Source organism: Vogesella oryzagri (assembly GCF_040148885.1).
Lineage (GTDB): Bacteria > Pseudomonadota > Gammaproteobacteria > Burkholderiales > Chromobacteriaceae > Vogesella > Vogesella oryzagri.
In genome coordinates this window covers 246498-303581 of sequence record NZ_JBEFLD010000001.1, presented here as the reverse complement: position 1 = coordinate 303581, position 57084 = coordinate 246498, and the positions used below count along the sequence as shown (strand labels likewise).

The following is a 57084-nucleotide window of genomic DNA, read 5'->3' as shown; positions in this document are numbered from 1 at the left end:
TGAAGATGCGGCTGCTGGTCGCGTTCCAGATGCGCCAGCGCTGGCGCTCGCCTTGCGCCAGCGGAATCATCGGCTGCCAGGCGCCATTGATCAGTACATACTGCCCTTCGCGGCCATCGTGCAGATCGGCCATATCGTTGGCCGCCACCTGGCCGTCGGCATCCAGCTTCAGATCGGACAGCAGTAGGTGCTGCTCCGGCAAGTGGCGCAGCGGGTCGGCCTTGCTGCGCACGATCACCGCGCCGGCCAGGCCGCGAAACGCCTGCTCGGCGGTGTGGCCGTGCGGATGCGGGTGATACCAGTAGCTGCCGGCACAGCCGGCCGGCAGCGTGAAGCGGTATTGCCGCTGCGCACCGCTGGCAACCGGCGCCTGCGGGTTGCCATCCTGCTCCGGCGGTACCGGCATGCCATGCCAGTGGATGGTGGTAGGCTGCGGCAGCTGATTGGCAAAAGCGATGTCCACGCTGTCGCCCTCCCACAACTCAATCAGCGGGCCGGGCAGGCTGCCGTTATAGGCCCAGAACGTGGTCTGCCGCGCATCGCCCCACAAAGCGGTGACCAGCGGCGCGGCGACCAGGCTGGCCTGAAAGCGGCCGGCGTCCAGCGTCTCGTTGCTCAGCCGCGGCAATGCTGGCAGATGCTCACCGGCGGGCAGCGGCGGTAGCGCAGCCGCGGACGTGGCGCCGGGTGCCGACATGGCATGCCCCATGGCGGCGTGATCCATCGGCGCGGTATCGGCCAGCGCTTGCGGCACCAGCCAGGCGGCGCTGCCGGCGGCAGCAAACTGCAGAAAATCTCGGCGTTGCATAGACACTCTCCCGGATACGGACAGCGTCATCATATACCCCTTAAGGGTATATAGCCAACAGCCAGTCACACACCAGCGATACCCATGCACGCAGGCAAAAAGCGACCGGACAAAAAAAATTGGCCGCAACCCAGTTGCGGCCAACCTTGTCCGGCACAAACGGCGATCAGGACGCTTTCAGCACCCGCTGCCGACGGCTCTCGGACAGCACCATGCCGGAGGATACCGACACGTTGAGGCTTTCCACGGTGCCGAACATCGGGATCGACACCAGCACGTCGCAGTGCTCACGCGTCAGGCGGCGCATGCCCTCGCCTTCGGCACCCATCACCCAGGCCAGCGGGCCGGAGGCGTCGAAATGGTACAGGTCGCTATCCGCTTCCATGGTGGTGCCGGCGATCCACACCCCGGCGTCCTTCAGGTCGCGCAGGGTGCGCGCCAGATTGGTGACGGTGATGTAAGGCACCACCTCGGCGGCGCCGCAGGCCACCTTGGACACGGTGGCATTCAGCGTGGCGGAGCGGTCCTTGGGGGCGATCACCGCGTGCGCGCCCATGGCGTCGGCCACGCGCAGGCAGGCACCCAGGTTGTGCGGGTCGGTGACGCCGTCCAGGATCAGCAGCAGCGGCGGCTCGGCCAGGTTGTCCAGCACATCGTCCAGCGTCACGAAGTTCTGGTTGGCGTCGATCACCGCCACCACGCCCTGATGGCGCGCCTTGCCGGTCATGCTGTCCAGACGTTCCTTGTCGACGATGTGCGCCTTCACTTCCTCGCCGGCAGCCTTCTCCAGCACCGCCTGTGCCCGGGCGTCCTGACGACCGCCGGCCAGAAACACTTCCAGCACGCTTTTCGGGTTCTGCCACAGCCTGGCGTTAACGGCGTGGAAGCCGTGGATCAGTTTTTTATTGCTCATGGGGCACCGCCGTCAATCAGGGAACCGCGCATTTTACCTGCGAACCGCGACTAATGCGCCACTTCGCTGATATTCGCCTGCCGTGCGGCCAACCATTGCTGCAACTGCGCCACCGGCAGCGGCCGGCTGAAATGGTAGCCCTGCAGGATGGCGCAGCCGGCATTGGCCAGGAACACACTCTGCGCCGCGGTTTCCACCCCTTCGGCAATCACGGTGAACTTGAGCTTGCGCGCCATGGCGATGATGGCCTCGGTAATCGCCGCGCTGTCCTCGTCGTCCGGCAGCCCTTCCACGAAGGAGCGGTCCACCTTGAGGTAATCCAGCGGGTAGCGCTTGAGGGTGGACAGCGAGGAATAGCCGGTGCCGAAGTCGTCGATGGACAGCTTCACCCCCAGCGCCTTTAGCTCGCGCAGCAGCGACACCGCCTCCTGCGGATTGTGCATCAGCATGCTTTCGGTGATCTCCAGCTCCAGCCGCGAGGCGGCCAACCCGGTAACCGCCAGCACATCGTTGACCTCGTTCAGCAGCGTCTGCTGCTCGAACTGCCGCGCCGACAGGTTGACCGCCAGCCGCGGCACGCACAGCCCCATCTTGTCCCACGCCACCATCTGGTGGCAGGCCTCGCGCAGCACCCAGGCGCCGATCGGCTTGATCAACCCGGTTTCCTCCGCCAGCGGAATAAAGCGTCCGGGCGGCACCAGCCCCAGCTGCGGATGGCGCCAGCGCAGCAGGGCCTCCACCCCTTCCAGCCGCCCGCCCGCGCACGACACCTGCGGCTGGTAATGCAACTCGAACTCCTGCCGCTCCAGCGCCTGGCGCAGGCCGCTTTCCATCAGCAGGCGCTCGAAGGTCTGTGCATTCATCTGCGCATCGAAGAACTGGTAGGTGTTCTTGCCGGCTTCCTTGGCGCGGTACATCGCCGCGTCGGCGTTTTTCAGCAGCGAGGCGGCATCCACGCCGTCGTTGGGATAGACGCTGATGCCGATGCTGCCGCTGACGAACACCTCGTGCTCCTCGATGCGGATCGGCCGGGTGAGTGCGGCCAACACCTCCTCCGCCATGCGCCCCAGGCTGCCGTGGCCGTCGAAGTCGCGCACCACCAGGGTGAACTCGTCGCCGCCAAGGCGCGCCACCAGGCCAAAGCGCTCGGTGGACTGCGTCAGCCGCGCGGCGATCTCGTGCAGCACCTCGTCGCCGGCCTGGTGGCCGAAGGAGTCATTGATCAGCTTGAAACGGTCCAGGTCGATGAACATCAGCGCCAGCTGCGGTTCGTCCTCCACCGCCTCCAGAATGGCGGTGTCGATCGCCTCGATCAGCGCGCTGCGGTTGGGCAGTCGTGTCAGTGGATCGTGGCTGGCCAGAAACTGCAGCCGGTCCTCGGCCTGCTTGCGGCCGGTGATGTCGGAGAACACGCCAACGTAGTGCGATAGCTGGCCAAACGGGTCGCGCACCGCGCTGATCGACAGCTCGGCGATGTACGGGTCGCCGTTCTTGCGGCGATCGAACATCTCGCCCTTCCAGTGGCCGTCGCGCTCCAGCGCCTCCTGCAGCGCGCGGTTGCGCTCGCGGTTGGCGATGCGCAGCATGCGCGACACGCGGCCGATGGCCAGGTCCTGCTGGAAGCCGGTAATGCGAGTAAAGGCCTGATTCACCATCACGATGCGGCCTTCGCCGTCGGTGACCAGAATGCCTTCGGTGGCGTTGTCGAACACGGTGGCCGCCAGCCGCAGCTCGGCGCTGGCGGCAATGCGGTCGGAAATGTCCATCACCACGCCGATAATGGCCTTGTCGCCGTTGTAGTCGAACAGCCGGCTGTGTACCTCGACATCCACCGCGCCGCCATCGCGATGGCGGATGCGCGTGGTGTAGTGCATCACCTGGATGTTTTCGCGAATACGACGGCGAATCTGCGCGCGGATGCGCTCGTCCTCGCCCGGCATCAACAGCTGCTCGATGCCGCGGCCCAGTGCCTCTTCCGGCTCATAGCCGGCCATGGCGGCCAACTTGGGGTTCACATACACCAGCGCCTCGTGCTGGGTGATGTAGATGCCCACCAGCGATTGCTCCACCACCGCGCGGTACTGGTCCATCGCCTCCTGCAGCTGGCGCTCTTCCTCGGCGCGCTGGCTGATGTCCACCGAGATGCTGCCCACCCCGGCCGGCAGGCCGTCGCTGTCGAACAGCGGAAACACGCTGGACAGCATCAGGTAGTGGCGGCCGTTCACGGTGATCGGCTGCTCGAACTGGCGCGACTCCAAGCTGCGCATCACCTGCTGGTCGTGGCTATTGATCACCCCGGCCTCGTCCGGTGCAAACAGCTCGCGCGCGGTGCGCCCTTTCAGGAACTGCTGTGGCAGCCCCAGCAGACGGGCAAAGTTCAGGTTGACCAGCAGATAGCGGCCGTCCGGGTCTTTCAGCGTCATCAGGCTGGTGCTCTGATTGAGCAGCGATTCGAAGCGCGCCTGCACATCCTGCAGCAGGCGCTCACGGCGGCGGTAGCCATCGCCGAATACCGCCACCGCCAATGCCAGCAGGCCGAACAACAGCAGCGCCAGCGTGTTGCCAAGGTTGGCCGCCACGCCCCACACCGCGCCGCCCAGCAGCGCCGGCAACGAGAAAATGAACAGATACAGCGTGCCACTACCGGCCACGCCCACTAGCCCGGCGCGGATCGCGGCCAGGAACAGCACCGGCAACAACAGCAGCTGGCAGGTGGTGGCACAGTTGCCGCGACCCAGCCACCACAGCGTGGCGGCCAACGTTGCCGCCAGCGCCAACAAAGCCAGCAGTTCGCGACGCGCCTGGCGCACAGGAAAACCGGCATACAGCAGCGGCACCAGCAAGGACAGCGACAACCACAGCAGCAACAGGGTGCGCAGTGCCTCGATCACACTCAGCAGCGGCCACAGCACGGCATTGACCAGCAGTGCCGGCAGCAGCAGCCGCAGCGACAGCCGGGCAAGGGCAGACAGGGAATCAAGACGGAAATGGCTGGCGGGCAGCACGATGTGCAGCCCCAGCAGCATGACGCCGAACGAGGCCGACCACAGCAGCGCCGGCAGCAGCGGCATGGTCAGCAGGGCCACGGCGGTCGCCGGCACGCCCCACCACCACACCACCTGGAAGCGGCCGGCGGCAAAGCGCCAGGCCATGGCAGCGTGGGCGATGAACGCACCCGGCAACAGCGCATGCTGCCAGTCTCCTGGCCACAGCAGCATGCCGCCGACAAAGAAAATCATCGCGCTCAATGCGCTTACAGTGGATTTGTCCACGTCTCCCCGCTTCAAAGAAAAGCTACCCGTACCCCGGCTACCAGCGGCAGGGGGCGGCGATGGCAATAACAACGGATTGCAGTACACGGGTAAGCGGCCGGAAGCTGTATCTGTATTTTGTTGGCTGTCTTGCGCAGCCTGGATTCCGGCGCCGCACTATAATACCCGCCTCTTTGCGAATGTGTAGCGCTATGACCCCTCCTATGCCCGCCTGGCCACCAGCCGCCCAGAAGACCCGTCTTGCCCTGCCGGCCAGCAGCGCCGACAGCGCCCTGCTTGCTGCACTGCCGCAATCCGGCCTGCCAATGCTGGTGCTGACCGCCAGCGCCCAGGACGCGCAGCGCCTGCAGGCTGAGTTACCGTTCTTTCGCCCGGATTTGCGCATTGCACTATTGCCGGACTGGGAGACGCTGCCATACGACCACTTTTCGCCTCACGGCGACCTCATCTCCGAGCGGCTGGCCACGCTGTGGCAAATTCGCAATGGAGAGTGCGATGTGGTAATCGCCGCGGTGTCCACCGTGCTATCGCGGCTGGCGCCGGTGAGCTATCTGCTGGGGCGTACCTTCTGGCTGAAGCAGAAACAGCGGCTGGACGTGGACAAGCTGCGCGCCGACATGGTCACCGCCGGCTACCAGCACGTATCGCAGGTGGTGGCGCCGGGCGAGTTCTCCATCCGCGGCGGGCTGGTGGACCTGTTCCCGATGGGCAGCACCCTGCCCTACCGCATCGACCTGTTCGACGACGAGATCGACAGCCTGCGCACCTTCGACCCGGACACCCAGCGCACGCTGTACCCGGTGCCGGAGATCCGCCTGCTGCCGGCACGCGAATACCCCAGCGATGAGGATGGCATCACCACCTTCCGCCAGCACTACCGCGAACGCATTGAGGGCGACCCGTCCAAGAGCCGCATCTACAAGGATGTCACCGCCGGCTTGTGGCCGGCCGGCATCGAGTACTACCTGCCGCTGTTCTTCAGCGACACCGCCAGCGTGTTCGATTACCTGGGCACTGCGGCCAACCTGGTGCTGCACGGCGACGTGCTGGCCGAGGCGGAAAACTTCTGGCGCGACGCGCTATCGCGCTACCAGATGGCGCAGGGCGCGCCGGAACGCCCGGTGCTGCCGCCGGCCGACATCTTCCTGCGCCCGGACGAGCTGATGGCTGCCATCAAGCCGTACGCCCGCTTCGAGTTGGCCGCCGACGGCGACAATGAGCACTACCAGCGGCTGCCGGACCTGGGCGTGGACCGCCGCGCCGACAACCCGCTGACCAAACTGGACAACTACCTGCGCCGCTACCCCGGCCGGGTGCTGATCGGCGCCGAGAGCCTGGGCCGGCGCGAAACCCTGCAGCAGTTCCTGCGCGACAACGGCATCCAGCCCAAGGCCATGGACAGCTGGGCCGAGTTCCTCGCCAGCGACGACAAGCTGGGGCTGGCGGCCACGCCGCTGTACAGCGGCTTCGAACTGGCGGCGGCCAAGCTGGCCATCGTCACCGAGGCCGAGCTGTACCAGCACGTGGCACGCAGCCACGCCAAGCGCCGCAAGGCCGCCAGCTCCGACGCCATGCTACGCGACCTGGCCGAGGTGAAGATCGGCGACCCGGTGGTGCACGAGGCGCACGGCATCGGCCGCTACCTGGGGCTGGTGTCCATCGACCTGGGCGAAGGCGAAACCGAGATGATGCAGCTGGAGTACGCCGAGGGCGCCACGCTGTACGTGCCGGTATCGCAGCTGCAGCTGATCAGCCGCTACGCCGGCAACGCCAGCGACACGGTGCAACTGCACCGCCTGGGCAGCCCGGCATGGGACAAGGCCAAGAAGCGCGCGGCGGAAAAGGCGCGCGACACCGCCGCCGAACTCTTGAACCTGTACGCGCAGCGCGCGGCACGCGAAGGCCACGCCTTTACCCTGAGCCACCACGACTACGACGCCTTTGCCGCCGGCTTCGGCTTCGAGGAAACCATCGACCAGGCCGCGGCGATCGAGGCGGTGATCGGCGACATGACCAGCGGCAAGCCGATGGACCGGCTGGTATGCGGCGACGTCGGCTTCGGCAAGACCGAAGTGGCGCTGCGCGCCGCCTTCGTGGCGGTAATGGGCGGCAAGCAGGTGGCGGTGCTGGTGCCGACCACGCTGCTGGCCGAGCAGCACTTTCAGAACTTCTCCGACCGCTTTGCCGATTGGCCGGTGAAGATCGCCGAGCTGTCGCGCTTCAAGAATGCCAAGGAAGTCAAAGCCGCCATGGCCGGCCTGGCCGATGGCAGCATCGACATCGTGATCGGCACCCACAAGCTGGTGCAGCCGGATGTCGAGTTCAAGAACCTGGGGCTGGTGATCATCGACGAGGAGCACCGCTTTGGCGTGCGGCAGAAAGAGCAGCTCAAGCGCCTGCGCGCCAACGTCGACGTGCTCACCCTCACCGCTACGCCGATTCCGCGCACGCTGTCGATGGCGCTGGAAGGGCTGCGCGAATTCTCCGCCATCACCACCGCGCCCAGCCGCCGTCTGGCAGTAAAGACCTTCGTCAGCCCCTCCCGCAACGGCATCATCCGCGAGGCGATGCTGCGCGAATTCAAGCGCGGCGGGCAGGTGTTCTTCCTGCACAACGAGGTGGACACCATCGAGAACATGCGCGAAAAGCTGGCCGAACTGGTGCCGGAGGCGCGCATCGGCGTGGCGCACGGCCAGCTGCGCGAGCGCGAGCTGGAACAGGTGATGCGCGACTTCCTGCAGGTGCGCTACAACGTGCTGCTGTGCTCCACCATCATCGAGACCGGCATCGACATCCCCAACGCCAATACCATCCTGATCAACCGCGCCGACAAGTTCGGCCTGGCGCAGCTGCACCAGCTGCGCGGCCGGGTTGGCCGCAGTCACCACCAGGCCTATGCCTATCTGCTGACCCCGGACGGCATGACCAAGGACGCGCAGAAGCGACTGGAGGCGATCCAGGCGTCCGAGGAACTGGGCGCCGGCTTCTACCTGGCGATGCACGACCTGGAAATCCGCGGCGCCGGCGAGGTGCTGGGCGAAGGCCAGTCCGGCGAGATGCAGGAAGTCGGTTTCAGCCTGTTCACCGAGATGCTCAAGCAGGCGGTGCGCGACCTGAAAAAGGGCCGCGAGCCGGACCTGGACGCACCGCTGGGCGTCACCACCGAGATCAACCTACACAGCCCGGCGCTGCTGCCGGACGACTACTGCCCCGGGGTGCACGAGCGGCTGGTGATCTACAAACGGCTGGCCACCTGCGATAGCGAAGACGAGATCGACGCCATCCACGAGGAGCTGATAGACCGCTTCGGCCTGCCGCCGCAAAGCGTGAAGACGCTGATCGAAAGCCACCGCCTGCGCCTGGCAGCCAAGGAAATGGGGGTGCAGAAGCTGGACGCCAGCGAGGTGAGCATCCAGTTGACCTTCGTGAAGAACCCGCCGATCGACCCGGTGAAGATCATCATGCTGATCCAGAGCAAGCGCCACTACAAACTGGCCGGCCAGGACAAGCTGCGGGTGGAGCAGCCGCTGCCGGAAGTGGCGCAGCGCATCGGCAAGGTGAAGGAGCTGCTGAAGGAACTGGCGGCGTAAGCCAATGCGTTACAGCAGCAGCAAAACATGCGGCCAACCTTGCTATCAAGGTTGGCCGCAGTGTTATGTGGCGTCGCTTACGCCTCGGAGAAGTCCATCTCCGGCGGATTGCGGCGGAAACCGCCGGTGAGGTAGGCGAGGTACAGCATGCCCAGCCCCAGCCACACCAGCCCCAGCGTCAGCGCCTTGTGGTCCAGGCTGACCAGCAGCCACAGGTCGGCCAGTGCCCCCAGCGCCGGCAGCAGCAGGTAACGGATGAAATCGCGCGGCGCCGGGCTGCGGCGGCGCAGGTAGAAGTGCGCGATCACCGCCAGATTGATGCAGCTGAAGGCCAGGAAGGCGCCGAAGTTGATGAACGACACCGAGGTGGTCACGTCCATGAACAGCGCCAGCAAGGCCACCACGCCACACAGCAGGATGGCGGCCACCGGGGTCTGGAAGCGCGCGCTGAGCTGGCCGAACAGGGCACTGGGCAGCACGCCGTCGCGGCCCATGGCGTACAGCAGCCGCGAGGCACTGGCCTGCGCCGACAGGCCGGAGGCGAACTGGCCGATGATCAGCCCGATCAGGAAGATGGACACGAAGATGTCGCCGCCGATGTTCTTGGCGATTTCCGACGCTGCGGCATCGGTGGAGACAAACTGGTAGCCCGGATGCGCCAGCTGCACCGCGTAGGCGGTCACCACGAAGATGCCGCCGCCCAGCAGGGTGATCAGCATGATGGCGCGCGGGATCACCTGCTTGGGATTGATGGTTTCCTCGGTCAGCGTGGTCACCGCGTCAAAGCCGAGAAAGGAATAGCAGGCAATCGCCGCCCCGGCCAGCAGCAGGCCATGCGGTACGCCGGCCTGGTACAGCGGCGCCAGGCTGAACAGCGACTTGCTCGGATCGCCCCACACATAGTGAAAAGCCAGCGCCACGAATGCCACCAATACCAGAATCTGGATCAGCATCATCACGTAGTTGACGGTGTTGGCCAGCTTGATGCCGACGATATTGATGGCGGTGGTAATCACGATGAAGCCGATGATCCACAGCGCCATCGGCAGCTGCGGAAAGGCGCTGTTGAGGTAGACCGCGCCGAACAGCCAGATCACCATCGGCAGGAACAGGTAGTCCAGCAGCACCGCCCAGCCCACCAGAAAACCGGCCTTGGGGCTGATGGCCTTGCGCACATAGCTGTAGGCGGAGCCGGCCACCGGAAACTCGGCCGCCATCACACCATAGCTGCGCGCGGTCAGCAGCATGGCCACCAACGCCAGCAGATAGGCGCCGGCCACGGTGCCGTGGGTGCTGTCCGCCATGATGCCGAAGGTACCCAGCACGATGATCGGGGTCATGTAGGCCAGGCCAAACATCACCACCGAACTGAGCGTCAACGATCGTTTTAATGTGCTCATCTATTTCTCCTCTTGGCCCGCCGGCTACTTGCGGCGCGGTCGGGCCGGCAATGTAGACATCAGGGAATCAGGAAGGCGGAAGCGCCCGCCGCGCTCGCGCTGGTTTCTCCGGCCAGCGCGATACGGCGTTGAGACAGGTAGTGGTAGTCGCGACGGCTGGCGTCCAGCAGCGAGAAATCCAGCGTGGTGCTGGCCAGCGCCTCGTCGCGCCCCAGCGCCAGCTGGATGTCGCCGCCCGGGGTCACCACCATGCTCTCGCCGGCAAAATCCAGCCCGCCGCCACTGCCGCAGCGGTTCACCATCACCGCAAACAGCTGGTTTTCCAGCGCCCGCGCCGTCATCAGCGTGCGGTGCACCGGGCCGTACGGGTCCATATTGCCGTTGGTCACCAGCAGCAGCTCGGCGCCCTGGCTGGCCAGCGCGCGGGCGGTTTCCGGAAACTCGATATCGAAGCAGATCAGGATGCCAACCTTGCGCCCGCGCCAGGTCGCCACCGGCAGCTGCCCGCCCGGGGTGAACACGCCGACGTCCGACGCCCACAGATGGGTCTTGCGGTAGGCCAGCAGCACGCCTTCCGGTGCCAGTAGCACGGTGGTGTTGTAGAAGCGGCCGTCCAGCCGCTCGGCCAGGCCGATCACCACCGCCACGTTGGCCGCACGCACCGCCTGCTGCACGGCGGCAAGCGTCGGGCCGTCCAGCGGCTCGGCGACGGCAGCGATTTCGTCCGCGGTGGGAAAGCCCATCAGCGTGGTTTCCGGGAACACGATCAGGTCGGTGCCAGCCGGGGCGCTGGCGATCAGCGCCAGTACCCGCGCCAGGTTGGGCGCGGTGCAGCCGTCCGCCAGCGGAATCTGTGCCAACTGTATTTGCAAGGTCGTCTCCTTCTTAGGCTTGCTGGCCGCGGCAGCGCTGCGGCCAACTTGTTTGTTGGGTCTGGCTTGCCGTACCCTGCCAGACTGGCCGCCGGGCACGGCGACAGTGGGGCCAGTATAAGAAGCCGCTGCGCGCGGCAAAATCACACGCGGGGGTTACCCTCGAAGGGGGAGCAGGATGCTGAATCTGGATGATCTGGCCTGGCACCGGGGCATGGGCACGGTGCTGGAGGCGCTGGACCGCGAGGATTTCTGGCTGCGGCTGACGCGCCTGCTGGCGGATTACGTACATTTCAACAGCTGGGTGGCGCTGTGTTTCCGCGCCGATGGCCCGCCGCAGGTGCTGGCGGAAATTCCGCAGGACGACGGCCAGCCGGACACGCTGTTTGCCGAATATCTCGGCGGCCTGTACCAGCTGGACCCGTTCTACATCGCCGCCATCGAGCAGCGCAAGGAAGGCCTGCTGCGCCTGGACGAGGTGGCGGCGGAGCGCTTTCGCAGCACCGAGTACTACCACCGCTATTTCCGTCTCAACATCGTGGAAGACGAGGTGCAGATCAACTGCCTGCTGGAAGACGGCCGCACGCTGTGCCTGTCGCTGGGCGCCACGCAGCGGTTCTCGCCCGCCGCCATGGCGCTGCTGGCGGTGCTCAGCCAGTGGCTGATTCCGCTGCTGAAGCAGCGCTGGCGGCTGGAGTGCCAGCTCAAGGTGCAGCCGCGGCAGGCACCGCTGCCCGGCAGCCCGGCCAGCCACTTTCACTTTCCCGGCGCCAACCTCACCGCGCGCGAGCTGGAAATCAGCCAGCTGCTGCTCAGCGGCTATTCCTCCAAGGGCATTGCGCAGCGGCTGGGCATCGCCACCGACACGGTGAAAGCCCACCGCAAGCACTTGTACAGCAAGCTGGGCATCAACTCGCAGGGCGAGCTGTTTTCGCTGTTCCTGCGCGACAGCGCGCGGCAGCCCTGAGCCGGCGCCGTCATGCAAACGGCACAAACCGTAACAGAATCAATCATGTAGATTGCAACACATCACCTATAACAAGGGCAGGATGGCGCTGTTTTTCCCCATCGCGTCACGCATGCGGCCAACGTTGGCCGCAGTCAGGAGTACATCATGATCCTGCATAAATCCCTTGTTATCGGCACCGCGCTGGCCCTGCTTGCCGCCGGCTGCTCCAGCACCGGTGGCGGCTATATGTCTACCACCAAGCCCGCCGCCAACAGCAGCGCCGGCAATATCGCCAGCCAGAAACAGGAAATCGACGCCGGCTACGATGCCGCCCTCGCCCGCCTGTACCACAACGCCCGTGGCTCGCAGGAGCTGGTCAGCAAGGCCAAGGGCGTGCTGATCTTCCCGTCGGTGCTGGCCGCCGGCTTCGTGGTGGGCGGTGAATACGGCAAAGGCGCGCTGCGCATTGCCGGCACCCCCGCCGGCTACTACCAGACGATCAGCGGCTCGTTCGGCTGGCAGCTGGGCGCCCAGTCCAAAGCCATCATTTTCCTGTTCATGACCCAGGATGCGCTGAACCGCTTCCGCAACGGTAATGGCTGGACCGCCGGGGTGGATGCCTCTGTGGCACTGCTGAAAATGGGCGCCAACGGTGACATCGACCTCAACACCGCGCAGCAGCCGGTGATCGGCTTCGTGATGACCAACGCCGGGCTGATGGCCAACCTGACGCTGGAAGGCACCCGCATCACCAAGCTGGATATGTAAGCCCCCATAGCGCCAGCGGCGGCCGCAGCGCGGCCCCGCTGGCTGACAAGCGCCCCTCCCCCTCCGCCGCCGGCCACACCGGCCCGCAACCCAATCCGGTTCCAGCCCCTACCTTGCGCGGCCAGCAGGTCGCAGACCAAGCGCCTCTGCGGCGCTCAACCCGGCAGATGCCCCAGCAGCGCCGCCTGTTCCGGCGCGGCGAACCACTGCAGCAGGAACGCCACCAGCACCCGCTGCTTGGCCGGTTGCGGCAACCGCTGCGGGTAGACCAGGTACAGGTTCTGCCCACCGCTGCGATAACCCGGCAGCAGCCGCTGCAAGCGCCCGGCCGCCACATCGCCGCCCACCAGATAGGCCGGCAGCCGCGCAATGCCCGCCGACTGCAAGGCCAGGTTGCGGATCAGGTTGTAATCGTTCACCGCGATCGGTGCGCGCACGTCAACGGTCTGCAGCTCGCCGTCGCGCTGGAACACCCAGTGGCGGCCGTGCACAAAATGGCTGTTGCACAGGCAGTCGTGGCCGGCCAACTCGGCCGGCTGCTGCGGCGTACCGCGCGCTGCCAGATAGGCAGGCGCCACCACCAGCCAGTCCGCTACCTCGGCCAGCGGCCGCGCCACCAGCCGCTCCGGCGGCGGGATATTGGCGCGGATGGCCAGATCGAAGCCGTCCGCCTCCAGGTCGCGGGTGTGCGACGACAGCTCCAGCTCGATCTGCAGCGCTGGGTATTTCGCCCGCAACGCCAGCATCGCCTGCGCCATGAAGACGCCGCCAAAGCTGGTGGGCACCGTCAGCCGCAGGCTGCCGGCAATGTCCTCGCGCAGCTCCGCCAGCGCCTGCCGCGCCGCCTGTACCCGCTGCAGCCAGTCGCGGCAGTGCGACAGGTAAAGCTCGCCGGCCTCGGTCAGCAGCAGGCGGCGGGTGGTGCGATACAGCAGCTGGGCGCCCAGCGCCGCCTCCAGCTGGCGCAGCTGCTTGCTGAGCAGCGATTTGGACACCTGCAGGCTGTCAGCAGCCGCGGTAAAGCTGCCCTGCTCCACCACCGCCACGAAGGCCATCGCCCACTGCAGTTGCTGTGCCTCTCCGGCCAGATCGATTGTTTTCATCAGGTTGACAGTTTATTCACCACAAGCCTGATTATCGCCAACAAAAGCCCAGCTAGCATTAGTCACGTGAACAAACCGAACCCAAGGAGTGAGTGATGCGTATCCTGATCATCGGTGCCAACGGCACCATCGGCCGCGCGGTCAGCGCCGAACTGCAAGCCCGCCACGAAATCATTACCGCCGGCCGCAACAGCGGCGAGCTGCGGGTGAACATGGCGGATCTGGCCAGCGTGCAGGCGATGTACGCCGCCGCCGGCAAGCTGGATGCGGTGGTGAGCACCGCCGGCAACGTGCATTTTGGCGCGCTGGCCGAGTTCACCCCCGAGCAGTATCAGATCGGCCTGCAGGACAAGCTGCTGGGCCAGGTCAACCTGGTGCTGGCCGGCCAGCATCTGCTCAACGACGGCGGCAGTTTCACCCTCACCAGCGGTATCCTCAGCGAGGAGCCCATCGTGTACGGCAGCGGCGCCAGCATGGCCAATGCCGCGCTGGAAGGCTTCGTACGCAGCGCCGCCATCGAGCTGCCGCGCGGACTGCGCATCAATGTGGTCAGCCCGACGGTGCTGACCGAATCGCTACCCAGCTACGGCCCGTACTTCCGCGGCTTTGAATCGGCCCCGGCGGCACGGGTGGCGCTGGCCTACAGCAAGAGCGTGGAAGGTGCCAACAGCGGCAAGGTGTACAAGGTGCAGTAAGCCGCGCCACCCCGGGCCGCTTGCTGCCGTGCAGCGCCCGGCCCGGCCGTCTGCCCGCCATCCGGCAGCAGACGGCCGCGGATGGCACTACCATCAAGACATGGCTGCCGAGTACCTGCTCGCCATTTCAGCCAAGGAGTTGCCATGTCCCGCCACAGCCTTAGCAACCTGCCCCGCCAGCACGACGACGATGACGATGACGACGAAGCCGTGCCGCGTTTTCGCCGCTACGAAGCCCAGGGCACGGTACGACAGATTTCGTTTTACCTGTCCGGTGAGATCGGCGACCCGATTCACTACACCGAGCTGCTGTACACCCTGCGCAGCGCCAACAACACCGATGTGATCTTCCTGCACCTGAACACCCCGGGCGGCAATTTCGATACCGGGCTGCAGATCATCAACAACATCGCCGCCAGCCCGGCGCACGTGATCACCATTCTGGAGGCGCGCGCCTACTCGATGGGAGCGCTGCTGTTCCTGGCCGGCGACGAGTTGATCCTGCACGACACCTGCCAGCTGATGTTTCACAACTATTCGTCGGCATCCATCGGCAAGGGCAACGAGCAGCAGGCGCAGGTGCTGGCCAGCAGCAAGTGGTTCGACAAGGTGATGCGCCACGTGTGCAAGCCCTTCCTGGCGGACGAGGAGCTGGAGCGCATCTTCAAGGGCGAGGATATCTGGATGGACAGCGACGAGATTCGCCGCCGCCTGCACCGCATCCAGAAGGGCGAGCCCAGCACCACGCCGCGCAAGAGCAAGACCAAGGTGGAGCCGGGGCTGGAGAAGAAAACCCGCAAGTAACGGCGGCCAAGGTTGGCCGCAACGCTAGCCCGGCAGCCCCAGCCGCTGCCGCAGCACGGCGGGCAATGGCACCGCATCGCGCTGGATGCTGGCCAGCAGCAGCTGGTGGTCGCGCAGCTCGCCCAGTTGCTGTTGATCGCCGCGGGCACGCTCGGCCCGCCGCCGCCAGCGCTTGCCCAGCAAGTCCTCACAGACGTCGACCTGATAGCGCAGCCGCTTGGCCTGCAGCCGCAGCGCATGCACGCGCCCGGTGCTGTCCGGCTGCTGCCGCCACTGGCGGCGGGCACGCCGGTAACGTTGGCGGCTGTCGCGCAGCGCCTGCCGCACCCGCCGCTGCAAGCGGCCGGGCCTGGCGTGCAGCAGTGGCAGACAGACGTGTTCGATCGCCGCCAGCAGCGTGTCCAGTTCGCCTTGCTGCTGCGCCAGCTGCAATTTGCCGGCGCCGATGGCAAACGCCTCGTGCCGGCGCCAGGCGGCAAAACGCGCGCTATCCGCCTCTGCCGCCAGCCGTTGCAGCTGCTGCAGGCGCACCTCGCGATCGCGCCAGTCATTGCTGGTCCGGGTGAAGGCGGCCAACTGCCGCGCCAAGGCGCGCAGCGGCCGGCCGTGCGGCAACGCCTGCAGCACGCGCAGCAGGCTGCGCAGCTGGCGCAGGGCAATGCGCAGCGCATGCAGTGCCTCCTGCGCGGCGCTATCGGCCAGCTGCGGCAGGGTATTGCGAATGTGCGCCAGCAGCAGGCGCAGGCGCTGCCGCAGCACGCGACGAGGCGAAACAGGCTTCATGACGGCTCCAGAACGGCGCGCCACGGGCAGTGGCGGCGTTTACTTGTATAGCAGCAGCTGTGCCTGCGCGTCACACTCTTCCAGCTGATCCAGCATCTGCTTGAAATCCGCGCTGGCCAGCTCGTCGCGACCAACCCAGTTCACCTTGCGCTGCAGCTCGTAACGCAGGCCGATGCCGCCGACCACCGTTACCGGGGCGATGGCGTAATCCAGCCAGCGCGACTGCACCCGGCAGCTGGGCGCGGCCAGCAGCGGCCTGACGCCATGCAGGCGGGTCACCCCGCTGTAGCCGCCGGCCTCCAGAAAGTAATCGCTGACGCCATCCTGCGAGTAGTAGTTGCGCAGCACCTCCACCCGGTCGCTGAGCAGGCGCAGATCGGCCAGCCGGTACGGCCCCAGCGGGCGGGTGACGTTGCTGACGGTGGCCTGCGCCGTCACGGTGTACGGGCTGCTGATGAGCCGCTGCGTGCCGCCGCGCTCCACGCTCAGCGTGCGCAGGTTCATGTCGCGGAACAGGAAGTAATCGCGCACCAGCGCGGAATCGGCATCCGAGCGATTGCTGCTCAGTTCGTCCTCGAACAGCTCGCGCACCTGCTGGCCGTGCAGCACATTGCTGCCGCGCATGCGCCAGCGCGTGTCCGCCAGCAAGGTGAAGTCCTGCACCTGTTCTTCGAAGCGGGCCGCCGGCAGGTTGGCCGCAATCTGCTCCGGGCTGACCTCGCCTTCCGGGGTAAACACGAAGGCCACCCGGTCCTGCAGACCGTTGGGGACGCTGCCCAGCGCATTGATCTTGCGGGTCGGGTCCAGCCAGTAACTGTCGGCCCCGACTTTCAGCCGCACGATGGCGTGATTGAAATACCCCAGCGTTGCCAGCAGCGGCGGGCGGTTGTCCCAGTCGCTGCGTACAAAGGCCACGCTGGCATTCTGCCCGGCGGCCCGCAGCATGGCCGCCAGTGTCAGCGCCATGTCCTTGCAGTCGCCAAAACCACGCTGTTCGATCTGCGCCAGCGTAAACGGCACCGAGCCGTTTTCCGACATGCGCCAGTCGCCCATGTAGCGGATGCGGTCGTTGACGTCTTCCAGCAGTTGCGCCACCTGCTGCTGCCAGGGTTGGCCGTAAGCGGCCTTGACCGCACGCTGCGCCAGCGGCGGCAGCGGTGCGGCCAACAGGCGGCTGATGGCCTGCGCCACCGGCCGCTCCGCCACGCGCGCATCGGCCACGGTGCTGATGTCCAGCTGGGCCTGACGGCGCAACTTGAGGCGGCGGCTGCCTTCGGTGGTCGCCAGGTACAGCGGCGCGCGCAGCTGTACCTGCAGCTGGTGGCTATCGCTGCTGGCCGTCACCGCGACCTGCTGCTGCGGGTCATCCAACTTCCAGAACAGGGGTTGCGCCGAACTGACGCGGTACTGCAGCCGGTCGTAGCGCATGTCGTCGCTGCCGAGCACCAGCCGTTTGGCCAGCATGGCAAACGGTTTGACCACCGGCGAGACGCGACGGTAGTGCAGCACCAGCTTGCTGCCCACCCTGACTTCCGGAAAAGCCAGTTTCAGGAACTGGTAGCCATCGAAGCCGTTCTCGCCCGGCGCGGTGCCCTGCTGCCGGTCACGTGCCGTCACCGCGATGCGCTGGCCATCCGGCTGCAGCGTGTAGGCGGTGGTCACCTCCAGCCGGTCTTCCGCTTCCGACCACAACGTCTGAGTACCGTTATCGTCGCGCCCGGCCTCGCGTAGTACGGTAATGCGCTGTTCAATCTGGCAATCGCTACCGCTGTTGATGTCCCAGCGGCAGGATTCGCTGCGTTCCAGCGCGGCCGGCGCCTCGTCCGGCGCGCGCATGGCCGCCACGGATGGCAGGCTGGCGCCAGCCAGCAGGCAGGTGGCAAGCAGGTATTTCATCGCCCAAGTATCCTCACAATAAACCGGCGGATGGCACCGGCCAGTCGGCAATATATACCAATACCATATCAATGGTTGCGCAACTTCGCCCCCGCACGGCACGCGGCACGCCGGTCAGCCGGCAAGAAAAAACCGCAGCTCAGGGCTGCGGTTCCGGGGGTCAGCTACGACGGCTGCGGCGGGCGCGGGTGGCCGGTGGTCTTGGCTCCTGCGCGGGTGCCGCGTCGGCCACTGGCGGCGGTGTCGCCGGAGCGGCCTTGGCCGGACTGCGGCGTCGACTGGCCGGTTTTTCTGCCGGCGTCTCCGCGGCCGGAGCCTCGGCTGTTGCCGCCCGCTTGGCCGGGCTCCGCCGTGCCGGCTTGGGCGCCGCCACTTCCGCCGGCGGGGTTTCCGGCGCAGCGTCGCGCTTGGGCACCGCTTTGACGGCCGGTTTGGCAGCAACGTTGGCCGCAGGCGCTACCGGTTTCGACACAGCCTTGGCGGCGGGTTTCGATGCGGTGTTGGCTGCCGGCTGGCGGCGCTGATTGGCCGCCTTGTCGCCGGCTTTATGCTCCGGCTTGCGATCACGGCCATGGCGACGCACCGGTGCGGCGGTATCGCCACCTTGACCGGCGGCATCGCGCCCCACCCCGATCAGGGCAAAGTCCACCTGGGCGCTGTCCAGATCGGCACGCATCACCTTGATGGTGACAACATCGCCCAGCTGGTATTTCAGGCCGCTCTTCTCGCCGATGATGGCCTGCTGCTCCTTATGGAAATGGAAGTAATCCTTGCCCAGCTCGGAGATGTGCACCATGCCTTCCACGTACAGGCCATCCAGCAACACGAAGATGCCAAAGCCGGCCACCGCGCTGATCTTGCCGGTGAACACTTCGCCCACCTTGTCACGCATGTAGTAGGTCTTGAGCCAGGACTGCACGTCGCGGCTGGCATCGTCGGCGCGGCGCTCGGCCATCGAGCAGTGCATGCCCAGCTGCTCCCACTTGCCCGGCTTGTATTTCTTGTCGCTCAGAATCGCCTTGATGGTGCGATGCACCAGCAGGTCCGGGTAACGGCGGATCGGCGAGGTGAAGTGGGTATAGGCCTCGTAGGACAGGCCGAAGTGACCCAGATTGCCCGGCTGATACACTGCCTGCTGCATGGAGCGCAGCAGCATGGTCTGGATCATCGGCGCATCCGGCCGCTCGCGCACGGCATCGGCCAGCGCGGCGTAGTCCTTGGTGGTCGGCTTGTCGCCGCCGCCCAGCTGCAGACCTTTCAGGCGCAGGAAGGATTGCAGCTGCTCCAGCTTCTCCGGCGTCGGGCCTTCGTGCACGCGGAACAGGCCCTTGTGCTCGTGCTTGAGGATGAACTCGGCAGCACAAACGTTGGCCGCCAGCATGCATTCCTCGATCAGGCGGTGCGCCTCGTTGCGTACCACCGGCACGATCTGGCTGATCTTGCCGTTGTCGTCGAACAGCATCTGTGTTTCGGTGGTGTCGAAATCCACCGCGCCGCGCTTCTTGCGCTGCTCCAGCAGCTGCTGGAACAAGGCGTACAGCGTTTCCAGCTGCGGCTTGAGCTTGTGCTCGCCGTTTTCGGACAGCAGCTGCCACACCTGGGTATAGGTAAAGCGGAACTGCGAACGCATTACCGCCGGGTAGAACTGGTATTTCTTCACCTTGCCGCGTGCGGAAATCTGCATATCGCACACCATGCACAGGCGATCAACGTCTGGATTCAGCGAGCAGATACCGTTGGACAGCTCTTCCGGCAGCATCGGGATCACCCGGCGCGGGAAATACACCGAGGTACTGCGCTCGCGTGCATCGATATCCAGCGCGTCGCCGGGGCGTACATAGTGGCTGACGTCGGCGATGGCCACGATCAGGCGATAGCCCTTGCCGCTTTTCTCGGCATACACCGCGTCGTCAAAGTCGCGTGCGGTTTCGCCGTCGATGGTAACCAGCGGCAGCTCACGCAGATCGACGCGGTCCTTGATGTCGCGCTTGCCCACCTTCTGGCTGGTGCCCTTGGCCTGCGCCAGCGCATCGTCGGAGAACACGTGCGGCAGATCGTGCTTGCGCAGCGCGATCTCGATTTCCATGCCCGGATCGGCGTAATCGCCCAGCACTTCGCTGACCTTGACGATGGCCTGGCGGTGCTCGTCCGGGTAATCGACGATGTCCACCATTACTACCTGGCCATCGCTGGCGCCATCTTCACCGCCGGCTTCCACCAGCATTTCATGATTGATACGGCGATCTTCCGGCACCACGAACCACACGCCGCGCTCGCGATAGATGCGCGCGATCAGGCGGCTGGTGCCGCGTTCGATGATTTCGGCAATGCGGCCTTCCTGACGGCCGCGGCGATCGACACCGGCCACGCGCACCATCACCCGGTCGCCGTGCATCACTTTGCGCATCTCGCGCTCGGGCAGGAAGATATCGTCGCCGTCGGCGGCTTCGCGCATGGCAAAACCGAAGCCATCACGGTGACCGCTGACGCGACAAGGAATCAGATCCAGCTTCTGGGCGACGCAGATATCGCCCTTGCGATTGATGAGAATCTGCCCGGCACGTTCCATCGCGCGCAAGCGGCGCTCGAACAGGTCGAGCTCATTGTCGTAAATAGGGAAAACTGCGGCCAACTCTTCGGCATGCATCGGCACGCCATTTTTTTCGAGGACTTCGAGAACAAATTCGCGACTAGGTAAGGGATTGTCGTACTTGGCTTTTTCGCGCGCAAGATAAGGATCCTGCAGGCGCAAAGGGGTATTTTTACTGTTTCTTCGCTTGGTAGCCATTGACACACTCAAAAAGTTCTTTATAATGCGTGCTTCTTCGATGTGCTGCAGCGAAAAAGCAACGCATCGATGATACAGCAAAGCAAAGCCCAGGTGGCGGAATTGGTAGACGCACTAGGTTCAGGTCCTAGCGGTGGCAACACTGTGGAAGTTCGAGTCTTCTCCTGGGCACCACTACTTTGCTAGCTGTAACAATCCGGAAGGCCCAGGTGGCGGAATTGGTAGACGCACTAGGTTCAGGTCCTAGCGGTGGCAACACTGTGGAAGTTCGAGTCTTCTCCTGGGCACCAGCGGCAAGCTGATGCCCTCCGGATAAAAAATTTGCGATGTGCCCAGGTGGCGGAATTGGTAGACGCACTAGGTTCAGGTCCTAGCGGTGGCAACACTGTGGAAGTTCGAGTCTTCTCCTGGGCACCAACAAGTTTCTTGTTGTTGGTGTTCACACATCAGCAACACACAATCAGGTTTTAGCCCAGGTGGCGGAATTGGTAGACGCACTAGGTTCAGGTCCTAGCGGTGGCAACACTGTGGAAGTTCGAGTCTTCTCCTGGGCACCAGCATAAAGAGCTGCAGACAATGTCTGCAGCTCTTTTGCATTTCCGCCGCAACAAGCAAAAACCCCGCCGTAGCGGGGTTCTGTCGTTGACAGTCAGCTGATGCCGGGCAGGCTGCGCGGCAGCCTCGGGTTAAGATGCCCCCCTACCGGCTGCACCACCTCTCCGTTATTCAGCATCCGCTCCTCGTCCACACTCAACCAGCGCTTCGCCAGCAGACTGCCAGTCACCACCGCCTTGTCGACATCCTTGCACGACAGGCACACCGGTTTGCCCTTGCGCTCGCGAATCGCCTGATCCACCCGCGCACCATGCAGCACCCGGCCTTTTTCCTGCTGCCAGGACAGCAAGGTGTTGGCCAGATAGCGGTAGGACGGATCCTTCATGCCATAAACATCACGATAGGCGGTCAACCACAACTCGCCGGCCTCGTCTTCGTTCAGCACCAGCGGCTGATAGGCGATGGTCACCAAGGCACCAACATTCACCCAGTCCGCCAGCGCCAGGGCGTTTTCATTGCGCAGCCGCACGCAACCGTGGCTACGCACGCCAGGCACGCTTCCCGGCTGGTTGGTGCCATGAAAGCCCAGCCCCAGCCGCGGCTCGCCGAAGCGAATGAACACCTTGCCCAGCGGATTATCCGGCCCCGGCGGAATTTCAGTCTTCACCGGCTTACCCTGTTTGGCCATTTCAGCCTGAATAGACTTGGGGATATGCCAGGTCGGGTCGCGATAAATACCGGTAACGCTGTAGTTACCGGTAGGCGTCTGGGTAATCTGCTTGCCGACGGCAATCGGATAGGTCTTGAGCAGTAGGCCATCCTGGTACAAATGCACCCGGGTCTGCGGCAGATTCACCACCAGATGCTGCCCCTGCGCAGCAATGGCAACATCCGGCTCTGGCTCGGCAGCCAGCGCCGTTAAGGAGTAGCTCGTCAACAGGCTGCAGATCAGCCCCAGACGCAGCATGGACGGGATAGGTGATACGGTTTGCATAGCCGTGATGGTACCAGATGGTCCCTCGTTTGTTGCATTGCGATAGATAGCGGCCATTGCCGTGCGTTTTACTGTGGTTTCTGCGACAATTATCGCCTTTGCCCTAGCATTTTGACTTACAAAACAATGACTCAACAGCAGCTTGCCCATATCGAATCACTGGACCACGAAGGCCGAGGTGTTGCCCACATAGACGGCAAGACCATCTTCATCGAAGGCGCCCTGCCCTACGAGACCGTGACCTACAGCAGCTTCCGCAAAAAGCCCAGCTACGAAAACGCAGTTGCCGTCGATATTATCAAGGAAAGCTACATGCGCGCCGAACCGGCCTGCCCGCACTTCGGTGTGTGTGGCGGCTGTTCGATGCAGCATGTCGAATTCAGCGCCCAGGTCGCCATCAAGCAGCGCGTACTGGAAGACAACCTGACGCGGCTTGGCAAGGTAAAGCCGCAAGTGGTGATGACCCCGATCGCGGGCCCGACCTGGGGCTACCGCCATCGCGCACGCCTGTCCGCCCGGCTGGTTGAGAAAAAAGGCGGCGTGCTGGTGGGCTTCCACGAAAAGCGCTCCAGCTTCATTGCCGACATGCGCGAATGCCGCGTGCTACCCAAGCATATTTCCGACCTGATCGTGCCGCTGCGCGAGATGATCATCAAGCTGTCGATCAACAACCGCATGCCGCAGGTGGAAGTCGCGGTCGGTGCCGAGGTGGATATCCTGGTGTTCCGCAATATGGATGCCATTACCGATGCAGACTTCGGGATTCTGCAGAAGTTCTCCGACCAGCACTCACAACCCAAGCGTCCGCTGCAAATCTGGCTGCAACCCAAGGGGCCGGAGACCTGCTATCCGCTCTATCCGCTGGATGCGCCCAAGCTGACCTATCGCCTGCGCGATTTCAGCGTGGAAATGCCGTACTACCCCACCGAATTCACCCAGGTAAACCCGGAAATCAACAATGTGATGGTCAGCCGCGCGCTGCGCCTGCTGGAACCCAAGGCCGGCGAGCGCATCGCCGACATGTTCTGCGGCATCGGCAACTTCACCCTGCCTATCGCCCGTAGCGGCGCCGATGTGCACGGCATGGAAGGCAGCGAGGCGCTGGTGAAGCGCGCGGTGGAAAACGCCACCCACAACCAGCTGCAGCACAAGGTGAGCTACGAGATGGCCAACCTGTTCGAAGTGACCGAGGAATCGTTCGCCGCCTTGGGCAAGTTCGACAAGATGCTGATCGACCCGCCGCGCGACGGCGCCATCCAGCTGGTAAAAGCCATCACCGAGGAAACCGCGCCGCAACGCATCGTGTACGTATCCTGCAACCCGTCCACCCTGGCGCGCGACGCCGGCGTGCTGGTGCACACCAAGGGCTACACGCTGAAATCTGCCGGCATCGTTAACATGTTCCCGCACACCGCGCACGTCGAGTCCGTCGCCTGGTTCGAAAAAACCGGGCCGTGCAAGACCCACGCCGAGCTAGAAGCCATGGAAGCCGAGGAAGAAGCGCAGCGCGCCGCCGCCCGCGAGGTAGCCATTGCCGCCCGTCTAGAGCGTGAGGCCACGCTGGCTGAGCAGCAGGCCGCGGAAAAAGCCGAAAGGTTGGCCGCAAAAGCCGCTCGCACTGCCGAGTTCCACGCCCGCACCCAGGCCAACGCCGAGAAGCGCGCCGCTTACGAGGCACGGCAGGCAGAGGATGGTGGCGCAGCGCAATAAGCCCGCCCACCACCACCCAAAACAGCCAGCATCTGCTGGCTGTTTCTTTTTGCCCCCTCCCTCGTCGCCCAGCACCCCCGCCTTGCCCCCTGACCCCGCCTTGCCGACAATACGTTGGAATAGCCATGGCCAGCGGGCTTGCCGTCATGCGGCCAACCGGGAGGTGATATGAACATCAGTAAGCAGCATCTGCAGCAGGCGGCCGCGCACGGGCTGCTGAGCAGGGAGCAGGCCGAGGCGCTGTGGGCGTTTCTGCAGCAGCAGGACGAGGCGACACCGCTCTTCCAGCTCACCCACATCCTGTACTACCTGGGCGGCATGATCGCCATCGGCGCGATGACGCTGTTCATGAACCTGGGCTGGGAGCGCTTTGGCGGTGGCGGACTGCTGCTGATTTCGCTGCTGTACGCCGTGGCCGCGCTGGGCTGCAGCCGCTGGCTACTGCAGCAACAGCTGCCGATACCGGCCGGCATTCTGGCCACGCTGGCGGTGTGCATGACGCCACTAGCGGTGTACGGGCTGCAGAGCATGCTGGGCCAGTGGCCGGTCAACACCCATTATCAGGACTACCACCGCTATATCGACTGGCGCTGGCTGCAGATGGAGCTGGTCACCTTGGCCGCCGGCAGTATTGTGCTGCAGCGGCTGCGGCTACCATTTCTGGTGCTGCCTATCGCCGTGACGCTGTGGTACCTGAGCATGGATCTGGCGCCAATGCTGTTCGACCCGGAATATGTCGGCCACTACTGGCGGCAGTGGGTGTCGCTGTGGTTCGGTCTGGCCATGCTGCTGCTGGCGTTCTGGGTGGACCTGCGCAGCCGCAGCGGCAAGGACTACGCGTTCTGGCTGTACCTGTTCGGCACACTGGCGTTCTGGGGCGGGCTAAGCCTGATGAACAGCGACAGCGAGCTGAACAAGTTCATCTATCTGTGTATCAACCTGCTGATGATCCTGGCCAGCGCAGTGCTGGCGCGGCGGGTGCTGGCGGTATGCGGCGCGCTGGGCTGCGCCGGCTATCTGGGACACCTGGCCTACCAGGTGTTCCGCGACAGCCTGCTGTTCCCCTTCGTGCTGACGCTGATCGGGCTGGGGGTGATCTGGCTGGGCATTCAATGGCAGCGCCACGAGCACAGCATTACAGGCAAGCTGCGCGCCAGCCTGCCCGCAGAATTGCAGGCGCTGCTGGCCCGGCGCCACTGACAACCACCGCTACCCACGCCTTGCCCGACAGAACAGCCGCGTGCCTGGCCATGCGGCCCCGCGGCTACGGCGCCTCCACCAGTTGCGTCAGCAACTGCAACGATTGCTGCCAACCGATATAGCAGCCTTCCAGCGGAATCGCGGCGGGAATACCCTCCTGCACAATGCTGACCTCGGTGCCGCAGGACACCGCGTTGAAAGTGATGGTGGTGCGCATCTCGCCCAGCAGATTAGGGTCGTCGAAGCGGTCGGTGTGACAGATGCGCTGGCCGGGCACCAGCTCCAGGTATTCACCGCCAAAACTATGGCTCAGGCCGCTGCCGAGATGGGTAAACGACATGCGGTAGCTGCCGCCGGTGCGGGCGTCGATGCTGTGCACGCGGCCGGTGTAGCCGTGCGGCGGCAGCCACTTGGCCAGTGCGTCGGCGTCGAGAAAGGCGCGGTATAGTTTGTCGGGGGTGGCGCAGATCACGCGGTGCAGGTGTACGGTGTGAGTGCTCATGCTGGCTCCAGTGGCGGGGACTACCCCCGCAGTGTAGGACAGCCCCTGCGGTTTGCCGTGCTATGTCATTGCGGCCAACTCCGCCACCCGCTGCAGGCCACGCTGGTAGGCATCGCTCCACGGGTAGCAGCAGGACAGCCGCAGGCAGTTGCGGTAGCGCCCGCGCGGCGAGTACAACGCGCCCGGCACCAGCAGCATCTTTTCGGCGTAGGCGGCGCGCGACAGCGCCAGCGAGTCGGCATCGCCCGGCAGCTCCACCCACAGCACGCAGCCACCGGTAGGCGAGGTGGCGCGGGTGCCGGGCGGAAAATAGTTGGCCACCACGTCCTGCAGCCGCGACATCTGCGACTGGTAATGGCGACGCAGGAAGCGCAGGTGCTGGTCGTAGGCGCCGTCCTGCAGGTAGCTGGCCAGGGTTTCTTCCAGCAGCCGCGGCTGCGACAGCGAGGAAGCGAACTTGAGCCGCGTCAGCTCGCGACGATAGCGCCCCGGCGCGATCCAGCCGGTGCGAAAGCCCGGCGCCAGCGTCTTGTTGAAGCTGCCGCACAGCAGCACGTAGCCGTCGCGGTCGAAGGCCTTTACCGCATCCGGCGTCAGCTGGCCGTAGAACAGGTCGGCGTGCGGACAATCCTCGATCAGCGGCACCTTGTGCTCGTTCACCAGTGCGGCCAACCTTTTCTTGTTCTCCAGCGGCATGGTGGCGCCCAGCGGGTTGTGTACCGTGGGCATGGCCACTATGGCATTGAGCCGCCCCTCGCTCAGCAGCAGCTCCAGCGCATCCAGCGACAACCCGGTAGTGGGGTGAGTCGGAATCTCGATCACCTTCAGCCCCAGGCTTTTCAGCAGCGGCAGCAGCAGGAAATAGGTGGGCGATTCCAGGCCGATGGTGTCGCCGTGCTTGCACACCGTGCGCAGTGCCAGCTGCAGCGCCTCGGTACAGCCATTGGTGGTGACGATGTCGTCTGCCGTCAGCGCCACACCCCAGGCCAGTGCGCGGCGCGCCACCTGCTCGCGCAAAGCGAGCGAACCCGGCGGGTAGCTGTAGTCGGTGGCCAGCTCCGGCTGCTCGCGGGTGAGCTTGCCGAGGATGCTTTTCAGCCGGTTGGTGGGGTAGAAATCGCTGCCGCGCGGCGAGGCCATCGACAGGTCGAGATAGCCCGGTTGCTGCTGCGCGGCCAACACCAGCTCAATGTTGTCCAGCACCTCGTCGCCGGTGGCCACGGTGCCGCTCTGGCGGCGCATGTGCGGCAGCGGCAGCCGCGTCTGCGCCCGCACGTAGAAGCCGGACTGCGGCCGCGCCTCCACCAGGCCGCGTTCTTCCAGCAGCCGGTAGGCGGACAGGATGGTGGCCGGGCTCACCTGGTACTGCTCGCAGGCCTTGCGCACCGATGGCATCTTCTGCCCCGGCTGCAGCACGCCGCGCTGCATCATGGTGGTCCATTCGCCCACCAGCCGCATGTAGAGGGATTCTTGCGCCATATTGCACCTGCACAGTTTGGGGCTTTGCCGACCATAACAGTTCTACCAACAGCAAACTGTTATGGTTTCAAATTGAAATTTCTGAATCTGTTATTGTAGCGCGGCAATGCCTATCATCACAGCCATCGAAAACAGCTTTGTGATGCAGCGCCATGAATACCGCAGCACTGGTGATCTACCTGGCCGTAATGGCCATCACCCCCGGCCCCAACAACCTGATCCTGGCCGCCTCCGGCCTGAATCACGGCTTCCGCCGCACCGTGCCGTCACTGTTCGGCATCGCCACCGGCATTGCGCTGCAGGCGGCCATCATCATCGTGTTCATGGGCCAGCTGGCCGGGCTGCTGGGCAGCGTCAAGCCGCTGCTGACCGTGGCCGGCTGCAGCTACCTGCTGTACCTGGCATGGCAGATCCAGCGCAGCAGCGTGCTGGACGACGAGGACGGCGCCAGCAAGCCGATGTCGTTCATGGGAGGCATCTGGTTCCAGTGGCTCAACCCCAAGACCTGGATGATCAGCCTGAACATGGGCATGGTGTTCCTGCCGCAGAGCATGCCGGCCAGCCAGGCGGCAGTGCTGTTCTTCGTGGTGGTGTTCGCCACCATGATGCCGTGCATCAGCGTGTGGGCCGGTGCCGGCGTGGCGCTGCAGCGCCTGCTGCATACCCCGCGCCGCATGCGCCTGTTCAATACCGCTATGGCGCTGACCCTGGCCGCCACCGCAGTGTGGCTGCTGCTGGCCAATCTGCCGGCCAGCCCTGCCCTGCCGGCCGGCCTCAACGCCTGATCCCACCGTACCCACAGTTGGCCGCATTGCCGCAAGGCATGCGGCCAACTTGCTTTGCAGCATGGTTTGCCCACGCTTTGGCCGGCAACGTACAATAGCCCCCTTTACCGATCTTCAGTTCAGGCGTAGACCATGATCCGCACCCGTTTTGCCCCCAGCCCCACCGGTTTCCTGCACATCGGTGGCGTGCGCACCGCGCTGTTTTCCTGGGCCTTTGCCCGCAAGCATGCCGGCACCTTCGTGCTGCGCATCGAAGACACCGACCTGGAGCGCTCCACCCCGGAATCGGTGAAGGCAATCCTGGACGGCATGCACTGGGTAGGCCTGGACTACGACGAAGGCCCGTTCTACCAGACCCAGCGCTTCGATCGTTACAAGGATGTGATCCAGCAGCTGCTGGCCAGCGGCCACGCCTACCACTGCTACATGAGCAAGGAAGAGCTGGACGCGCTGCGCGCACAGCAGGAAGCCAACGGCGAGAAGCCGCGCTACAACCGCCTGTGGCGCCCGGAAGCCGGCAAGACCCTGCCGGCGATTCCGGCCGGCGTGCAGCCGGTGGTGCGCTTCAAGAACCCGATCGGCGGCTCGGTGGTGTGGGAAGACGCGGTGAAAGGCCGCATCGAGATCAGCAACGACGAGCTGGACGACCTGATCATCGCCCGCCCGGACGGCAGCCCCACCTACAACTTCTGCGTGGTGGTGGACGACTGGGACATGAACATCACCCACGTGATCCGCGGTGACGACCACGTGAATAACACCCCGCGCCAGATCAACATCCTCAAGGCACTGGACGCGCCGCTGCCGGTATACGCGCACCTGCCGATGATCCTCAACGAGAACGGCAACAAGATGTCCAAGCGCCGCGACGCGGTGAGCGTGGTGGACTACGCTGCCAAGGGCATCCTGCCGGAAGCGCTGCTGAACTATCTGGCACGCCTGGGCTGGGGCCACGGCGACGAGGAATTCTTCAACATGGAACAGTTCGTGGAATGGTTCAGCCTGGAGGCGGTAAGCCCGTCCGCCAGCCGCTTCAACCACGAAAAATTCATGTGGCTGAACGCGCAGCACATCAAGGCTGCCGACAACCAGCGCCTGGCCGGGCTGATTGCCGACCGCCTGGCTGCGGCCAACGTTGATACTTCCAGCGGCCCTGCCCTGGCCGATGTGGTGGCACTGGTGAAAGAGCGCATCCAGGACCTGAACGCGCTGGCGCAGGAAGTGGACTACTTCTACGCCAAGCGCGAGCCGCAGGCTGCCGACGTGGAAAAACACCTGTCCGGCGACAGCCGCGAACGCATGCTGCGTTTTGCCGACCAGCTGGCCGCATTGGAAGCCTGGAGCGCCGAGAGCATCCACGAGCTGTTCAAGCCATTCTGCGCCGAGGAAGGCATCAAGATGGGCCAGCTGGGCATGCCGCTGCGCGTGCTGGTATGCGGCACCACCCAGACCCCGTCGGTGGATGCGGTACTGGCGCTGATTGGCAAGGATGAGGTCGTGCGCCGCCTGCGTGCCTGACAAGGTTGGCCGCACCACAAAACCCCGGCAACATGCCGGGGTTTTTGTTTGCCGATAGGGCGGCCGCCGCTGTCAATGGTCCGGGGCAGCAGTGCCGGCTGCGGCCACATCCGAGGCAACCATCATGCCCCACCAGGCCAATGACAGTAGCTGCGCGCCATCGGCGCCACGTTGCTGCGGCTACTAGGCCACAAGCGCGGCGAATGCCCCCCCCCCCGGCGACATGCATCCAGCCGTGCCCGCCCGGCAGCAATGCAAAAAGCCAAATCACCGTGACGGTTGATTTGGCTTTTTAAATTCTGGTCGGGGTGAGAGGATTCGAACCTCCGGCCTCTACGTCCCGAACGTAGCGCTCTACCAGGCTAAGCTACACCCCGAAATTAAGTTTTGTTGCAAGACACAGCTCTGGTCGGGGTGAGAGGATTCGAACCTCCGGCCTCTACGTCCCGAACGTAGCGCTCTACCAGGCTAAGCTACACCCCGCATTAGGCTGCACTTGCAATATGAATGAAATGGTCGGGGTGAGAGGATTCGAACCTCCGGCCTCTACGTCCCGAACGTAGCGCTCTACCAGGCTAAGCTACACCCCGCCGTGAATTCATTCATCGTGAAAGACAGTTAGATCGCTGCGTTTTTGCGCTACAATCTGTCGATCACTGAGGCGAAAGATTATCTATCAATTATGTGGTTTAAGCAACTCTCTTTTTTCCGTCTGGATGAAAACTTTGCCATCGACGGTGACAAGCTGGCCGATGCGCTGGCCACCCGCCCTTTCCAGCACTGTAGCGGCCTGGACTGGTTCAGCGAGGGCTGGGTAACCCCCGCCGGACACCTGGATAGCCCGCTGTACCAGCAGCGCAATTACCGCCTGCTCAGCCTGCGTCGCGAGGACAAGGTACTGCCTGCCGGCGTCATCCGCGACCATCTGGACAGCAAGATCAGCCAGATCGAAGCCGAGGAGCTGCGCAAGGTTGGCCGCAAGGAGAAACTGGCGCTCAAGGAGCAGATCACCGACGACTTGCTGCCGCGCGCCTTCACCCGCTCCAGCCGCACCACCGCCTATCTCGATAGCCAGCGCGGCTGGCTGATGGTCGATAGCGGCACCGCCAGCAAGGCCGAAAATCTGGTGTCGCAACTGCGCGAGGCGCTGCCGCCGTTCCCGGCCGCACTGCCGCGTACCGCGCTGTCGCCACACGCGGCGATGACCGACTGGCTGGCCAGCGGCGAAGCCCCCGGCGGCTTCGAACTGGACGCCGAATGCGAGCTGAAAGATGGCAGCGAAAACGGTGCCGTGGTGCGCTGCACCCGCATCGACCTGACCGCGGACGAGATCCGCCAGCACATTGCCACTGGCAAGCAAGCCACCCGCCTGGGCCTGATCTGGCGCGAGCGCATCCGCTTCGTGCTGACCGACCAGCTGCAATTGAAGCGCCTGCAGTTCCTCGATGTGCTGCAAGAAGAAGCCAGCCAGGCCGGCGACGATATGGCCAGCCTGTTCGAAGCCACCTTCCTGCTGATGGCGGAAGAGCTGGGCGAGCTGGTGGACGAGCTGGTCATGGCGCTAGGCGGGCTGGATGACAGCCAGCGTGCGGCCAACCCTGCCCCGGTGCTTGCCGCCGGCAACAGCGACGCCGCTAGTAGCAACAGCGACGACGTGCCCTGGGATTAACCGCAGCTCCCGCCGGTAAGACAGAAGCGCCAGCTGCAGGTTCGTACCCTGCGCTTGGCGCTTTATTGTTTCCACCACCGCGCGCGATAGCGGACGTGCGCGGTCGCTGCCGGAGCCACCCTCCCCCCACTCGGGCGCGCAGGCCACCACTGAACGGCCGTTGCCGCACAAAAAAAATCGCCCGTTCCGGCGGGAACGGGCGGTCTCTGATGATGGTGAGACAGAAGCAACGGGACAGACTCTCAAGCGGGGATCTGCATGCAGACTCCGCAATACACATTCAGCAAACCCCGTGCCAGCCGCAAGCAGCCTGGCAGCGCCGGAGGCGCACGCATAATGGCACTGACATCGGCCAGTCACGCCCAGAAGCAGTGCGTCATGCCCCGTATTGAGACTTGCCTCTCGGCGAACTGTCTGGCGACTACCGTTGTGATAAAAATCGTGTACGCTTGAGTGTGTTTAAAGTCTACTGCCATCCCTCCGATGAATATCAAGGCCAGTAAAACAAGCACTGCCGCGCCGCCGGAACCGCCACCGTTGCCGCCGCTGGAGAACGAAACCTACCTGGCCAGCCAGGCCGTTACCCATGGCGACCAATTGCTGGCGCTCAACAGCAACGGCAATATCATCTACGTATTCGCGCGGCGCAGCCTGGCCAAGACCCAGCTATCCGACTTTTACCGCATCCAGTTCCAGGCTTATGCCATGGTGCAGGGCACGCAGTGGAAAACCATGCAGGGCGAAGCCAGCGACTGGATGAATACCCGCAACTGCCTGCAGGTGAGCGTGGATCACGCGCGGCGCATGGTGCAGTTCGGCCCGCGCTCCGGCTTCTTGCTAAGCCCGGAGATTGCCAATCTGGGGCTGACCAGCTACGCCTACGCCCAGATTATCCAGTGGCTGAAGAACCACTTTGCCGATTACAGCGTGCCGCCCACTACCCTGCCCAGCCCGGAGGCAGACGGCGAAGAAGCGCGCATCAAACGCAATTCCCGCCTGGCGGCACAGGGTTTTGACTTTGAATGGCTGGACAGCGAGCAACGCTCCGGCCGCTATTTCAAGGAGCGCGTTGGGCAGCTGATCAGCAGCTGGGAAACCGACAAGATCACCGAGGTGCCGCTCAGCCTGCTGCTGGACAGCGTGGCGCGGCTGGATGGCGAGAAACTGGAACTACAAAAACAGCTGAATGCAGTCAAGCAGCAGGAGCGTTCACTGGAGGTATCGCTGGCCAAGGAACGGCATACCAACCTGATACTGACCGGTGTGACCTGCTTTGTACTGGTATTCACCCTGCTGGGCATCTTCGGCCTGTACTAAGCCGCCGCCACTCGCCATCGGGGCCAAACGCTGCGCGTTTGGCCCCGATGTTTTGGCATAAGTAGCACAACTGCGCCAAGGCGCGCCGCCGCCTAATCGAAACCCAGCGGGCGCGGTTTTTCCACCGGCATGCCGGCAGCTAGCCAGGCATCAAAGCCCCCCGCAATCGACACTACATCCTGGTATCCCATTTCCTGCATGACCCGTGCCGCCAGCGCCGCCCGGCCACTGCTCTTGCAATACAGCAGCACCGTGCGGCCAACCTCGGCAAGCGCAGGGTCACCTGACAAACGGAACTCCAGCAAGCCACGCGGGATGTTCAGCGCGCCGGCCAGGTGTCCGGCGGCAAACTCCTCCGGCTCGCGCACATCCAGCAGCAGCGACTGGCCCGCCGCCAGCAGTTGTTGCGCTTGCGGCAACGAACATTCCTGGATCTGGGCCTTGGCTGCCGCCACCAGATCATGTGCCGTTTGCTTGAGCATTGCGTTCTCCTCGACTAATGGTGAAGTCACACCGGCAGACATTGCCAGCGTCTCCCAGCTTGTACATTATAGTTTTTTATATTATGTTTCAAGACATAGAAATTCGGCCAATGCCGACGGAGAGCATCGCCCATGTTCCGCACCAACCTGCTGCTCGCCAGCCTGCTGCTACTGCCCAGCGTCTACGCCGCACCACTGGCTACCCTCCTGTTGGGCGACAGTGCCAGCGCCCGGCAATACAGCACCCAGGGTGTGATCCAGTCGCAGCGCAGTGCGCAGCTGTCGGTGCCGGTGGCCGGCCGGCTGACCGCCCTCAACGTCCGCGCCGGACAGCAGGTAGCCACCGGGCAACTGCTGGCACAGGTGGATGGCGAAGCGGCGCAGCAGACTGCCGCCGCCAGCCAGGCGCAGATCGCTGCGGCCAACGCCCAGTTGGCGCAGGCACGCCGTGACTACCAGCGCAGCGCCAAACTCGCTGCCGAGCACTTTCTGAGCGGCGCGGCACTGGATCAGGCCCGAGCTCAGCTGCAAACCGCCGAAGCGCAGGCGCGGGCACAAATCGCCGCCGCCCGCGCCGCCGGCGCCCAGGCCGGGCTGTACCGCCTCACCGCGCCGTTTGCCGGCACCATCGCCCGCGTCAACGGCGACCAGGGCGCGCTGGCCATGCCGGGGCAGCCGATTGTCGAGCTGTACGACCCGAACGCGCTGCGCGTGGAGCTGCAGCTGCCGGCCAGCGCCTATGCCGCTATCCGCCAGGATGCCCCGGTGAGCCTGAGCTGGCGCGGCCAGGCGCTGCAAGTTGGCCGCGTCGAGTGGTTTCCGGCCACCGACGCCGGCAGCCAGACCCGCACCGTGCGCATCAACCTGGCGGCCGGCAGCAAACCAGCAGTGGGCGAGATGGCCAGCGCCAGCTTTGTTACCCGTGGCCAGCCTGACGTACGCCTGAGCGTGCCGGCCACTGCCGTCAGCCACCAGCGCGAATTCGATGCCGTCTACGTGGTGGATGCCGCCGGCAAACCCGGCCTGCGCTACGTACGACTGGGCACGCCGCAGGGCAATGCCTACCCGGTGCTGTCCGGCCTGAAGGCCGGCGAGCGCATTGCGGCCAACGCCGAACAGGCGGCAGCCCTGGCAATCTCTCGCGCAGGAGCACACTGATGCACGCTAGCGACAAGATGGGCATCGCCGGCCGGCTGGCGGCCTACTTCCAGCAGGCACGCATCACCCCGCTGATCGCACTGGTGGCGCTGCTGCTGGGCCTGTTCGCGGTGCTGGTGACACCGCGCGAGGAAGAGCCGCAGATCAACGTCACCATGGCCAATGTGCTGATCCCCTTCCCCGGCGCCAGCGCCGACAGCGTGGAAAGCCTGGTAGCCCAGCCGGCGGAGCAGGTGCTGGGCCAGATCGACGGCGTGGACCACGTCTACAGCGTGTCGCGCCCCGGCATGGCGGTGATTACCGTGCAGTACAAGGTAGGCGTGCCGCGCATCGATGCGCTGGTGCGCCTCTATGACACCGTAAACAGCAATGCCGACTGGCTGCCGCCGGGCCTGGGCGTGGGCCAGCCGCTGATCAAGCCCAAGGGCATCGACGATGTGCCCATCGTCACCTTTACCCTGCACAGCCGCGACAACAGCCTGGGCAGCTTTGATCTGGAGCGCATCGCCCACGCGCTGGAAGGCGAACTCAAGCGCGTGCCCGGCACCCGTGAGGTGAGCACCATCGGCGGCCCCGGCCAGGCCATCAACGTGAGCCTGCAGCCGCAAAGGTTGGCCGCCACCGGCCTGACCGTGGACGACCTGCGCCGCGCGCTGGCCGGCGCCAATTTCGCGCTGCCGCTGGGCCAGCTGGTGGACCAGCGTGCCATCACGCTGGAGGCCGGCCCCTTCCTGCAGAATGCGCAGCAGGTGGCCGAGCTGATCGTGGCAGTGCGTGGCGGCAAGCCGGTATACCTGCGCGATGTCGCCGAGGTCAGCGCTGGCGCGCAGCAGCCGTCGCGCTACGTGTGGTTTGGCGATGCCAGCGGCGAATCACCGGCGGTGACCATCAGCGTCACCAAGAAGGCCGGCCAGAACGCGGTGGATATCGCCAACGCGCTGGTGGCGCGCGTCGACCAGCTGCACGGCAGCATGCTGCCGGACAATGTCGAGGTCACCCTCAGCCGCAACTACGGCGCCACCGCCAACGACAAGGCACAGAAGCTGATCCAGAAACTGGCCTTCGCCACCGCCTCGGTGGTGGCGCTGGTGATGCTGGCGCTGGGCCGCCGCGAGGCAGCCATCGTTGGCGTGGCGGTGATCCTGACGCTGACCGCCACCCTGTTCGCCTCCTGGGCCTGGGGCTTCACCCTCAACCGCGTGTCGCTGTTCGCGCTGATCTTCTCCATCGGCATCCTGGTGGACGACGCCATCGTGGTGGTGGAGAACATCCACCGCCACCGCCAGCTGCACCCGGAAACCAGCCTGGGCGAGCTGATTCCGCGCGCGGTGGACGAAGTGGGCGGCCCCACCATCCTGGCCACGCTGACGGTGATTGCCGCGCTGCTGCCGATGGCCTTCGTTTCCGGCCTGATGGGGCCGTACATGAGCCCGATCCCGATCAATGCCTCCATGGGCATGCTGATCTCGCTAGCCATCGCCTTCATCCTCACCCCGTGGCTGTCGCGACTGTGGCTGGCCAAGACCCACCAGCAGCACGACGGCCTGGCCGCAAAGCTGCAGCCGCTGGCCGGCAAGGTGTTCGCGCCGTTCCTGCACCCGCAACGCGGCGGCCGCGCGCGCGCGCTGCTGTGGTTCGGCGTAGCCGGCATGGTGCTGCTGTCGCTGGCATTGCCGGTGGCCAAGCTGGTAGTGCTGAAGATGCTGCCGTTCGATAACAAGTCCGAACTGCAGCTGGTGGTGGACATGCCGGCCGGCAGCCCGCTGGAAGACACTGCCGCGCTGATGCAGAACATGGGTGCGTGGCTGGGCAAGCAGCCGGAAGTGGTCAACTACCAGGCCTATGCCGGCACCGCCGCGCCGATCAACTTCAACGGTCTGGTGCGCCAGTACTACCTGCGCAGTGGCTATGAAAGCGGCGACATGCTGATCAACCTGCTGGACAAACACCAGCGCAGCGAATCCAGCCACCGCATCGCACTGCGTTATCGCCCGGCACTCACCGAGATCGCCCGTCGCTACGGTGCGCGCATCAAGCTGGTGGAAGTGCCGCCCGGCCCGCCGGTGATGGCGCCTATCGTGGCCGAGGTCTACGGCCCGTCCGCCGCCGGCCGCGCCAGCGTGGCACAGCAGCTGGAGGCCGTATTCAAGCGCAGCAGCCATATTGTGGATGTGGACAGCAGCGTGCAGCCGCAAGGCCCGAAAACCGTGCTGCAGATCGACCGCGAAAAAGCCATGCAGCGCGGCGTGCCGCAGGCGGCCATCGTCAGCACCCTGGCCGCAGGCCTGGGCGGCGACAACGCCACCTGGCTGCACGACAACAGCAAGTACCCGGTGCCGGTGCAGTTGCGCCTGCCGCTGGCGGCACAGGCCAATACCGACGCGCTGCTGGCACTGCCGGTGCGTGCCGGCGACGGCAGCGTGCTGCCGCTGTCCGAGCTGGTGCGCGCGGTGCCGGCCGAGGTGGAGCGCGCCCGCATGCGCAAGGACGGCGTGGCGGTGGACTACGTGGTGGGCGACATGGCCGGCGGCGAGGACAGTCCGCTGTACGGCATGTTCGCGATGCGCGGCCAGCTGGCCAGCATCAAGACCGCCAACCTGCAGCCGCTGGGCGAGTATTTCATCCACCAGCCGCAGGACACCCAACGCCAGTACGCCATCAAGTGGGACGGCGAATGGCAGATCACCTATGAAACCTTCCGCGACATGGGCGCCGCCTATGCGGTGGGCCTGGTACTGATCTACCTGCTGGTGGTGGCGCACTTCGGCTCCTACCTGATGCCGCTGATCATCATGGCGCCAATTCCGCTGACCCTGGTGGGGGTGATGCCCGGCCATGCGCTGCTGGGTGCGCCGTTCACCGCCACCAGCATGATCGGCATGATCGCGCTAGCCGGCATCATCGTGCGCAACTCCATCCTGCTGGTGGACTTCATCCGCCTGGAGGTGGCCGGCGGCATGGATTTCGCCACCGCCGTGGTGCGCTCCGCCGCCACCCGCGCGCAGCCGATCGCCTTGACCGGGCTGGCAGCGATGATAGGTGCGCTGTTCATCCTCGACGACCCGATCTTCAACGGTCTGGCCATCTCGCTGATCTTCGGCATTCTGGTCTCCACCCTGCTGACGCTGGTGGTGATCCCGCTGCTGTACTACATCGCCTTCCGTGGCCAGGCCGCGGACACACCACACTGAAAGGAAATCACCATGACCATCGAACGCGCCATCCGCTTTTTTGCCGGCCTGATGATCCTGCTGTCGCTGGCGCTGGGCGCCGAGGCTAGCCCGCTGTTCGTCAGCAAGAACTGGCTGTGGCTGACCGCCTTTGTCGGCGCCAACCTGTTCCAGTTCTCGCTCACCAATTTCTGCCCGCTGGCCATCCTGCTGCAAAAGCTGGGTGTGCCGGAACAGGCCAGCTGCACGGCCAGCAACTGACCTCCCCTCATTCCCCTGGAGCAAAACACCACCATGCTGCAATGGCTGACACGCCTGTTCTCCCCCGCCGCGCCGCCCAGCCTGCCGGTTGGCACCCTGCTGCTCGACGTGCGCGAGCCGCCGGAATACGCCGCCGGCCACGCGCCGGGCGCCATCAACATCCCGCTGGCACAGCTTGGCAGCCAGATCGGCCGCCTGCGGGCCAGCCAGCCGCCGGCACTGGTGCTGTACTGCGCCAGCGGCATGCGCAGCGCCGCCGCCTGCCGCCAGCTGCAACAGGCCGGCTTTGCGCAGGTCCACAACGCCCGCACCCGGCAGCAAGCAGCAGCCTGGCTGGCACAGCCGGCACCATGATCGCGTAGCCCGCTAGCCACACCGCCACTGCCGATGCGATCAAGGTTGGCCGCAGCAGGCCATGCGGCCAACCTTGGCGCATGAAAAAAGGCACCGTCTCTCGACGGTGCCTTTTGCTTACTGCACTACGCGTGGCTTACAGGCCGAACGGGTGACGCAGTACGATGGTTTCTTCGCGGTCCGGGCCGGTGGAAACGATGTCTACCGGGGCGCCGCATACTTCGGCGATACGGGTCAGGTAAGCCTGGGCATTGGCCGGCAGGTCTTCCCAACGCTTAACGCCCACGCTGGATTCGGTCCAGCCCGGCAGGGTTTCGTATACCGGTTCGCACTTGGTCACGGCATCGGAACCGAACGGCAGGATGTCGACCAGCTTGCCATCCAGCATGTAGCCGGTACACAGCTTGATCTCTTCCAGGCCATCCATCACGTCCAGCTTCATCACGCACAGGCCGGACACGCCATTGATCTGGATGGAGCGCTTCAGCGCGGCGGCATCGAACCAGCCACAGCGACGCGGGCGACCGGTCACGGAGCCGAACTCGTTGCCCTGTTTGGCCAGGAAGGCGCCGACCTCGTTGTCCTGCTCAGTCGGGAACGGGCCGGAACCCACGCGGGTGCAGTAACCCTTCACGATGCCCAGCACGTAGTTGAGCATCTGCGGCGGTACACCGGCGCCCGGTGCCGCAGCACCGGCCACGCAGTTGGACGAGGTCACGAACGGGTAGGTGCCGTGGTCGATGTCCAGCAGGGTGCCCTGGGCGCCTTCGAACAGGATCGGGGTGCCGGCCTTGTCCATGTCGTACAGGGTGCGGGATACGTCGGCCACCATCGGCTTGATGCGCTCAGCCTGCTTCATGGTATCGGCCAGGATGGTGTCGTAGCTTACCGGCTCGGCCTTGAGCAGATTGGTCAGCAGGAAGTTGTAGTAGTCTACGTTTTCCTTCAGCTTGGCCGCGAAGCGTTCCGGGTTGAACAGGTCGATCACCTTCAGCGCGCGACGGGCTACCTTGTCTTCGTAGCACGGGCCGATGCCGCGACCGGTGGTGCCGATCTTGCCGGCGCCCAGCGCGGCTTCGCGCGCCTGGTCCAGAGCCACGTGGTACGGCAGGATCAGCGGGCAGCCTTCAGCGATCTTCAGGCGGGCCGAGGCGTTGACGCCAGCGGCTTCCAGTTCGTCGATTTCCTTCAGCAGCGCTTCCGGCGACAGCACCACACCGTTGCCGATGAAGCACTCCACGCCTTCACGCAGGATGCCGGACGGTACCAGGCGCAGAACGGTTTTCTTGCCGTTGACCCACAGGGTGTGGCCGGCGTTGTGACCGCCCTGGAAGCGCACTACGGCACGCGCGTGGTCGGTCAGCCAGTCAACGATCTTGCCCTTGCCTTCGTCACCCCACTGGGTACCGATCACCACGACATTCTTGGACATTGGAAAAAACCTCTTCTGTTTCAAGTTCAAATTATTTGAAAGGGACCAGCTGCCACTCACCGGCGACAACCTGCAGTTCGCGGTCGCAGTTGAGTGCATCGGCTGATTCGCCCAGGTAATCAATGATCACGCGTTCGCCGGCGGCGCGCAGTTCGGCCACCTTGGCGGCGGCTTGCGGCAGCAGGCGCGCGGCCAGCTTGATGCCTTGCGCGCTGTCGCGCTGCGGCAGGATGCGCACCAGATCGCGCAGATCCAGGCTGAAACCGGTGGCCGGACGGGCGCGGCCGAAGCGGCGGCCAACGTTGTCGTAGCGGCCGCCACGCGCCAGCGCCTCGGACCAGCCCGGAGCGTAAGCGGCAAACATCAGGCCGGTGTGGTAGGCATCGCCGCGCAGTTCGGCCAGATCGAAGCTCACCTGCACACGGTCGCCTACGGCGGCGGCAATGGCGGACAGCTGCATCAGCGCCAGTTCGATTTCCGGCAGCGATGGCAAGCGGTTGCGCGCCTTTTCCAGCACACTGGCCGGGCCATACAGCTCCGGCAATGCCAGGAAGGCACTGCGATACGGCTCGGCGACACCGGCGACCAGCTCGGCGGCGGTGGCCACATCCTTGGCCTGCAGTGCGGCAAACAGCTCCTGGCGCACATCGGCGGCCAGCCCGGCAGCAGCGGCCAGGCCGCGGAAGATACCGATGTGACCGACGTCGAGACGAAGGTTGTTCACCCCGACCTGGGCCAGCGCATCCAGCATCAGGCCGATGATTTCCACGTCGGCCTCGATGCCGGCGTAGCCGTACAGCTCGGCCCCCACCTGCAGCGGCTCGCGCGAGCTCATCAGGCCGGACGGACGGGCGTGCACCACGCTGCCGGCGTAGCACAGGCGGGTAACGCCGGTACGCGACGACAGCAGGTGCGCGTCGATACGCGCTACCTGGGGGGTAATGTCGGCCCGCAGGCCGAGCTGACGGCCGGACAGATGGTCATCCAGCTTGTAGGTTTTCAGATCCAGCGTGGCGTCGTCGTCGGACACCAGCGCGTCGGCGTACTCCACCAGCGGCGGCAGTACGAGTTCGTAGCCGGACACGCGGAACAGCTCCAGCATCGCTGCCTTGGCGGTTTCCACCTGGCGCGCGGTTGCCGGCAGGATGTCGGCGATATGTTCGGGTAACAGCCAGTTGCGCATTTTGCCTTACACACAAGAAAAGGCGGGACTCAGGATCCCGCCTTGTTATTCAGCAGCGCGGCCTGCGGCCAACGTGCCTAAATGTCAGCCCAAATTGTATCAGCGTGAACCCGGTTGCGCACGCTTGAAATACTTGAAGAAATCCGAACTGGGGTCGAGCACCATCACGTCGCTCTTGTTGCGGAAGGTCTGCTTGTAGGCCTCCATGCTGCGCCAGAAGGCGTAGAACTCCGGGTTCTTGCCGTAGGCCTGGGCATAGATCACCGCCGCCTTGGCATCGCCCTCGCCCTTCAGCTGCTGGGCTTTCTTGTAGGCTTCCGCCAGCACCACTTCGCGCTGACGGTCGGCATCAGCGCGGATGCGCTCAGCCTCGGCCGAGCCCTCGCTGCGCAGCTGGTTGGCCACGGTACGGCGCTCGGAATTCATGCGCTCGAATACCGAATCGCTGATCTTTTCCGGGAAATCCACGCGCTTGAGGCGGACATCGAGAATGGCCACGCCAATCTTCTTCGCTTCGCCATCGGCCCGCTTGCGTACGATTTCCATGACTTCATCGCGCTTGCCGGAAATCACGTCCGCCACGGTTTTCTGGCCGAACTCGGCACGCAGGCCATCGTTGATGGTCTGGCGCAGACGCTGTACCGCCACGGTATCGTTACCGCCCACGCTCTTGTAGAAGCGCTCGACATCGATCACGCGCCATTTGACGAAACTGTCCACCAGCACGTTTTTCTTTTCGCGGGTGTTGAACAGCTCCGGCGCTTCCGGATCAATGGTCTGAATGCGCTGGTCGAAGTAGCGCACGTTCTGCATCAGCGGAATTTTGAAGTGGATGCCCGGCTGCTTGATGACGCTGACGACTTCGCCAAACTGGAACACCATGGCGAACTGACGCTGATCAACGGTAAACAGCGAACCGGCCGCAAGCAGCAGGGCCGCGGCGATGGCAATAATGACGGGAAACATGCGTTCCATCTGTTTATCCTCTTAGCGGCCGCGAATGACTTCGCGTTCGGTGTGCGCTCTAGGCGCCTGGGCGGGCTGACTGTCGCTCTGCGGAATAGCCGGGGCTTTCGGCTCGGCGGCACGTTCCGGGCCGGCCTGCTGCATCAGCTTGTCCAGCGGCAGGTACAGCAGGTTATTGCCGGCCTTCTGATCGACATACACCTTGCTGCTGTTGCTCAGCACCTGCTGCATCATGTCCAGATACAGGCGGTCACGCATCACCTTGGGGGCCTTGCTGTACTCGGCCAGCACGCTCTGGAAGCGCGCGGCATCGCCCTCGGCGGTAGAAACCACTTTCTGCTGATAGCCTTCGGCCTCGGCCAGTAGCCGCGATGCCAGACCCTGTGCCTTGGGCACCACGTCATTAGCGTAGGCCTGCCCTTCGTTGCGCAGCTTTTCCTTGTCCTGACCAGCTTTCACCGCGTCGTCGAAGGCGGCGATCACCGCTTCCGGCGGTTGCACATCATTGATGTTGACCTTGGCAACCCGTACGCCCATGCGATAGCGGTCCAGGATCTGCTGCATGATGCGCTGGGTTTCCGCCGCGATCTGGGTGCGGCCTTCGTTCAGGACGAAGTCCACCTTGTTGCGGCCAACTATTTCACGGATGGCGGTTTCCGCCGCCTGCTTCACCACGTCCTGCGCGTCTTCTTCCAGCGCCAGGTTGTTGAACAGGAAGTCACGCGCGTCCTTCACGTCGTACTGCACCGACAACTGCACATCAATGATGTTCTGGTCTTCGGTCAGCATCAGCGACTCTTCCTTCACCCGGTTCTTGGCGTTGCTGCGATAGCCGATTTCTACGCTGCGCAACTGGGTAAGGTTGACGATCTCGACTTGTTCGAACGGGTATGGCGCATGCCACTGTAAGCCGGACTCACTGGTGCGGCTGTAACTGCCCAGACGCAGCACCACGCCCTCTTCGCGGGCGTCCACCACATAGAAACCGCTGGCCAGCCACAAACCGCCCAGTACCAGCAGCAGACCGGCCGCACCGAAACGCATGCCACCGGTCATGCGCGGGCCGCCATTGCCGCCATTCGGCGTTTGGGGCTGGCGCGGCTTGCCCCCTAGCAGGCGCGATAGTTTTTCATTCAGTTGCCGGAAAATCTCATCCAAATCCGGCGGCCCGTCATTGGGGCCACGGTTGTTGTCATTCTGTGCCATAGGTGTCTTCTTGTTGAAAGTGCGTTGCTGTCGTTCCCGACACGCGTTCGGCAATGGCCTCCCGCAGGAGTTCCAGACCGGCCCCGGTCAACGCCGATACGCGCACGCCGATAACGACACCATGTTCGTCGCGGATGATCTCCGGTGGCAGCTCGCGCAAATCGGTCTTGTTCCACACCAGGAGCTGCGGCACCTCGGCGGCATCGATCTCGTGCAGCACCTTGTTGACTTCTTCGACCTGCCGGTCGCGCATCTCGCTGGCCGAATCCACGACATGCAGCAGCAATTCGGCCGAGATGGTTTCTTCAAGCGTGGCGCGGAACGCCGCCACCAGCGAGTGAGGCAGATCACGGATGAAGCCGACTGTATCCGATAGCACGATCGACACCTCCGGATTGATATACAACCGGCGGCTGGTGGTATCCAGCGTGGCAAACAGCTGGTTGGCCGCGTAGATATTGGCCTTGGTCAGCGCGTTGAACAGCGTGGATTTACCGGCGTTGGTATAGCCGACAATGGATACCGAGGCCACCCCGGAGCGCGCGCGCCCCTTGCGCTGGGTCTTGCGCTGCTTCTGTACCGTGGCCAGGCGCTCTTTCAGCGCCTTGACGCGGATGCCCAGCAAGCGGCGGTCGGTTTCCAGCTGCGTTTCACCCGGGCCGCGCAGACCGATACCGCCCTTTTGCCGTTCCAGGTGGGTCCAGCCACGCACCAGCCGGGTAGCCATGTGCGACAGCTGCGCCAGCTCCACCTGCAGCTTGCCTTCATGGCTGCGTGCGCGCTGCGCAAAGATATCCAGAATCAGGCTGACCCGATCGACCACGCGGCATTGCATTTCCCGCTCCAGGTTGCGCTCCTGGATCGGCTTCAGGTCATGGTTGAAAATCACCACATTGGCCTCGGTGGCACGCACCATGGCCGCGATTTCCTCCACCTTGCCCTTGCCGGCAAACAAGGCGGCGTCCGGTCGTTGTCGCTTGCCGCGCACAATGCCACAGACGCCAACGCCGGCGCCCTTTACCAGTTCCACACACTCAGCAACGCCTTCTTCGTAGTCGGCTTCGCCAAAATCCAGACATACCAGTACTGCCTGGTCACCTAGGTCGGGACGGTCAAACACTCGGGGGACTTTCAAGAAATGGGGGCTGGCCGATCTGATGATCGACCAGCCCCCGAGATGAAGCAAAAGTTAGGCGTCCTGTGCTTCCGGCTTGGCAACGTGGTGCTCGTGCGGGATGCTTACCGGACGGGCCGGTACCACTGTGGAAATGGCATGTTTGTATACCATTTGAGTCACAGTATTTTTCAGCAGAACGACATACTGGTCAAAAGACTCGATCTGACCCTGCAGCTTGATACCGTTTACCAGGTAGATGGATACCGGCACGTGTTCCTTACGCAGGATGTTCAGAAACGGGTCTTGTAACATTTGCCCTTTGGCGCTCATTTTTTGTTCTCCAATTTCAAAGAGTTTCTGTAATTCGGTTCAAGCGGGCTGGTGCTAGCAGTCTTTGTAGCATAAAAAATTCCAGCCGACTATTTGAGGCCCTTATGGCGCATCAAACCTGGTTTGCCGCCTGTGGCTTCGACCTCAAACGGGTTGTCACTCGATTTGTACTGTACCCGCAGCGGCGTGCCTTGCAAATGAAAAGCCTTGCGGAACATGCCTTCCAGGTAGCGGGTGTAGCTTTCCGGAACCCGGTCCAGCGCATTGCCGTGAATCACGATGATCGGCGGGTTCATGCCACCCTGGTGCGCGTAGCGCAGCTTCGGACGCACGGTGCCTGCACGCGGCGGCTGCTGACGCTCGGTAGCCACCTGCAGAATGCGGGTCAGTTTTGGCGTCGGCAGCTTGCTCATCGCCGCCTTGTAGGCATCATCGATGGACTTGAACAGATCGCCTACCCCGCGGCCTTCCAGCGCCGAGATGTAATGGAACTTGGCAAAATCCAGAAAGCCCAGTTTGCGCAGGATATCCCGCTTGATGGTGTCTTTCTGCTGAAGTTCCAGGTCTTCCCATTTATTGACCGCAACCACCAGCGCACGGCCCGCTTCCAGCGCGAAGCCGGCGATGGTGGCATCCTGCTCGGAAATATCCAGCTGCGCATCCAGTACTAGCACCGCAACGTTGGCATCCTCGATCGCCTTCATGGTCTTGATCACCGAGAATTTCTCGATGGTTTCGTTGACCTTGCCACGACGACGCACGCCTGCGGTATCGATAATGGTGTATTTGCGGCCTTCGCGCTCAAAATCAATATAAATACTGTCGCGCGTAGTACCGGCCTGGTCGAAGGCGATCACGCGCTCTTCACCCAGGATGGCGTTCACCAGCGTGGACTTGCCCACGTTGGGTCGCCCAATAATGGCGAATTTCGGGTGATGGGTCTTGTCCTCTTCCTCGGCATCCGGGAAGTGTTCCAGCACCATTTCCACCATTTCGCGCACACCGTCACCATGCGAAGCGGAAATGGTGTACGGCTCACCGAGTGCCAGCTCGTGGAATTCGGCGGCGGCCATCGCGTGGTTGACGCCTTCGGCCTTATTCACCGCCAGGAATACCGGCTGCTTGGATTGGCGCAGACGGTTGGCAATGATCTTGTCCTGCGGCGTCAGGCCGGTACGGCCATCCACCAGGAACACGATGGCATCGGCCTCGTCCACGGCCTGCAGCGTCTGCCGCGCCATTTCGAACAGGATGCCCTCATCCACCACCGGCTCGAAGCCGCCGGTATCCACTACCAGGTACGGCTTGCTGCCGACACGGCCGTGACCATAGTGACGGTCGCGAGTCAGGCCCGGCTGGTCCGCCACCAGCGCATCACGCGAGCGGGTCAGCCGGTTGAACAGAGTTGATTTGCCCACATTGGGGCGGCCCACTAGGGCAATAGTTGGTTTCATCTTTTACAGCTTAGAGGGTCAGTGCAGCCAGCGTGCCGTTTTTGCCGTACACATAGGCGGTATCGCCCAGTACCAGCGGGCGACTCATGGTGCCGCTGACGTCAAGCCTGCTGCGGCCAACCGTGTGTCCATCAAGAGGCGAAAGCAGGTGTGCATAGCCTTCGCCGTCGAGCACCAGCAACTGGTTGCCCAGCTTCACCGGTGCGGTGACATTGCGATAGCGGAAACTGTCCTGTTTCCACAAGTTGCGCCCGGACTCAATGTCGAATGCCCAGATCGCGCCATCTTCTGCCGTCACGTATACGGCACTGGCATCCAGTGCCAGGCCACGGCTACTGCCGACATCGCGCGCCCAGGACAGTTGCCCGCCACGCGCCTCGAAGCAGGCGGTACGCCCCTGGAAGGCCACCGCGCACACGCGGCGACCGTCGAATACCGGCTGGCTGACCACGTCGGTCACACGTTCCAGTTCGCTGGCGCCACGCGGCGAGGCCACCGTGGCTTGCCACAACTGGCGCCCTTGCTCAACCGCGTACACAGAAATCTTGCCGCCGGTTTCACCGGACAACAGCACGTCATCGCCTTCGGTCTTGAGCTGCGGCGTGGTGGCCCGCACGGTCAGCGATGGCAGCGGCTGCCATTGCGTCCACAGTTGGCGGCCGCTGGCACGATCGAACGCCGTCATCCGGCCGTCGCCGGCACGTACCACCAGCAGCTTGCTGGCCAGCTGTGGCGGTTCTGCCAGCACGCTGGTCAGGTTCTGGTGCCAGATGACCTTGCCAGTTTTGCTGTCCACCGCCCGCAGCTCTCCGCTGCGGGTACCAACAAACAGCATGCCGTCAGCCGCGGCCAGGCCGGCGCTTAGCTCCAGCTTGAGATCCAGCGTCTGCATGGTACGTCCGGTCAGTGCCTCCAGCGCCTTGACCTCGCCATCCTCGCCCGCTACCCACAGCGTGCCGGCATCGTAAAACGGCGGAAACAGGCCAGTCTTGGCCTCCGGTACCGACACCTGCCACTTCACTCGCAGCGCCTGTTCCGGCTTGATGTCGGCCAGCGGCGTCGGTTGATAGGCATCTTCCCCGGTAAACCAGGAAGCGCAGCCAGACAGCAGCGGCAGGGCAATGGCAGTAGCAAGCAAGTAACGTTTCATGTCAGTTCCCCACGGAGTCCAGCTTGGTCTGGATAAAGTCGCGTGCTGGCGCATCAGGCGCCGCCTTGGCCAAAGCGGCCTTGTAGCTTTCGCGCGCACCGCTGATATCACCCCGCGCTACCAGCACATCGCCCTTCAGGTCGAGGAACTGGCTGTCAAAAGCCGCCGGACGTGGCTGGGACAGCTCGGCCAGAGCGGCATCGTATTGCTTTTCATCCAGCAGCACGGTGGCCAGACGCAGACGCGCCACGGCCATCACCACTTCGTCACCCTGCTGTGCCAGCACCCATTTCAGCTGCGCACGGGCAAAGCCTAGGTCATTGCGCTCGAAAGCCAGCTTGGCGGCCAGCAAGGCGGCGTTGGACGACAGCGCTGACGACGGGTAGTCACGCTGCAGCAGGGCAACGGTGGACTTGACCTGATCCAGCTTGGCCCCCTGCAGCTGGGTTTCCAGCTGGCTGTAGATCACGGCCGCCGCCTCGGCTTGGCTACGCTGGTAATACTGCCAGCCCTTGAAGCCGAGAAAACCCAGCGATACCGCCAGCACGGCGCCACCGATCAGTTTGCCCCACTGCGACCAGAACGCCTTCAGCGTGTCGATCTGTTCCTGTTCCTGCAAGTCGTAGGCCATGGCCTTCCCCTTATTCAGCCTTGAAGCGGGCAACCGTGGCAACCAGGTTGGCCGCAGCAACGGTTTCCTGTGCTAGCTCGGCGCGCAGCGGTTTCACCACTACCTGGCCGGCAGACACTTCGTTTTCGCCGATGATCAGCGCCACCACGGCGCCGCTGCCATCGGCTTTTTTCATTTGTGACTTGAAGCTGGCGTCGCCCATGTGCTGCACCACGCTCATGCCGGCCTGGCGCAATTGCTGTGCCAGCTGCATGGCGTAGGCGGTGGCGCCCTCGCCCTGATTGACGATGAAGGCATCCACGCTGCGGCGAGCCGGCAACAGGCCTTTTTCGGCCAACAGCAGCAGCACGCGCTCCATACCCATGCCAAAGCCGATACCCGGCGCCGGCTTGCCACCCAGCTGCTCGATCAGGCCATCGTAACGGCCACCGGCACACACCGTGCCCTGCGAGCCCAGCTCGGTGGTCACCCACTCGAACACCGACTGGTTGTAGTAGTCAAGACCGCGCACCAGGCGCGGGTTTTCCACGTAGGCGATGCCCAGCGCGCCGATCAACGCCTTCCAGCCCTCATAGTGCTGGCGCGACGCTTCACCCAGATAATCGCTCAGCCGCGGGGCAGCATCCGCCATGGCCTGCAGAGCCGGATTCTTGGTGTCCAGCACGCGCAGCGGGTTGCTGTACAGGCGGCGTTTGCCGTCTTCGTCGAGGATGTCGAGATGGGCTTCCAGATGCTGGATCAACGCCTCGCGGTGCGCGGCACGTTCTTCCTTGTTGCCCAGGGTATTGATTTCCAGACGCACGCTGTCCGCCAGCCCCAGACGACGCCACAGCTCGGCGGTCATGGCGATGATTTCGGCATCGATGTCCGGGCCATGCATACCCAGCGCTTCCACCCCGATCTGGTGGAACTGACGATAGCGCCCCTTCTGCGGGCGCTCATGGCGGAACATCGGGCCCATGTACCACAGCTTCTGCGTGGTGTTGTACAGCAGGTTGTGTTCCACCACCGCACGCAGAGTGCCGGCGGTACCTTCCGGGCGCATGGTCAACGGCTCGTTGTTGAGGCCGTCGGTAAAGGAATACATTTCCTTTTCGACGATATCGGTCACTTCGCCGATCGAGCGCACGAACAGTGGCGTGCTTTCCACGATGGGGGTGCGGATGTTCTGGTAACCGTAATCGTGCAGCCAGCCACGCAGTACCGTTTCAAAGTATTCCCACTGATGCGACTCTGCGGGCAGCACATCATTCATGCCGCGAATCGCTTGTATTTTTTGTGCCATTACTCGTTCCGGAAACAGTCAGATTCTTTACAGGTTGGCCGCTGTCACAGCGACTTGATCGGAATGGTGCGGCTCACCAGCTCGCGACGCTTGGCACCGCCTTCGCCGTAGCGGGTCAACACATAGTTGTCGACAATGGCCTTGAACTCGGCGGCGATATTGTCACCCTTCAGCGTGACATCCTTGTGGCCATCGACATATACCGGCGCCACAGGTACCTCGCCGGTGCCCGGCAGGCTGATGCCGATGTCGGCCAGCTTGGATTCGCCCGGGCCGTTCACCACGCAGCCCATCACTGCCACTTTCATGTCTTCCACACCCGGATACTGCAGACGCCACACCGGCATCTGCTCGCGCAGGTAGCTCTGGATGCTGTCCGCCAGTTCCTGAAAGAAAGTACTGGTGGTGCGGCCACAGCCCGGACAGGCGGTGACCAGTGGCGTGAACGAACGCAGGCCCATGGTCTGCAGCAGTTCCTGCGCCACCACCACCTCCTTCGTACGCGCTTCGCCCGGTTGCGGGGTCAGCGAGATGCGGATGGTGTCACCGATGCCTTCCTGCAGCAGGATTGCCAGCGCGGCGCTGGAGGCGACGATGCCCTTACTGCCCATGCCGGCCTCGGTCAGGCCCAGGTGTAGCGGAAACTGGCAGCGACTACCCAGATCGCGGTACACGGTGATCAGGTCCTGTACGTTACTGACCTTGCACGACAGCAGGATGTGGTCGGCCGGCAGGCCCAGCTCCATCGCCTTGTCGGCGGACTCCAGCGCGGAGACGATCAGCGCCTCGCGCATCACCACCTCCAGCGGCTTGGGGTTGGCCGCATGGTTGTTGGCATCCAGCATGCGCGCCAGCAGCGCCTGGTCCAGGCTGCCCCAGTTCACGCCGATGCGCACCGGCTTGTCGTATTCGATGGCGGTACGGATCATGTAGGCGAACTTCTCGTCGCCCTTGGCGCCCTTGCCAACGTTGCCCGGATTGATGCGGTATTTCGCCAGCGCGCGGGCGCAATCCGGAAACTCTTTCAGCAGACGCTCACCGTTGAAATGGAAGTCGCCAACCAGCGGCACATCGCTGCCCATATCATCCAGCCGCTGGCGGATTTCCGCCACCCTGGCCGCTGCTTCCGGGCTGTTGACGGTAATACGCACCACCTCGGAACCGGCCTGCGCCAGCTCGTACACCTGCTGTGCGGTGGCCACGGCATCCGCGGTATCGGTATTGGTCATCGACTGCACCATTACCGGGTGCTGCGAACCGACCAGCACATGACCAATGGCAACCTGGTGGGTCGGGCGGCGTTTGCTTGTTGCGTCCATCACGATGTTCAATTGAGTTCGAGTTTGGCGGTGGTACCGCGAATCTTGCTCTTCAGGTCGACCGCAGTGCCCTCATAGGCCAGCTCGACCTGGGCAGCATTGCCGATGGTGAGCTTGAACGGCGGCACACCGGTCGCCTGCTTGTCGCTGCCAGCCGGCAGCAGGCCGTAAATCAGGCGCTTGCCACTGGCATCGGTCACCGTCACCCAGGACTCCTGGCGCGTGGTCAGACGCACGCTTTTTTCACCCGCGGCGGCGACAACCGGTGCCGATGCAGCACTCTTGGCCGGGGCCACTACCGGTGCCACCACAGCCGGCGCACTGGCCGGCAGCGGCGTGGCTTGTGCAGCACTGGCCTCGGCTTTCACCTCGGTCAACGGCACACTGCTCTCGGCAAGCGGCGCACTCGCCGTAGTCATTTCCAGCTGCAGGGCCTGCGGTTCGCTGCTAGGCGCGGGCTGCTGGCTGAATTGCCACCATCCCGCCGCACCACCGGCCAGCAACAGCGGCAACAACCAGAGCCAGCCCTTGCCACTGCCGGCTGGCTGCGCCTCTGCTGCGGCGGTCGCCAGCGGTGCCGGCTCCAGTTTTACCGGCGGAAACTGCGCGTCCAGCAGTGTCATCAGGCCACTGCTGTCCAGTTCCAGAAAACGCGCATAGTTACGTACAAAACCGCGGACGAAAGTCACACCGGGCAGACGGTCGAACTGACCGGCTTCGATGGCTTCCAGCTGACGCTGCGACAATTTGAGACGATCAACCACATCCAGCAGGCTGAGGCCTTGGGCCTCGCGTGCGGTGCGCAGTTGCTGACCAATCTGTTGGGCGGGAGACAAAGTCGAATCCTGAGGCTGCATGCTGAAATCAGTTTCCACTTAAGAGCTGTTGGGTTTCGGGACTATCCGGGAAGCGTTTTTTGAGCTGCGCCGACAAACGTTCACGCGTGCCATCGTCGTGCTTGAGCTTGGCCAGGCGCACCCCCAGCCACAGATCGGCCGCACTGCCACGGCGTTCATCGATACCGAGGCGTTGATAGTAGAACTCGGCCAGTTGCGCATTACCGCCGTTGAGCGCAAAACGCGCCAGTTCACGCAGGGCAGTCGGGTCATTCGGCACCCGCCGCAGCGTGGCCAGCAACAGCTGGTTGGCTTCGTCGGTACGCTGCATGCGCTCCAGACACAGCGCCTTGTTCACCATGGCGCTCTGTGGCGCGGCAAAGAAAGGATCGGCCAGCGCGCGATCGAACATCTGCAGGGCTTCGTCAAAACGGCCACGGCCACACAGGAAGTTGCCGTAGTTGTTGTTGACCTCGGGGTTGCGCGCATCGATGCGCAGCGCCTGCTGGAAAGCGGTATCGGCCTCTTTCTCCACCCCCAGCTGCGTCAGGATCAAGGCCTTGGCCAGGTAGCCGGACTGAAAGCTCGGATCGGTGGAAATGGCCAGCTCGGCGTTTTCCATGGCAACACGCATATTGCCGAACTTCATGTACTCAATGGCAAGCAAGGCACGCGTCTGCGCCAGTTCGCGCGCAGGCGCGGAGGCGGCAATGGCTGGCGTTGCGGCCAGCAGGCCCGCCAGTAACAAAGCAACGACGCGTGTCTTGATCATCAGGACCTTTCCTCGCTAATGCGTATCCACTTTTCCTGGCGCCGGGTCTTGTCCTGCACCTGGCCGGCAAGTTGGCCGCAGGCGGCATCGATATCGTCGCCACGGGTCTTGCGCACCGTCACCACAAAGCCGGCCTCCTGCAGAATCTCGCGGAAGGCGCGAATGGCATTATTGCTGGAACGCTCGTAGCCGGAATTCGGGAACGGGTTGAACGGAATCAGATTGAACTTGCACGGTACGTCACGTACCAGCGCGATAAGTTCACGCGCATGTTCCGGTCTGTCGTTGACCCCGTCAAGCATCACGTATTCAAAGGTAATGAAATCGCGCGGCGCCTTCACCAGGTAGCGCTGGCAGGCCGCCATCAGCTCCTTCAGCGGGTACTTCTTGTTCAGCGGCACGATTTCGTCGCGAATGCGGTCGTTGGAAGCATGCAGGCTGACGGCCAGCGCCACCGGGCAGGCCTCTTTCAGGCGGTCCATCTGCGGCACCATGCCAGAGGTGGACACCGTCACTCGGCGGCGGCTCAGGCCGTAGCCGTGATCGTCCAGCATGATCTGCAGCGCCGACACCACGTTATCGAAGTTGGCCAGCGGCTCGCCCATACCCATCATCACCACGTTGGAGACGACGCGCTCGTTGCGCGGGGTAACCCCCATCGCCTTGTTGGCCCACCACAGCTGGCCGATGATCTCGGCGGTGCTGAGGTTGCGGTTGAAGCCCTGACGGCCGGTGGAGCAGAAGGTGCACTCCAGCGCACAGCCCACTTGAGATGATATGCACAAGGTGCCGCGATCATCCTCGGGGATGAACACGGTCTCGACACCGTTGCCGGTGCCCACGTCCAGCAGCCACTTGCGGGTACCATCTTCCGACTCCTGCGACACCATCAGCTCCGGCACACCCACGATAGCGGTGTCGTGCAGCTTGGCACGCAGGCTTTTGGCGATGTCGGTCATGGCGTCAAAATCGGCTTCGCCCATCTGATGCATCCAGCGCATGATCTGCTTGGCACGAAACGGCTTTTCGCCCATGGCGGCAAAATGTTCGGTGAGCTGGGGGAGGTTGAAGTCGAGCAGGTTGGTCTTCATGGCAATACTCTGAATAAAGGCGGCCGCCAGAGGCGGCCGCCGGATACAGCTTAGCGTGCAGCGATTTCGGTGGCAGCGAAGAAATAGGCTACTTCGATAGCAGCGTTTTCCAGGCTGTCGGAACCGTGTACGGCGTTGGCGTCGATAGAATCGGCGAAATCGGCGCGAATGGTGCCGGCTTCAGCTTTCTTCGGGTCGGTAGCGCCCATCAGTTCGCGGTTCTTCAGCACGGCGTTTTCGCCTTCCAGTGCCTGGATCATCACCGGGCCGGAGATCATGAAGCTCACCAGGTCGTTGAAGAACGGACGTTCTTTGTGTACGGCGTAGAAGCCTTCGGCTTCGGCGCGGGACAGTTGCTTCAGTTTGGCAGCAACAATTTTCAGACCGGCGGATTCAAAACGGTCGTAGATCTTGCCGATAACGTTCTTGGCTACTGCGTCCGGCTTGATGATGGAAAGAGTACGTTCGATTGCCATATAAAATCTCCCTGTTTACAAGCGAAATGGTTACACTTGACAGGCTCACAATCGAGCCTGCGGGTCACCCAATTTTGAGGAACCCGTTATCTTACCAGCGTTCACCAGCCTTTGCTGCACTGAATTCAAGACGCGATGAAGCCCACGCCCAACGACCCCCAGCAGCACAGCGACCTCCCCTCCACCGGCCTGAGCCCGGAAATGCGCAAACGCCTTGCCATCGCCGGCGGCCTGGTTGCCGTGGCGCTGGCCGCCATTCCGGTGCTGGAATCGCTTAGCGGCGGCGAGAAAACCGCCCCGCCCAGCAGCAGTACGCCACTGAGTTCCGGCCGCATCGTCAGCAAGGAAGAGGCGGCATCGGCCCCCGCACTGGTGATTGCCCAGCTACCGGAGAGCAGCGCGCCGCTGGCCGCCAGCACTCCCGCCGTGGCCGCACCGCAGGCAGATGGCAGCCATCCCCCTGTCACCGGCAGCCCGGCCGCGCCACTGCCAGGCAGCCCACAAGCCGCCACCCCGGCACCACAGAACCATCCACCGTTGGCCGCAGCCGGCACGCCAGCCAAGCCTGCCGCCGCACCGCCACTGCCAGCGGCCAAGCCAACGCCGGCGCAGACGCACAGCACCGACAAGCACACGGCACCGCTCGCCGAAAGCATTGGCACCACGCCTGCCGGCAAGGGCGCCGTGACGCAAGCCACCGCAGCCAAACTGACCCCGTTGCCCGCCCCGGCCCGCATGCCAACCCTGGCACCCGGCAACAACCACCAGCCATCGCTGGGCTACCAGCTGCAACTCGGCCTGTTCAGCAGCCCGGGCAATGCCGAAAAGCTGGTATCCGACCTGAAAAAGCACGGCCTGAGCGCCCGCACCGAGACCCGCGTGCAACTGGGACCGTTCCGCACCCGCGCGGAAGCGGAAGAAGCCATGCAGCGCTTGCGCGAACTAGGCTACCAGCCACTGCTGGTCCCGCTCGGCACACAATAAGCCACCGTATGAAAGCACAAGGCCGCAGCATGCTGCGGCCTTGTCGTTTAGCGGAGCGCCAACTCAGGTCTCGATCACCCCGTCGCCGATCTTGAAGTTGTCCACCAGGTGCGGCAGCTGCAGATAGCTCTGCGACTGCATCTCGGTCAACCGGCTAGCGGTGCGGAAGAACTCGCTGGCCTGCACCCCGTCGGTATACACCTCCTCCGCCGGCACCGCGCTCGAGGCCACCAGCTTGACGCGGTGATCGTAGAACACATCCACCAGCCAGGTCAGCCGCCGGGCAATCGCCGCATCGCGCGCCTCCAGCTTCGGGATATCCGACACGAACACGGTGTGATATTCGCTGGCGATTTCCAGATAGTCGGTCTGCGCGCGCGGGCCGTCGCAGATGGCACGAAAATCGAACCAGATCACTCCCGGCGCATGGCGTTTGAGCGGAATCTCGCGCCCCAGCACCTCCAGCACATGCGGCAACTCTGGAGCCGCACCCGCCAGTCGCTCGAACATCACGGTCAAGCGCGCACTGGCATCGTCACCGCCCGGCACCAGGAACAGCGGCTCGCGCGTCAGCTCGCGCAGGCGGTAGTCATTGCCGCCATCGACGTTGATAACATCCAGATTGGCTTTCAACAGCGCGATGGTGGGCAGGAAGTTGCTGCGCATCAGGCCGTTGGGGTACAGCTCGTCCGGCGGGTAATTGGAGGTCATCACGCAGATCACGCCATGCTCGAACAGCGCGGTGAACAGCCGCCCCAGCATCATGGCGTCGGCGATGTCGCTGACGTGGAACTCGTCGAAGCACAACAGGCGCACGTCGCGGGCAATGCGCTCCGCCACCGTCTGCAGTGGATCGGCCTCGCTGGACAGTGTGCGCAGCTGCTTGTGGATCTCGGCCATGAAATGATGGAAATGCACGCGCCGTTTGCGGCGGTAGCCGACGCAGCTATAGAAGGCATCCATCAGGAAGCTCTTGCCGCGCCCCACCCCGCCCCAGAAATACAGGCCGCGCGGTATCGGCGGCTTGCGCAGGCTGCGCCCCAGGAAGCGGTTGCGTTTGTCCTTGAACTCCTGCAGCGCTTGCCACAGTTCATCCAGCCGCTCGATGGCGGCCGCCTGCGCGGCATCGTGAATGAAGCCCGGCTGCTGACTGGCAGCCTGATACCAGGATCGCGGGCTGAGTGAGCCGTCACTGGGCGGCGAGAATACGTGTTGGGACATGGTGTGTGCACATCAGGGTTGGCCGCATGCTGCGGCCAACGTTGATTCAGGAAAACAGGCCGGTGGACAGGTAACGGTCGCCACGGTCGCAGACGATGGAAACAATCACCGCGTTCTGCAACTGCTCGTTCAGGCGCAGCGCCACGGCCAGCGCACCACCGGACGACGGGCCGGCCAGGATGCCTTCCTCGCGCGCCAGGCGACGGGTAGTGTCTTCGGCAGTCTGCTGGTCGACCAGCAACAGTTCGTCGATGCGGGAGAAGTCGCAGATACTGGGCAGGTACTCGTCTTCCCACTTGCGGATGCCCGGAATCTGGCTGCCGGGCTGCGGCTGCACGCCGATCACGCGGATCGCCGGGTTCTGCTGCTTCAGGTAAGTACTGGTACCCATGATGGTGCCGGTGGTGCCCATACTGGACACGAAGTGCGTCACAGTGCCGGCGGTATCGCGCCAGATTTCCGGGCCAGTGCCCTCGATGTGCGCCAGCGGATTGTCCGGGTTGCCAAACTGGTCGAGGATGCGGCCAACCCCGGCCGCCTCCAGCCGCCGCGCTTCGTCGATGGCACCGGGCATGGACAACTCCTTCGACGTCAGGATCACCTCGGCGCCGTAGGCACGCATGGTATCCACCCGCTCCTGACTGGAGTTTTCCGGCATCACCAGAATCATCTTGTAGCCCATCATGGTGGCCGCCATCGCCAGCGCAATGCCGGTATTGCCACTGGTCGGCTCGATCAGGGTGTCGCCCGGCCGAATGGTGCCGCGCGCCTCGGCATGGCGGATCATCGACAGCGCCGGGCGGTCCTTCACCGAACCGGCCGGGTTATTGCCTTCCAGCTTCACCAGCAGCACGTTGCTGCTGTTGCCAGCCATGCGCTTGAGACGCACCAGCGGGGTATTGCCGACGAAGTCTTCCAGATACTTGAATTGGGGCAGGGTCATCACGCTCTCCTTGATGCGGCGCATTATACCGGCTTGCGCCGGGCTGTTCCGCACTGCGGCCAACCCTTATTCCCACCACCTGATAATTTTTCATAAAAAATCATGGTGTTAGCCAAAAAATCCGCTTTGGAATTTTGCAGCACTTGAATATAACCGGATGGTTGCACCCGGTACCACCGGCCACGTCACACCACCGTCAGCACAATAAAAAAGCGGCCACGCGGGCCGCTTTGTCAGTCGTCGGGACGACTTACTTCTTGTACACCGGGAAGCGGTGGCACAGCTCGGTGGCTTCCTTGGCCACGCGCGCCAGCACGGCTTCGTCGTTCGGGTTGTCCAGCACGTCGGCCACCAGGTTGGCGACGATGCGGGCTTCTTCTTCCTTGAAACCGCGGGTGGTGATGGCCGGCGAGCCGATGCGGATACCGGAGGTCACGAACGGGCTTTCCGGATCGTTCGGAATGGCGTTCTTGTTGACGGTGATGTGCGCCTTGCCCAGCGCGGCATCGGCGGCCTTGCCGGTCAGGCCCTTGGCACGCAGGTCAACCAGGAACACGTGGCTTTCGGTGCGGCCGGACACGATGCGCAGGCCGCGCTCGGCCAGGGTGCGCGCCATCGCGTCGGCGTTCTTGATCACCTGCTGTTGGTATTCCTTGAACTCCGGGGTCAGCGCTTCCTTGAACGCCACTGCCTTGGCGGCAATCACGTGCATCAGCGGGCCGCCCTGCAGGGTCGGGAACACGTTGCTGTTCAGCGACTTCTCGAATTCGGCCTTGGCCAGAATCAGGCCGCCACGCGGACCACGCAGGGTCTTGTGGGTGGTGGAGGTCACGAAGTCAGCGTGCGGCACCGGGTTCGGGTACAGGCCGGCAGCCACCAGACCGGCGTAGTGC

The 57084-nt window shown here is 64.0% G+C and carries 47 protein-coding genes and 7 tRNA genes (2 of these 54 running past the window's edge); 20 read left to right on the top strand and 34 right to left on the bottom strand.

Features of this window, described 5'->3' with window-relative positions; translation table 11 throughout:
* The 3 genes from ABNW52_RS01495 to ABNW52_RS01485 form a co-directional block, all read right to left on the bottom strand.
* Positions 1-808, bottom strand: the 5' portion of a protein-coding gene (locus ABNW52_RS01495) for a multicopper oxidase family protein (RefSeq protein ID WP_349583031.1). Its footprint begins 686 nt before the window's first position; the window shows 808 of its 1494 coding nt (coding positions 1-808); it begins with the start codon at positions 806-808; the stop codon falls past the left edge of the window.
* Between the two features lie 166 nt (positions 809-974).
* On the bottom strand, positions 975-1721 hold the full coding sequence (gene rlmB / locus ABNW52_RS01490; protein WP_349583028.1) for a 23S rRNA (guanosine(2251)-2'-O)-methyltransferase RlmB: 747 nt from the start codon (positions 1719-1721) through the stop codon (positions 975-977).
* Between the two features lie 50 nt (positions 1722-1771).
* Positions 1772-4993: a sensor domain-containing protein gene (locus tag ABNW52_RS01485; RefSeq protein ID WP_349583025.1), complete on the bottom strand. Its 3222-nt coding sequence runs from the start codon at positions 4991-4993 to the stop codon at positions 1772-1774.
* A 191-nt stretch (positions 4994-5184) separates the two neighbouring features.
* On the opposite strand from ABNW52_RS01485, the gene mfd reads away from it, so the two are divergent.
* Positions 5185-8583, top strand: a complete 3399-nt coding sequence (mfd, locus tag ABNW52_RS01480; RefSeq protein ID WP_349583022.1) for a transcription-repair coupling factor — start codon at positions 5185-5187, stop codon at positions 8581-8583.
* Positions 8584-8660: 77 nt separating this feature from the next.
* Here mfd and ABNW52_RS01475 read toward each other — a convergent pair whose 3' ends face one another.
* Both ABNW52_RS01475 and ABNW52_RS01470 read right to left on the bottom strand, forming a co-directional pair.
* Positions 8661-9983, bottom strand: a complete 1323-nt coding sequence (locus tag ABNW52_RS01475; RefSeq protein ID WP_349583019.1) for an APC family permease — start codon at positions 9981-9983, stop codon at positions 8661-8663.
* 59 nt (positions 9984-10042) lie between these two features.
* On the bottom strand, positions 10043-10855 hold the full coding sequence (locus ABNW52_RS01470) for a carbon-nitrogen hydrolase family protein (RefSeq protein ID WP_349583016.1): 813 nt from the start codon (positions 10853-10855) through the stop codon (positions 10043-10045).
* Positions 10856-11033: 178 nt separating this feature from the next.
* On the opposite strand from ABNW52_RS01470, the gene ABNW52_RS01465 reads away from it, so the two are divergent.
* Both ABNW52_RS01465 and ABNW52_RS01460 read left to right on the top strand, forming a co-directional pair.
* Positions 11034-11822: a helix-turn-helix transcriptional regulator gene (locus ABNW52_RS01465; RefSeq protein ID WP_349583013.1), complete on the top strand. Its 789-nt coding sequence runs from the start codon at positions 11034-11036 to the stop codon at positions 11820-11822.
* A gap of 147 nt (positions 11823-11969) precedes the next feature.
* Positions 11970-12572 carry a BPSL1445 family SYLF domain-containing lipoprotein gene (locus tag ABNW52_RS01460; RefSeq protein ID WP_349583010.1) on the top strand — a complete coding sequence of 201 codons (603 nt, stop codon included), beginning with the start codon at positions 11970-11972 and terminating at the stop codon, positions 12570-12572.
* Between the two features lie 155 nt (positions 12573-12727).
* Here ABNW52_RS01460 and ABNW52_RS01455 read toward each other — a convergent pair whose 3' ends face one another.
* On the bottom strand, positions 12728-13675 hold the full coding sequence (locus ABNW52_RS01455) for a LysR family transcriptional regulator (protein WP_349583007.1): 948 nt from the start codon (positions 13673-13675) through the stop codon (positions 12728-12730).
* 95 nt (positions 13676-13770) lie between these two features.
* Between ABNW52_RS01455 and ABNW52_RS01450 the strand changes: the two genes are divergently transcribed.
* Positions 13771-14370 (top strand): short chain dehydrogenase, encoded by a 600-nt coding sequence (locus tag ABNW52_RS01450; RefSeq protein ID WP_349583004.1) that lies wholly within the window; start codon positions 13771-13773, stop codon positions 14368-14370.
* A gap of 144 nt (positions 14371-14514) precedes the next feature.
* Positions 14515-15174 carry a Clp protease ClpP gene (locus ABNW52_RS01445; protein WP_349583001.1) on the top strand — a complete coding sequence of 220 codons (660 nt, stop codon included), beginning with the start codon at positions 14515-14517 and terminating at the stop codon, positions 15172-15174.
* Positions 15175-15198: 24 nt separating this feature from the next.
* Here ABNW52_RS01445 and ABNW52_RS01440 read toward each other — a convergent pair whose 3' ends face one another.
* The 3 genes from ABNW52_RS01440 to rnr all read right to left on the bottom strand — a co-directional run bounded on the left by ABNW52_RS01440 (position 15199) and on the right by rnr (position 20641).
* Entirely contained in the window at positions 15199-15957 is a 759-nt protein-coding gene (locus tag ABNW52_RS01440) for a CHAD domain-containing protein (RefSeq protein ID WP_349582998.1), read from the bottom strand.
* Positions 15958-15996: 39 nt separating this feature from the next.
* Positions 15997-17853: a DUF3857 domain-containing protein gene (locus ABNW52_RS01435; protein ID WP_349582995.1), complete on the bottom strand. Its 1857-nt coding sequence runs from the start codon at positions 17851-17853 to the stop codon at positions 15997-15999.
* A 160-nt stretch (positions 17854-18013) separates the two neighbouring features.
* The gene (gene rnr, locus ABNW52_RS01430) at positions 18014-20641 is read right to left on the bottom strand and encodes a ribonuclease R (RefSeq protein WP_349582992.1); all 2628 of its coding nucleotides are present in this window, start codon (positions 20639-20641) and stop codon (positions 18014-18016) included.
* Positions 20642-20728: 87 nt separating this feature from the next.
* Between rnr and ABNW52_RS01425 the strand changes: the two genes are divergently transcribed.
* The 4 genes from ABNW52_RS01425 to ABNW52_RS01410 all read left to right on the top strand — a co-directional run bounded on the left by ABNW52_RS01425 (position 20729) and on the right by ABNW52_RS01410 (position 21198).
* Positions 20729-20815 (top strand) — tRNA-Leu (locus ABNW52_RS01425).
* A 29-nt stretch (positions 20816-20844) separates the two neighbouring features.
* Positions 20845-20931, top strand: a tRNA-Leu gene (locus tag ABNW52_RS01420).
* 40 nt (positions 20932-20971) lie between these two features.
* Positions 20972-21058 (top strand) — tRNA-Leu (locus ABNW52_RS01415).
* A gap of 53 nt (positions 21059-21111) precedes the next feature.
* Positions 21112-21198: transfer RNA gene (locus ABNW52_RS01410), tRNA-Leu, on the top strand.
* Between the two features lie 92 nt (positions 21199-21290).
* On the opposite strand, the gene ABNW52_RS01405 is transcribed toward ABNW52_RS01410, so the two are convergent.
* Positions 21291-22190: a L,D-transpeptidase gene (locus tag ABNW52_RS01405; RefSeq protein WP_349582989.1), complete on the bottom strand. Its 900-nt coding sequence runs from the start codon at positions 22188-22190 to the stop codon at positions 21291-21293.
* 126 nt (positions 22191-22316) lie between these two features.
* On the opposite strand from ABNW52_RS01405, the gene rlmD reads away from it, so the two are divergent.
* Both rlmD and ABNW52_RS01395 read left to right on the top strand, forming a co-directional pair.
* Positions 22317-23900, top strand: coding sequence for a 23S rRNA (uracil(1939)-C(5))-methyltransferase RlmD (gene rlmD / locus ABNW52_RS01400; protein ID WP_349582987.1), 1584 nt, complete (start codon positions 22317-22319; stop codon positions 23898-23900).
* A gap of 168 nt (positions 23901-24068) precedes the next feature.
* On the top strand, positions 24069-25100 hold the full coding sequence (locus ABNW52_RS01395) for a DUF2157 domain-containing protein (protein WP_349582984.1): 1032 nt from the start codon (positions 24069-24071) through the stop codon (positions 25098-25100).
* Between the two features lie 64 nt (positions 25101-25164).
* On the opposite strand, the gene ABNW52_RS01390 is transcribed toward ABNW52_RS01395, so the two are convergent.
* Together ABNW52_RS01390 and ABNW52_RS01385 are read right to left on the bottom strand one after the other, a co-directional pair.
* A complete protein-coding gene (locus ABNW52_RS01390) occupies positions 25165-25602 on the bottom strand; it encodes an SRPBCC family protein (RefSeq protein WP_349582981.1) in 438 nt (145 codons plus the stop codon).
* A 60-nt stretch (positions 25603-25662) separates the two neighbouring features.
* On the bottom strand, positions 25663-27081 hold the full coding sequence (locus ABNW52_RS01385; RefSeq protein ID WP_349582978.1) for an aminotransferase-like domain-containing protein: 1419 nt from the start codon (positions 27079-27081) through the stop codon (positions 25663-25665).
* A gap of 152 nt (positions 27082-27233) precedes the next feature.
* Here ABNW52_RS01385 and ABNW52_RS01380 point away from each other — a divergent pair, with 152 nt between their 5' ends.
* Positions 27234-27866, top strand: coding sequence for a LysE family translocator (locus ABNW52_RS01380; RefSeq protein WP_349582975.1), 633 nt, complete (start codon positions 27234-27236; stop codon positions 27864-27866).
* Between the two features lie 132 nt (positions 27867-27998).
* Positions 27999-29384, top strand: coding sequence for a glutamate--tRNA ligase (gene gltX / locus ABNW52_RS01375; RefSeq protein WP_349582972.1), 1386 nt, complete (start codon positions 27999-28001; stop codon positions 29382-29384).
* Between the two features lie 300 nt (positions 29385-29684).
* Here the strand turns inward: gltX and ABNW52_RS01370 are convergent.
* The 3 genes from ABNW52_RS01370 to ABNW52_RS01360 all read right to left on the bottom strand — a co-directional run bounded on the left by ABNW52_RS01370 (position 29685) and on the right by ABNW52_RS01360 (position 29974).
* Positions 29685-29761 (bottom strand) — tRNA-Pro (locus tag ABNW52_RS01370).
* Positions 29762-29790: 29 nt separating this feature from the next.
* Positions 29791-29867, bottom strand: a tRNA-Pro gene (locus ABNW52_RS01365).
* A 30-nt stretch (positions 29868-29897) separates the two neighbouring features.
* Positions 29898-29974 (bottom strand) — tRNA-Pro (locus ABNW52_RS01360).
* A 92-nt stretch (positions 29975-30066) separates the two neighbouring features.
* On the opposite strand from ABNW52_RS01360, the gene ABNW52_RS01355 reads away from it, so the two are divergent.
* Positions 30067-31053 carry a recombination-associated protein RdgC gene (locus ABNW52_RS01355; RefSeq protein ID WP_349582969.1) on the top strand — a complete coding sequence of 329 codons (987 nt, stop codon included), beginning with the start codon at positions 30067-30069 and terminating at the stop codon, positions 31051-31053.
* A 483-nt stretch (positions 31054-31536) separates the two neighbouring features.
* Complete coding sequence (locus tag ABNW52_RS01350) at positions 31537-32370, top strand: hypothetical protein (protein WP_349582967.1); 834 nt, start codon at positions 31537-31539, stop codon at positions 32368-32370.
* 92 nt (positions 32371-32462) lie between these two features.
* Here the strand turns inward: ABNW52_RS01350 and ABNW52_RS01345 are convergent, their stop codons facing one another.
* A complete protein-coding gene (locus tag ABNW52_RS01345) occupies positions 32463-32852 on the bottom strand; it encodes a rhodanese-like domain-containing protein (RefSeq protein ID WP_349582965.1) in 390 nt (129 codons plus the stop codon).
* A 132-nt stretch (positions 32853-32984) separates the two neighbouring features.
* Between ABNW52_RS01345 and ABNW52_RS01340 the strand changes: the two genes are divergently transcribed.
* Genes ABNW52_RS01340 through ABNW52_RS01325 form a run of 4 tightly spaced genes read left to right on the top strand, consistent with a single transcriptional unit; the run spans position 32985 to position 37795 of the window.
* A complete protein-coding gene (locus ABNW52_RS01340) occupies positions 32985-34010 on the top strand; it encodes an efflux RND transporter periplasmic adaptor subunit (protein ID WP_349582963.1) in 1026 nt (341 codons plus the stop codon).
* A complete protein-coding gene (locus ABNW52_RS01335; protein ID WP_349582960.1) occupies positions 34010-37201 on the top strand; it encodes an efflux RND transporter permease subunit in 3192 nt (1063 codons plus the stop codon). Before ABNW52_RS01340 ends, ABNW52_RS01335 begins: the two co-directional genes overlap by 1 nt.
* Before the next feature lie 12 nt (positions 37202-37213).
* Positions 37214-37441 (top strand): YgaP family membrane protein, encoded by a 228-nt coding sequence (locus ABNW52_RS01330; protein ID WP_349582957.1) that lies wholly within the window; start codon positions 37214-37216, stop codon positions 37439-37441.
* A gap of 33 nt (positions 37442-37474) precedes the next feature.
* Positions 37475-37795 (top strand): rhodanese-like domain-containing protein, encoded by a 321-nt coding sequence (locus tag ABNW52_RS01325; protein ID WP_349582954.1) that lies wholly within the window; start codon positions 37475-37477, stop codon positions 37793-37795.
* A 136-nt stretch (positions 37796-37931) separates the two neighbouring features.
* On the opposite strand, the gene ABNW52_RS01320 is transcribed toward ABNW52_RS01325, so the two are convergent.
* From ABNW52_RS01320 to ndk, 15 genes are all read right to left on the bottom strand, one after another.
* Complete coding sequence (locus ABNW52_RS01320) at positions 37932-39227, bottom strand: adenylosuccinate synthase (protein WP_349582952.1); 1296 nt, start codon at positions 39225-39227, stop codon at positions 37932-37934.
* Between the two features lie 31 nt (positions 39228-39258).
* Positions 39259-40410, bottom strand: a complete 1152-nt coding sequence (locus ABNW52_RS01315) for an ATP phosphoribosyltransferase regulatory subunit (protein WP_349582949.1) — start codon at positions 40408-40410, stop codon at positions 39259-39261.
* A gap of 99 nt (positions 40411-40509) precedes the next feature.
* Positions 40510-41385, bottom strand: coding sequence for a protease modulator HflC (hflC, locus tag ABNW52_RS01310; protein ID WP_349582947.1), 876 nt, complete (start codon positions 41383-41385; stop codon positions 40510-40512).
* Positions 41386-41397: 12 nt separating this feature from the next.
* A complete protein-coding gene (gene hflK, locus ABNW52_RS01305; protein WP_349582944.1) occupies positions 41398-42582 on the bottom strand; it encodes an FtsH protease activity modulator HflK in 1185 nt (394 codons plus the stop codon).
* Complete coding sequence (hflX, locus tag ABNW52_RS01300) at positions 42569-43702, bottom strand: ribosome rescue GTPase HflX (protein ID WP_349582941.1); 1134 nt, start codon at positions 43700-43702, stop codon at positions 42569-42571. The genes hflK and hflX overlap by 14 nt, the downstream gene beginning before the upstream one ends.
* A gap of 69 nt (positions 43703-43771) precedes the next feature.
* Positions 43772-44029, bottom strand: a complete 258-nt coding sequence (gene hfq / locus ABNW52_RS01295; protein ID WP_349582938.1) for an RNA chaperone Hfq — start codon at positions 44027-44029, stop codon at positions 43772-43774.
* 89 nt (positions 44030-44118) lie between these two features.
* Entirely contained in the window at positions 44119-45483 is a 1365-nt protein-coding gene (gene der, locus ABNW52_RS01290) for a ribosome biogenesis GTPase Der (RefSeq protein WP_349582935.1), read from the bottom strand.
* 10 nt (positions 45484-45493) lie between these two features.
* On the bottom strand, positions 45494-46633 hold the full coding sequence (bamB, locus tag ABNW52_RS01285) for an outer membrane protein assembly factor BamB (protein ID WP_349582932.1): 1140 nt from the start codon (positions 46631-46633) through the stop codon (positions 45494-45496).
* 1 nt (position 46634) lies between these two features.
* A complete protein-coding gene (locus ABNW52_RS01280) occupies positions 46635-47264 on the bottom strand; it encodes a YfgM family protein (protein ID WP_349582929.1) in 630 nt (209 codons plus the stop codon).
* Positions 47265-47274: 10 nt separating this feature from the next.
* On the bottom strand, positions 47275-48549 hold the full coding sequence (hisS, locus tag ABNW52_RS01275) for a histidine--tRNA ligase (protein WP_349582926.1): 1275 nt from the start codon (positions 48547-48549) through the stop codon (positions 47275-47277).
* A gap of 44 nt (positions 48550-48593) precedes the next feature.
* Positions 48594-49868 (bottom strand): flavodoxin-dependent (E)-4-hydroxy-3-methylbut-2-enyl-diphosphate synthase, encoded by a 1275-nt coding sequence (gene ispG, locus ABNW52_RS01270; RefSeq protein WP_349582923.1) that lies wholly within the window; start codon positions 49866-49868, stop codon positions 48594-48596.
* A gap of 8 nt (positions 49869-49876) precedes the next feature.
* Positions 49877-50704, bottom strand: a complete 828-nt coding sequence (locus ABNW52_RS01265; RefSeq protein WP_349582921.1) for a helix-turn-helix domain-containing protein — start codon at positions 50702-50704, stop codon at positions 49877-49879.
* Between the two features lie 28 nt (positions 50705-50732).
* Positions 50733-51476, bottom strand: a complete 744-nt coding sequence (gene pilW / locus ABNW52_RS01260) for a type IV pilus biogenesis/stability protein PilW (RefSeq protein WP_349582918.1) — start codon at positions 51474-51476, stop codon at positions 50733-50735.
* Positions 51476-52567, bottom strand: a complete 1092-nt coding sequence (gene rlmN / locus ABNW52_RS01255; RefSeq protein WP_349582915.1) for a dual-specificity RNA methyltransferase RlmN — start codon at positions 52565-52567, stop codon at positions 51476-51478. The genes pilW and rlmN overlap by 1 nt, the downstream gene beginning before the upstream one ends.
* Before the next feature lie 50 nt (positions 52568-52617).
* On the bottom strand, positions 52618-53043 hold the full coding sequence (gene ndk / locus ABNW52_RS01250) for a nucleoside-diphosphate kinase (protein ID WP_174874670.1): 426 nt from the start codon (positions 53041-53043) through the stop codon (positions 52618-52620).
* A gap of 135 nt (positions 53044-53178) precedes the next feature.
* Here ndk and ABNW52_RS01245 point away from each other — a divergent pair, with 135 nt between their 5' ends.
* Entirely contained in the window at positions 53179-54027 is an 849-nt protein-coding gene (locus ABNW52_RS01245) for an SPOR domain-containing protein (RefSeq protein ID WP_349582912.1), read from the top strand.
* Between the two features lie 63 nt (positions 54028-54090).
* Here the strand turns inward: ABNW52_RS01245 and zapE are convergent, their stop codons facing one another.
* From zapE to glyA, 3 genes are all read right to left on the bottom strand, one after another.
* On the bottom strand, positions 54091-55248 hold the full coding sequence (gene zapE, locus ABNW52_RS01240) for a cell division protein ZapE (RefSeq protein ID WP_349582909.1): 1158 nt from the start codon (positions 55246-55248) through the stop codon (positions 54091-54093).
* A gap of 46 nt (positions 55249-55294) precedes the next feature.
* Positions 55295-56191, bottom strand: coding sequence for a cysteine synthase CysM (gene cysM, locus ABNW52_RS01235; RefSeq protein WP_349582906.1), 897 nt, complete (start codon positions 56189-56191; stop codon positions 55295-55297).
* Positions 56192-56441: 250 nt separating this feature from the next.
* Positions 56442-57084: the 3' portion of a serine hydroxymethyltransferase gene (gene glyA, locus ABNW52_RS01230; RefSeq protein WP_349582903.1), read on the bottom strand. Its footprint extends 602 nt past the window's final position; the window shows 643 of its 1245 coding nt (coding positions 603-1245); its start codon lies beyond the right edge, outside the window; its stop codon occupies positions 56442-56444.

What these genes read in the sequence shown, in the direction of transcription:
- ABNW52_RS01465 (WP_349583013.1), top strand. Translation starts at nt 11,034, where the DNA reads ATGCTGAATCTGGATGATCTGGCCTGGCACCGGGGCATGGGCACGGTG.
- hisS (WP_349582926.1), bottom strand. Translation starts at nt 48,549, where the DNA reads ATGGCACAAAAAATACAAGCGATTCGCGGCATGAATGATGTGCTGCCC.
- hfq (WP_349582938.1), bottom strand. Translation starts at nt 44,029, where the DNA reads ATGAGCGCCAAAGGGCAAATGTTACAAGACCCGTTTCTGAACATCCTG.
- ABNW52_RS01380 (WP_349582975.1), top strand. Translation starts at nt 27,234, where the DNA reads ATGAATACCGCAGCACTGGTGATCTACCTGGCCGTAATGGCCATCACC.
- ABNW52_RS01445 (WP_349583001.1), top strand. Translation starts at nt 14,515, where the DNA reads ATGTCCCGCCACAGCCTTAGCAACCTGCCCCGCCAGCACGACGACGAT.
- ABNW52_RS01460 (WP_349583010.1), top strand. Translation starts at nt 11,970, where the DNA reads ATGATCCTGCATAAATCCCTTGTTATCGGCACCGCGCTGGCCCTGCTT.
- ABNW52_RS01350 (WP_349582967.1), top strand. Translation starts at nt 31,537, where the DNA reads ATGAATATCAAGGCCAGTAAAACAAGCACTGCCGCGCCGCCGGAACCG.
- gltX (WP_349582972.1), top strand. Translation starts at nt 27,999, where the DNA reads ATGATCCGCACCCGTTTTGCCCCCAGCCCCACCGGTTTCCTGCACATC.
- cysM (WP_349582906.1), bottom strand. Translation starts at nt 56,191, where the DNA reads ATGACCCTGCCCCAATTCAAGTATCTGGAAGACTTCGTCGGCAATACC.
- ABNW52_RS01440 (WP_349582998.1), bottom strand. Translation starts at nt 15,957, where the DNA reads ATGAAGCCTGTTTCGCCTCGTCGCGTGCTGCGGCAGCGCCTGCGCCTG.
- pilW (WP_349582918.1), bottom strand. Translation starts at nt 51,476, where the DNA reads ATGATCAAGACACGCGTCGTTGCTTTGTTACTGGCGGGCCTGCTGGCC.
- ABNW52_RS01340 (WP_349582963.1), top strand. Translation starts at nt 32,985, where the DNA reads ATGTTCCGCACCAACCTGCTGCTCGCCAGCCTGCTGCTACTGCCCAGC.
- ABNW52_RS01390 (WP_349582981.1), bottom strand. Translation starts at nt 25,602, where the DNA reads ATGAGCACTCACACCGTACACCTGCACCGCGTGATCTGCGCCACCCCC.
- ABNW52_RS01455 (WP_349583007.1), bottom strand. Translation starts at nt 13,675, where the DNA reads ATGAAAACAATCGATCTGGCCGGAGAGGCACAGCAACTGCAGTGGGCG.
- ABNW52_RS01395 (WP_349582984.1), top strand. Translation starts at nt 24,069, where the DNA reads ATGAACATCAGTAAGCAGCATCTGCAGCAGGCGGCCGCGCACGGGCTG.
- ndk (WP_174874670.1), bottom strand. Translation starts at nt 53,043, where the DNA reads ATGGCAATCGAACGTACTCTTTCCATCATCAAGCCGGACGCAGTAGCC.
- ABNW52_RS01320 (WP_349582952.1), bottom strand. Translation starts at nt 39,227, where the DNA reads ATGTCCAAGAATGTCGTGGTGATCGGTACCCAGTGGGGTGACGAAGGC.
- hflC (WP_349582947.1), bottom strand. Translation starts at nt 41,385, where the DNA reads ATGGAACGCATGTTTCCCGTCATTATTGCCATCGCCGCGGCCCTGCTG.
- ABNW52_RS01475 (WP_349583019.1), bottom strand. Translation starts at nt 9,983, where the DNA reads ATGAGCACATTAAAACGATCGTTGACGCTCAGTTCGGTGGTGATGTTT.
- ABNW52_RS01385 (WP_349582978.1), bottom strand. Translation starts at nt 27,081, where the DNA reads ATGGCGCAAGAATCCCTCTACATGCGGCTGGTGGGCGAATGGACCACC.
- der (WP_349582935.1), bottom strand. Translation starts at nt 45,483, where the DNA reads ATGAAACCAACTATTGCCCTAGTGGGCCGCCCCAATGTGGGCAAATCA.
- ABNW52_RS01280 (WP_349582929.1), bottom strand. Translation starts at nt 47,264, where the DNA reads ATGGCCTACGACTTGCAGGAACAGGAACAGATCGACACGCTGAAGGCG.
- ABNW52_RS01345 (WP_349582965.1), bottom strand. Translation starts at nt 32,852, where the DNA reads ATGCTCAAGCAAACGGCACATGATCTGGTGGCGGCAGCCAAGGCCCAG.
- ABNW52_RS01245 (WP_349582912.1), top strand. Translation starts at nt 53,179, where the DNA reads ATGAAGCCCACGCCCAACGACCCCCAGCAGCACAGCGACCTCCCCTCC.
- ABNW52_RS01355 (WP_349582969.1), top strand. Translation starts at nt 30,067, where the DNA reads ATGTGGTTTAAGCAACTCTCTTTTTTCCGTCTGGATGAAAACTTTGCC.
- rlmD (WP_349582987.1), top strand. Translation starts at nt 22,317, where the DNA reads ATGACTCAACAGCAGCTTGCCCATATCGAATCACTGGACCACGAAGGC.
- ispG (WP_349582923.1), bottom strand. Translation starts at nt 49,868, where the DNA reads ATGGACGCAACAAGCAAACGCCGCCCGACCCACCAGGTTGCCATTGGT.
- ABNW52_RS01450 (WP_349583004.1), top strand. Translation starts at nt 13,771, where the DNA reads ATGCGTATCCTGATCATCGGTGCCAACGGCACCATCGGCCGCGCGGTC.
- bamB (WP_349582932.1), bottom strand. Translation starts at nt 46,633, where the DNA reads ATGAAACGTTACTTGCTTGCTACTGCCATTGCCCTGCCGCTGCTGTCT.
- ABNW52_RS01405 (WP_349582989.1), bottom strand. Translation starts at nt 22,190, where the DNA reads ATGCAAACCGTATCACCTATCCCGTCCATGCTGCGTCTGGGGCTGATC.
- mfd (WP_349583022.1), top strand. Translation starts at nt 5,185, where the DNA reads ATGACCCCTCCTATGCCCGCCTGGCCACCAGCCGCCCAGAAGACCCGT.
- hflK (WP_349582944.1), bottom strand. Translation starts at nt 42,582, where the DNA reads ATGGCACAGAATGACAACAACCGTGGCCCCAATGACGGGCCGCCGGAT.
- zapE (WP_349582909.1), bottom strand. Translation starts at nt 55,248, where the DNA reads ATGTCCCAACACGTATTCTCGCCGCCCAGTGACGGCTCACTCAGCCCG.
- rlmN (WP_349582915.1), bottom strand. Translation starts at nt 52,567, where the DNA reads ATGAAGACCAACCTGCTCGACTTCAACCTCCCCCAGCTCACCGAACAT.
- ABNW52_RS01435 (WP_349582995.1), bottom strand. Translation starts at nt 17,853, where the DNA reads ATGAAATACCTGCTTGCCACCTGCCTGCTGGCTGGCGCCAGCCTGCCA.
- rlmB (WP_349583028.1), bottom strand. Translation starts at nt 1,721, where the DNA reads ATGAGCAATAAAAAACTGATCCACGGCTTCCACGCCGTTAACGCCAGG.
- rnr (WP_349582992.1), bottom strand. Translation starts at nt 20,641, where the DNA reads ATGGCTACCAAGCGAAGAAACAGTAAAAATACCCCTTTGCGCCTGCAG.
- ABNW52_RS01330 (WP_349582957.1), top strand. Translation starts at nt 37,214, where the DNA reads ATGACCATCGAACGCGCCATCCGCTTTTTTGCCGGCCTGATGATCCTG.
- ABNW52_RS01315 (WP_349582949.1), bottom strand. Translation starts at nt 40,410, where the DNA reads ATGCGCAACTGGCTGTTACCCGAACATATCGCCGACATCCTGCCGGCA.
- ABNW52_RS01335 (WP_349582960.1), top strand. Translation starts at nt 34,010, where the DNA reads ATGCACGCTAGCGACAAGATGGGCATCGCCGGCCGGCTGGCGGCCTAC.
- ABNW52_RS01325 (WP_349582954.1), top strand. Translation starts at nt 37,475, where the DNA reads ATGCTGCAATGGCTGACACGCCTGTTCTCCCCCGCCGCGCCGCCCAGC.